Origin of the sequence: Peribacillus simplex (assembly GCF_001578185.1) — a bacterium.
GTDB classification, from domain to species: Bacteria; Bacillota; Bacilli; order Bacillales; family DSM-1321; genus Peribacillus; species Peribacillus simplex_A.
Window position 1 is genome coordinate 1,414,116 of sequence record NZ_CP011008.1, and the last position, 57,399, is coordinate 1,471,514.

Genomic DNA, 57,399 nt, shown 5'->3' on the forward strand with positions numbered 1-57,399 from the left:
TATTTAATCTTGACGCGATATACGATTTAGCTATCCCTGAAAAAATTGACCGGCTTGTCAATGTCGTAGGTAAGGACCATGTAAACGAATTTGCTAAAGGGGTAACTAATCTTAAGAGGTATACGTATTTTAGCACCCGTTATGTGGCAGGGAATCGGGAAGGGATTCTTTACGAGCATGAATTGCGCTTTCCGAAAAGCTTTGAGAATCATTATGAACGACAAAATTTGAGGCTGAATTACTTGTCGAGGAGCTTAAAAAGAGATTCCTATTACCATAATCAGGCCCAGGATTGTTAAGGGGCATTCCCAAACAGGGGAAACGATTAAATTCGATGGTCGCCATTTCAACCTTAATTTTCTTGATCCATATATTTCATCGGAGAGGGAAACGGTAGTGAACCTGGTTACAATCGATTATATTATACAGGCTACTTTATCTCCGGCATTATATAATGAAGGCAGGGAAAACCTATCATTTAACTGGTCCCAACCCAAGTAAGGCTAGAGAATTTTATGAACTTTTCGTTGATGAATTGTATAAGAAAGACCAAAAGGCCATATTCCAATTGGACTAAGCCAAGCGCTCCTATCAAGGGTCCTATGAAGGCATATTTAGGACAAGAAGCCCCTTGATTACTTCACTTGGAAAGGACGTTTTGACAGTACTGCAGCCCAAAACGATTTAGTTGCTTCTGGAATCATTTGTCCTGATTTCAGGGAAGTTGTTCCTGCTATGGTCAATTTTTATTTAAAACATAAAAATGATAAGGAGTACCAGATAAGAATTTGGTAAAGAAAGGGGAATAGTTATGGAAAAAATACAAGGCAAGTGGGATGTGTATTCCCCGGCAACAGGTGAGAAGATTGCGGAATTCGTTCCAACGCCACTGACCTCGATCCCTGATATATATAAGAAATCAAGATATGCGTTTAAAGCGTGGTCGAGTCTTCCCATCAAAGAACGGCTGCTATATTTAAAACGGCTTCGATTATTGATGGTTGAAAAAATGGATGAAATAGCTGAAGTTATTTCAAAAGATACGGGAAAAGTAAAAATTGAAGCGCTGGTTGCTGACATTATGCCCACCATTGATGCGATCAAGCATATCGAGAAACATGCAGTAAAAGCTCTTTCCGGACAGAGGGTGTCCACTCCACTCATGCTAATTGGGAAAAAATCCTATGTCCATTTTATGCCCCGTGGAACGGTTCTCGTCATTTCACCATGGAATTATCCGCTGCAGCTCTCCATGGTACCCATTCTAAATGCTCTAGCAGCAGGAAATACAGTCATCGCCAAGCCATCAGAGGTAACTCCTTTAGTTGGGCTGTACATTGATAATCTGTTTCATGAAGCTGGTTTCCCAGAGGGAACTATACAGTTTGCGCATGGGGGGAAAGAATTGGGGGCGGCACTAACTGAGCAAAAACCAGATTATATATTTTTCACTGGATCTGTAAGGACCGGAAAAATGATCGGTGAGGTCGCAGCTAAACAACTTATCCCAACTACTCTTGAGCTTGGCGGGAAGGATCCGATGATTGTTCTGTGTGATGCTAACCTGGAACGGGCTGTGAACGGGGCTCTTTGGGGTGCTTTTACAAACAGCGGGCAAGTGTGTATGAGTGTCGAAAGGGTTTATGTAGAACGTTCCGTTTATAAGGAATTCCTAACGATGCTTAAAGAAAAAGCGAAGTCCATGAGACAAGGGATTCAATTAAACGATGATATCGGTTCAATGACTTTCCCAGCACAAGTTGATATTGTGGCTGGACACCTGGAGGACGCACTGAATAAAGGGGCCATACTTGAAACTGGAACCTCTCCGAAAGAGTGGAGAACGGGACAGACCCACTTCATTCCGCCGACGATTCTGTCCAATGTCGACCATTCCATGAAAATCATGAAAGAAGAAACGTTCGGACCCGTGTTGCCTGTTGTGCCTTTTGATACGGAGGAACAAGTGATTGCCCTTGCAAATGAAAGTGAATATGGACTCAATTCGAGCGTATGGACGATGGACAGGGAAAAAGCAAGTCGGATTGCGTCACAGTTAGTTACAGGAGCGGTGACGATCAATGATGTGCTGATTACTGTTGCAAATCATCATTTACCATTTGGCGGTGCCAAACAAAGTGGCATTGGCCGCTATCATGGCGAGCATGGATTGAAGATTTTCTGTCATGAAAAAGCGATCATGATCGATAAAGGTAAAAAGAATACAGAAATCCAATGGTATCCATATGATGGGAAATATCCGAGGTTTTTATCGTTGTTTCAGAACTACTTTTCTGGAAAACCGAACTGGATCCGTTTTGGTAAAGAATATTTGCAGTTGATTAAATTATCCAAAGGGAAACGAAGAGGATGATCCAAATATAAAAAAGATTGTTATTTTCATAATAAGTGCGTATACTATTAATATACTTAATAACTGATTTTCCTTTCAAAGGGGAGTAGCGTTAGGGTTCGCCCTAAAACAAAGTCGTCATTACGTGAATGGAAACATTCATCGGCTTTGTTGACATGTTTTCATGTTCAGCAAGACCTTTGCCTATACGGCAGAGGTCTTTTTATTTTGCCAATGCCGATAGGGAGAAAATACAAACTATTGGAGGTTGAATGGATGGAAGCATCAATATTATTGGAATATGGTTGGGTCCTTCTTATCTTGGTTGGACTAGAAGGAATACTCGCTGCGGATAATGCAGTCGTCATGGCTGTCATGGTTAAACATTTACCAAAAGAACAACAACGAAAAGCCTTGTTTTATGGTCTGATGGGAGCTTTTGTTTTCCGCTTTGCAAGTCTATTCCTTATTTCCTTTCTTGTCGACGTGTGGCAAGTTCAAGCGATCGGTGCCATTTACTTACTTTTCATTGCTTTTCAGCACATTTACAAAAAATACGTTGGTAAAGGTGAGAAGGAAGTCACAAAACCTAAAAAGCAATCTGGCTTCTGGTTGACCGTGGTAAAGGTTGAAGTTGCTGATATCGCTTTCGCAATCGATTCCATGTTGGCTGCCGTTGCACTGGCTGTTACACTTCCTGCAACAGGCTGGATGAAAGTCGGCAGTATTGACGGAGGGCAATTCGCCGTTATGTTCCTCGGTGGTATGATTGGATTGATCATTATGCGGTTTGCAGCAAATGCATTCGTGAAATTGCTTCATCAGCGTCCTTCACTTGAAACGGCAGCATTTTTGATTGTAGGTTGGGTTGGGGTGAAGTTAGCAGTATATACACTCGCACACCCTTCACTGGCTGTCATCGATCATCATTTCCCTGAATCAACTCTTTGGAAATCGATATTCTGGGTCGTATTGATTGGAATTGCCGTAGGTGCGTGGATCATTTCAAGCAAAAAAGAAAAAAAAGAGAATCAAATACAGGAAGCATAAAAAAACAGGCGTGCAAGTTTACGCCTGTTTTTTTATCTTCTTAATGTATTTATGGAGATGACCCACACAAGACCAGGGATGTTTGCGAATGATATGTTAAAAGATGTGAATATTAAATTCCGATTAGAAAAATGACAATTGTCCCATTGATTTGTACAATGATCCTGTAAAAGATATTTTACTGTAATTGCACTGTAATAAACGAGAAGAAACTAAGTATTTTATCATATGGATATATTATGTGATTTCATTTATATTGCAAAAATAGTTCTTTTAGCACTGTCTTTTAGACTCCCTCCGCTTAAGATAAGTATGTTGATGCGTATTTTTGTTCAACAGGAGCGAGGTGAGCAAATGCTTGGATTGATGTTTACAGCATTCAAAAAAAAGCGTTCTTTAGAAGAAACCGTATTGAAAATTCAACAAGGCGATATAAGCCTTCGTAATGATACTATAGAGTCTTTCAAACCTTTTATTGCAAAAACCGTCTCATCAATCTGCAGACGTTACATATACGAATCAGATGATGAATTTAGTATTGGAATGATTGCTTTTAATGAGGCAATCGATAAATATTCCCCGGAAAAAGGCCGTTCTTTATTGGCATTTGCCGAAACCCTCGTTAAACGAAGGGTTATAGATTATTTAAGAAGCCAGTCGAAACGGAAAGAAGTCCTTTTGGATTTATCTCTGAATGATGATAATGATCAAAGCCATATATATATCGATAATGAAAATTCCATGAATGAATACGAGAAGCAAAAGGAATCGGAAAGAAGAAAAGAAGAAATTCACCTTTATATAAGCCATCTACAGGATTTTGGTCTGTCATTTGAGGATTTAGTCGAAAACTCTCCAAAACATGCGGATGCCAGGAAGGGAGCTATTATGATTGCTAAATTGTTAATGGAAGATGACGAACTGAAAGAAATCCTGTTTGCAAAAAAGCGGCTGCCAGTAAAGCAGCTTGAAGGAAAAGTGGATGTAAGCAGAAAAACGATTGAACGGAACAGAAAGTACATCATTGCTGTGGCAATCATAATAAACGGAGATTTTTTGTACTTGAATGATTATATAAAAGGGGCTATCAATGGATGAAAAAAGGAGTAATTCTTTCAGTTAATAAGCGTTTTGTAACCCTATTGACCCCCGAGGGTGAATTTCTAAAAACCAAAAGGCAGGAACGGGAATATGAAGTAGGTGAGGAAATCACTTTTTCGCCTATTAAACAAAAGGTCACTTTCGCCTTTCCCAATTTTAATTCATCTTTCAAAAAAAAGGCCGTGCTAAGCATTGCCTCCACTTTCCTGATTCTCTTTTCGTTTCTTCCATCCTATTTCTCTGAGCATGTATCGGCATACATGACAATAGATGTGAATCCCAGCATTGAATTGGAGCTTGACCATCATTTAGAAGTTCTCAAACTTAGCGGTTTAAATGAAGACGGCAAGCTTGTGATTGGTCAGCTGAAAGATTGGAAAGGTAAGGACATTAAAACGGTTACAAACCGAATCGTCGAAACGACGAAGCAACTTGGATATCTGAAAGAAAAAAAACAAATAGTCGTTTCCACAACGATATTGGATAAAGATAAAAAATTGGATAAGAACTTAAAAAAAGAGATAAAAGAAATATCAGAACAGAATAATGTTTCTAATACGAAGATGAAAGTGATTCAGGCAACAAAAAGCGATAGGAAGCAAGCAAGGGAACAAGGCATATCCACAGGTAAGTATGTCGAAAAGAAGTTAAATGAAGATAAAGAGAAGGTAAAAGTCAATACGAGGGAGTCTGCACCAGCAACGGATAAAAAAGTAGAGGAAAAGGTTGTTATTCCGAAAGAGCAGAGCGAAACGCTGAGTACAGAAAAAAAATCGGTTGAGGAAAAGAAAAAAGAGAACAATACAACAAATGAATTAAAGCAAAAGTCGGTAAATGAAGCAAAACCAATTGAACAGAAAAACTTAGGAACACCATCAGACCAAAATAAGGGAAAAAACAAAAGTGAAGATAAAAATGGAAAACGGAATGAGATAAATAACTTTAAGGAAAAAAGCATGGAATCAAAAGGAAAACCTGTCAGCAATCAAAATAATCACAGCAACCAATTAAAGGACAAGCAGAAAAATGAAAAGGAAGATAAAAGGCTTGATGGGAAAAGATATACATCGGTCAATGAAAAGGGAAGAGAAAGAGAACAGAATAATGGCGATCATATAAAGTACGAAAATAAAAATAAAAAAGATAAACAAGATAAAATAGTGATAAAAGTTAAACAAGATTGGGATAAGTGGAAAAAGGGTAAGGGCAATAATGGAAACGGACAAGGGAATAATTAAAAGAGTCCAGCACGGAGCTGGACTCTTAGCCATGGATATTCAATTGTGATAGTAATTATTGACCTTGACCTTTAAGCTGAGATTGAGCTTGTGCTACAAGTCGTTTCGTAATTTCTCCGCCAACTGAACCATTGGCACGTGCTGAAGTATCGGAACCTAGTTGTACACCGAATTCTGATGCAATTTCATATTTGATTTGTTCTAATGCTTGTTCGATTCCAGGAACAAGAAGGTTGTTACTGCTGTTAGCCATTTGAATCTCCCCTTTACTTTTTCAACGGCTTTTGCCGCTGTAATGATAGTATAAGTAGAATGCGGAGTTTTACTTATAGTAGCGGAATCAAACTTTTTGGTAAACCTGCCTTATTGTTGTAAGTAAGACAGTTTTAAAAGAGAATGGAAAAAAGAATGAAAAAAGGGTAAACTAGATTTTTAATGGTTATGTGATTCACATAACTATAAAGGAGTAAGAAAGGAAACTCTTTATGTTTGCTATCAAAAAAATATTATCAAAATTAACACCAGCTCAGCTTATCGTCGGTTATTATGTTTTGGCAGTCAGCATCTCGACCGTACTGTTGAGTCTGCCAGTCGCTCTTAAGCCAGGCGTGGAGTTTGGATTCATGGATGCTTTATTCACAGCCGTAAGTGCAGTTAGTGTAACAGGTCTAACAGTTGTAAGTTTGCCCGAAGTGTATAATGAGGTAGGCTATTTCATTCTGATGTTCGTTCTCCAGTTTGGCGGGATTGGCATCATGACACTCGGAACCTTTTTCTGGCTAATATTGGGCAAGAAGATCGGTTTGAAGGAAAGGCAATTGATCATGACCGATCAAAACCAATCGAATCTTTCGGGCCTTGTTAAATTATTGATTCAAATCATTCAGATATTCCTCGTTATTGAAATGATTGGTGCCCTGGTTTTAGGTATTTATTTTTTGAATTATTATCCAAACTGGAAAGACGCCTTCTTAAATGGCTTATTTTTGGCAGTCAGTTCCACTACCAATGCCGGTTTTGATATCACCGGTATATCGATGATTCCTTTTAAAGGGGATTACTTCGTACAGTTCATCACGATTATCCTGCTTACCCTTGGAGCCATTGGGTTTCCGGTCTTGATCGAGTTGAAAGAGTTTTTGTCCAATAGTGCCCGTACTTATAAGTTTCATTTTTCTTTGTTCACGAAGCTGACATCAGTCACTTTCTTTTCCCTTATCATTGGGGGGACGATCCTGATTTACCTTCTGGAAATGAATGGGTTATTTAAAGGAAAGAGCTGGCATGAATCGTTCTTCTACTCGTTATTCATGTCCTCCAATACGCGAAGCGGAGGGTTAACAACAATGAATGTGAGTGACTTTTCGGAACCGACCCTTTTATTGATGAGCATATTAATGTTCATTGGGGCATCCCCAAGCTCAGTCGGGGGAGGGATCCGCACAACCACTCTGGCTATCATGATTCTGTTCTTATGGAATTTCATGAGGGGAAGGCGATCCATCAAAGTGTTCAAACGGGAGATTCATCCAGATGATATCCGAAAAGCGACAGCAGTTATGATCATGGGTTCCTTCCTGTGCATATTGGCCATCTTCATTTTATCGATTACCGAGAATTTCACTTTAACCCAAATCATTTTTGAGGTATGTTCGGCTTTCGGTTCAGTTGGCCTTTCGATGGGAATCACGCCTGATCTCAGTAATACCGGTAAAATTGTCATTATGATCATTATGTTTATTGGCCGGGTCGGGATAACGTCCCTGCTTTATATCATAGGCCATAAAGAAGTTACGGAAAATTATCATTATCCAAAGGAACGCATCATCATTGGGTAAATGATTTAAGTTGAAAAGAGACCTTTCCATCGAGGAAAGGTTTTTTGCGTTGTTTGCAGGAATAAAAGGTAAAATGTTGAAGTTTACCTATAAGTGAGTTTTTTACCGTTTTAATATACAGTATATGCATAATTTGAACCCTTACTTGCTGGAACTCCGTCGGATGAAGTTTAAATCATTAGTAAAGGAGGTGGAAAAAATGAACAAATATACTGGAAGGATCATTGTCCCTGCCCTGTTCTTCATATTGATATTGCCCTATTTAGGGTGGCTGGGCCATGAAGAACGCAGGTTTTCCGCCTTTGCAGGAATATATTTACTCGCCATTCTATCCATTGCTTGGTGTTTGGGTGCTATCTATGATAATAAACGGAAAACGATAGCTATATTGCAAGATAGCGAAGGACGTTATCGCATCTTCTCCAAGTACTCCAAAGAATTGGTCAATAGCTTCAATGAGGTTATTTTTCAAACGGATGATAAAGGAAAATGGTTGTATTTAAACCCAGCATGGAAATCGATGAGTGGTGCGACGGTGAACGAATCACTTGGGCTTCACTTTTCTAAACATATGGATATGACATCTTATCAGGACGTATTAAAGGCCTTTGCGGAATCCTTTCATCAAGGAAATAAATATTTTCGAGTGGACATTAAACTGAATGCGAAAAAAGGGACCAGTTGGGTTGAAGCATTCGTTAAACTAATATACGATGACGCAGGGAAATTCATAGGGACGGCAGGCATATTGTCGGAAATTAATGAACGTAAACATGCAGAAGAAAAGCTTGTTAGCCTAAACGAACATTTGGCAATCACATCAAGCAAGTTATCAACGGCTGCACAACTTGCGGCAGGGATTGCACATGAGGTCAGGAATCCGATGACAGCCATAATGGGGTTTGTAAAGTTGATTAAAGATGGCGGTGCTGATAAAGATGAATATTATGATATTATTTTTTCGGAAATAAATCGAATCGAGCAAGTCCTGAATGAACTTTTGCTGCTTTCGAAACCCGCGGAGGCGGTTTTTCTTGAGAAGGATTTAAAAGAAAGCTGTAACCATGTCGTTACACTGTTGGAGACAAATGCCGTATTGAACAATATTCAAATTCATAAAAATTACGATACAGAACCCATTTTTATTTACTTTGATGAAAACCAAATCAAGCAAGTATTAATAAACATGATAAAAAATTCCATAGAATCGATGCCGAATGGCGGAAATATTTTTGTGAGCGTAAACGAAAAAAATGGGGAAGTTTTTTTGAGCATTTTGGATGAAGGGGAGGGTATCCCGGAAAACTCCCTTCAAAAAGTAGGAGAACCATTTTTCACTACAAAAACATCAGGAACGGGATTGGGTCTTTCCGTTTGTTTTAGAATCATCGAAAAGCACGGCGGAAAAGTGTTCATAACAAGCGAACTGAAAAAAGGTACGAAAATCGTTTGTGTATTCCCCGCAGTCCTACCAAGTGATTATAACGGGAAAGAAAAATGTCCAGATAACGGGACAAGAACGACATGAAAATATATAATTCGATCGTTATAAGAGTCAGAATATTGCGTGTACTCCAACGGTAATAACATACTAACCGGTTAGTCAGTTTTAAAGGAGGAATTCAATTTGCAAATTGAACATGGTCAAGAGGTGCAAAATCTGGAAAAGAAGTTAACGGAATTCATGAAAAATACGTATTCCCAAATGAATCCGTATATCAAAAGCAGCTAGATTCACAGAAGAGACGATAAGTGATTTACCGCCGCTTTTATCTGAATTAACGGCAAAAGCAAATTGTGGAATTTATTTTTACCTTATCGCAAATATGGAGCAGGTTTAACAAATCTAGAATATGCCCCGCTTTGTGAAATCATGGGAAGGACGATGATAGGACCTGAAATCTTCAATTGTAACGCGCCGGACACCGGAAATATGGAAGTATTGGTGAGATACGATTCCGATGAACATAAAGAACGCTGGCTGAAGCCATTGCTTGCCAGGGAAATACGCTCATGCTTCTCGCTAACAGAACCAGTAGTGGCGTCTTCGATGCTAATATAGAGTGCAGTCTTGAAAAGGCAGGTAATGAGTATGTCATAAACGGCCGGTTATGGTGTCTTCAGGAGCAGGAGAGCCCCGATGCAAGATTGCCATCGTTATGGGTAAGACAGATCCTGAAGCGTCCAAGCATGATCAACAGTCAATGATTCTTGTGCAGCTGGACACACCGGTTTTCAAAATCGAGGAAATGCTCCCCCTGTTTGGTTATAATCATGCTCCGCATGGCAATGCGGAAATTAATTTTGCAAATGTGAGGGTCCTGGCAACGAATATACTATGGTGAGAAGGTAAAGGGTTTGCGATTGCCCAAGGAAGACTCGGGCCTGGAAGGTTACACCACCACATAAGGCTGATCGGTGCTGCTGAAAGAGCACTTGAAGAATTATGTAAGCGCATTCAAATCCGTGTCGTTTGGTAAACCTTTGGCGAGGCAAGGTGTGATCATGGAATGATTGCCGATTCACGGATTGAATTCGAACAAGCAAGGCTTCTTACTTTAAAAGCTGTGTGTGATGGATACTGTCGGGAACAAGGGAGAGAAGGCGGGAGATAGCCATGAAGAAAGTGGTGGCACCAACAGGGCATTAAAAGTGCTGGACAGGGCAATTCAAGGGTTTGGAGCTGCAGGGATTTCAACGATTTACCGTTTGCTGAACATTGGGCAAATGCACGGACGTTGAGGCTTGCTGATGGTCCTGATGAAGTGCGCCGTTCACTAGTAGCTAAAATAAAAACTTCGAAAATACCAACAAAAGCATGAAGTGAAAATATGAAAGGTACCGGCCTATTCAATTTAACTGGAAAGACGGCGATCATAACTGGTGGAGGGATAGGATTTGGAGTACAAATAGTGACTGGATTTGTCGAAGCAGGGGTGAATGTTGTGCTTTTTTCAAGGAAGAAGGAAGCATGCGATGAAGTTGCTCGCAAATTGAAAAACTTGGAGGCAGGGCGCTGTCCTTCAAGTGTGATATCACAAATCCGTCAGATGTACAGGAAGTGGTTAACGAAACTTACTGGGAATTCGGTGCCATTGACATTTTAGTGAACAATAGCGGGGCATCCTTGGGGGCTCAGACCATCGACATGCCCCTTGAAGCCTGGCAGAAGGTGATGAATGTCAATGTAACCGGAACTTTTATCTTGAGCCAGACTGTAGGAAGGATCATGAAGGCTATGGTCTTACGGAAGCTTCGCCAACTACGCTTTTTGCAACCCGGTATTTGTTGAAAGGAAGCATGGGAGTGCCGGGATCGGAATCCCTTCGACAGAATATAAAGTGATGGATCTAGGAGACGGGACTAAAGAAGTGGCCCCAGGCGAAATGGGGGAATTGGTCATAAAAGGACCTCAAGTGATGAAGGGTTACTGGAATATGCCAGAGGAAACGGCGGTGACTCTTAGGGATGGTTGGCTTTATACGGGTGATATCGCCAAAGTTGATGAAGAAGGGTATCTCTATATTGTTGACAGGAAAAAGATTTGATCATTGCAAATGGGTAAAATATCTACCCCCGTGATGTCGAGGAAGTCCTCTATGAACATCCTGCTGTCCAGGAAGCGGTTGTCTTTGGAGTTCCAGATGCTTACCGAGGGGAGTCGGTAAAAGCGGTGCTTATACTTAAAAATAATAAAAAGGCAAGTGAACGGGAAATCATCGAGTACTGCCGTGTAAACCTATCGGCTTATAAAGGTCCGCTTTTCGTTGAATTTCTTGAGGAGTTACCAAAAACAAATGTCGGAAAGATTTTAAGGAGTGCTTTAAGGAAGGAAATTTCCAAGAAATAAGAAGGCTTTGATAGTGCGGAGCGTATGATTCAATTCAGCTGAATTTTTACAGATTGCGAGGATGCTTACATGAAAGGAAAAATGACAGAACATAGCATGCGCTTATTCGAAAAGAAGGGCTTTAGTGAACTTCGATTTCTGATATTGTCGAATCATTTGGAGTGACAAAGGGAACATTTTATTATTACTTTAAGAGCAAAGAGCAGTTGCTTATGGATATTCATATTGCTTATATAGACGAGTTGCTTAGTGAGCAGGAAATCATCATTTCGGATACTAGGAAAAACTGTAAGGAAAAGCTTTTCGTTATGGTATATATGCTTTTAAAAAGCATCAAGACAAAAAAATCAAGCGCCACGGTCTTTTTCCGTGAAATGAAAAATCTAAGTGACGAAAAACTTGCACAAATCCTTCCTAAGCGGGATGAGTTCCGTAATAAAATCAAACAGGTGCTGGTGGAAGGCATCGAGAGCGGAGAACTACGTTCCAACCTTGATGCATCCATCATTTCTTTTGCTATTTTGGGTGTGGCCAATTGGAGCTATCATTGGTTCGACTCTGGAGGTGAAAAAACCGAACAGGAAGTTGCAGACATTTTTATGGGGATGATTCTACAGGGCATTGAAGCTTGACCAGGCTACATACTAACCAATTAGTAGAAGGGCATGACCTACAAGCAAATTCAATCAATAACCGTAATTGGGGCTGGGCAGATGGGGCATCAAATTGCGATGCTTGCTGCATTTGGAGGTTACGAAACGATTCTTCAGGATGCTCAGGAAAACGCGTTGAATATAGCCCTAGGAAAATTGGATCATTAAACACCCAGAATGCTGTTGCCTGGCATTGAAGTCTTTTTTCTTACGTGGCTTCTGGAAAGCTTAAGCTTGCGATCGGCGTCATTTATCCGATTGAAAAGGCGGCAGATGACCATGCAGAAATGAACGCCCGTCAAACTAAAGGAAAGTGGATTTTACAAGTTAAATGAGAATAAGGGGTATATACCGAATGAGCTATACACCCCGTTGTTAATAAGATTTCACTTGTACCATTGACCCTTCAAGAACCACTCAATCCGTATCAATGCTAACATCTTTATCAGGATGCATAAAAGGGGGCTGCGGCGTTCTTTTAGCCTCCAACAGTTCACGGTTTTCAGTTGAATTCCAGCCTATATCATTGGTGGGGTGTATCCAGTTGTCTCCAGCCATGATTTCCGGGTCTGTATCTTCGCTCCAATTTTCGAGTGGTGAGTTTTCAGATGCATATTTACTGTCGCCAATGACGACTCCATAATCATTGACAAATGGAGCTCGTGGTTTTATGCCGGTCCCTTTATAGCTTGGTGCGTTAATTTGGTGGGGTTGTGTATCATCGATAATTGGTGAATCCAATTTCTTTTTCATCTAGAATCTCCCTTTCCGTTTTACGGTTATTTTTTCTCGTCTGTCCCTATAATATCCCTGAATAATTTTCGGCAGTTTTACCCCATTCTAAAACGTAAACTATATTAAAAAGGGTGGATGAAAATGAAACGGAAAGCTAATGTAGATGGTGCTGTCAAAGCAAGTAAAACGCCAAAAAGAAACCAAGCTGAAAATGAGTTTTCCAATGAGTTCGCATTAGAGGAAAACCCAATAAAAGGTGCCAACCGCAATTCAAAGCAAGGCAGAAAAGGAAGAAGTTAATGGAAAAAGAAAAACGGAACTCCCAGGAAAAGGTGGGGGAACATGTACGAACTGAATTTGGAATCGAATTCAGTGGCGATATGAACGCAACCAAAATTTATGAAATATTAGCAAAAGAAAATAAAAAACGTGATAATAAATAAATAAATAAGGACGGACCCATTCTGGGTCCGCCCTTAATCTTTAAAAAATGGCATTTCTAGATTTTGGGAGCGAGAAAATGTTTGATCCCTTTCCACTCGGATCAAAATAGGCAAGCATGATCGATGGTTTCTCGACGATTGTACCCTCTGCTAGATACGTTTCCAAATCAAAGGGTAGTGCCTCGAGCAAGGTGTGTTTGTGTATTTCTTTTTCATTAAGTGCCAAGGCTGTGAAAGACGAACCAAGCTGTTCAGGCTTATTCAGAATATCTTCATATATTACTTTCCGTCCGTTTTTATCCAGGGAAGCTTCCCACCAAGGTTTACGTGGTTTGTATTTTTGGTTCATGAAATAATCCAATTTCATGAGTCCGATAATGTTATTCAGTTCAGCAGATTCCCGGGAAGCCAAAAACTGCTGTAAGCGTCTGAACAAGTCTTCAAGCTGGTGTCCGATTCGTGACCAGCCTTGTTCATCCCAAAAGGTACCGAAATCCTGAAAAAAGTCGAATGGTGATTGAAATACCGTTTTGACAAGGTATTCCGTGGTGTGATCCATTCTATGATCATTCCAGTATTTTTCAAGGACATCTTCAACTTGTTTAATGCGGACAATGTCATCGAAGCTTAAAACATTATTTCCTAGGATTTCATAGGGAGCATGATCACTGTAAATATATTGGTGTTCATTGGCACGTATCCGTAAACCCGTACCACGGAGCATCTTTAAGAAGCCAAGCTGCATCTCTTCGGGTCTCAGCTCAAAAACATCATTGAAAGTCTTTTTGAAAGAATGATAATCTTCTTCAGGTAAACCGGCAATCAGGTCTAAATGCTGATCAATTTTCTGCCCATCTTTTACCATAGTTACGGTCCTGGTCAGTTTTTCGAAATTCTGCCTTCTCATAACTAGATCATTTGTATGGTCATTCGTCGATTGTACCCCTATTTCAAAGCGGAACAATCCTGCAGGGGCATTATCGTTCAAGAACTGGATAACTTCCGGACGCATGATGTCCGCAGTGATTTCGAACTGGAAAACCACACCGGGAAGATGCTCATCGATTAAGAATTGAAACATTTCCATGGCATAGCTTCGGCTGATATTGAAGGTTCGGTCAACGAACTTAATGGTCTTTGCACCATTAGCCATAAGGTACCTGATATCTTCTTTAATCTTTTCACGATCAAAATATCTGACACCCACTTCAATCGATGACAGGCAAAATTGGCAGCTGAACGGGCATCCTCGGCTAGTTTCGATATAGGTGACACGTTTAGATAGATCGCCACGGTCTTCCTCCAAACGATAAGGAGAAGGGAGCGATTTCAAATCAACCTTGCCGTTTTGAGGCTGGATGATTTTTTTTCCATCCAGTCGATACGCAATGCCTCCGACCTTCTTATAGTCATTCGAACCTTCAATTTCAGATAAAAGGGACTTGAAGGTGACCTCACCTTCGCCAATTACGATGAAATCAGCCCCGGGAATCTGATCAAGCCATTCTCCAACATCATATGTGACTTCAGGTCCTCCGAGAATGATGACCAATTCTGGATTGATTTTCTTCAGCATGGCTACTACTTTTATTGTTTCCTCGATGTTCCAAATATAGCAGCTGAATCCTATGACATCCGGTTTTTTGGAATGAAGGTCACCAACTATGTTCATAATCGGATCTTTTATCGTATATTCTGCTAGATGTACATTATAATCTGGCTGGGCATAAGCCTTTAAATAGCGGATGGATAGCGATGTATGGATATATTTTGCATTAAGAGTACTGATTATTATATTCATGTTAAAGGGCGTAAAAGAAACGCCTGGCTCCTTTCGTGTACATATCTTTTTAAGCCAACAAGCACTAACGAGTAATTTTACCATAGTGCGCTCCATTTGAAAAATGAGTTATTGAATGAACGGAAATCTTTCAGCTTTAAAGCCGAACTGGAATTACTTTTTGAAAAAAACGGATAAAGCAGAAAATGCTTTATCCGTTTTATTTAAAATGCTTGTTTTATATATTCTTTCGTTTTAGTCATGAATCGTTTTGTTTTGGTCGCCTTCAATTCGATGATCGGCTGTGCCATTGTGGCAATCATTTCACTTGATAATAACACGGTAATCAAGAAGGATAGACCGGCAAGCATGATAAAGCTCTCTGTATTGCTGAAGTAGTCATGTATAGTGCTTTCACGGAAGAAGCGAATGAAAAATCCGTGCAGCAGATATACATAAAGGGTTTGTTTACCCCAATCCGTAAAGAAATATTGTCCGCGTGGGATGAATGAAAGGAAGCTGAACACTGAAATTACGCTCAATCCATAAAATCCTAGGCGTTTAAACATGGATATGATTGTCGCATCTTCAAGCTCGGTATATGGTTTCGAACCGAGGAGCCATTTATAATTGACATCGGCATTTAAATAAAAACCGATAAAAATCACTAACATGACACTAAGTGAAGCCAAACGAACCTTGGGTGTGAACAGTTTCTTTAAGTGTTCCTTGCTTAAATGGTACCCGATCAAAAACATCGGGAAAAAAACGAATGTCCTCGAGAGACTAAGGTAATTGGAGACATTGTCAATATACCCAATCAATAAAGCGATTAAAATGGATAAACCTATGCCTACTGATGGCTTTAGCTTTGAAAAACCAAGCAGCATGATGTTCCAGCAGAATAAACTGATCAAGAACCAAAGCGACCATTGGGGATCAAGCAAGTCAACAGTGATTGCAGAACGTTCATATAAAAAATAATAGTAAACGGTATATATCAATTGGAAAATGATGTAGGGTAAAATTAGTTTTTTTGTAATTTTGGCTAAATACCCTTTTTGATAAAAACCTTTCGCAAAAAAACCTGAAACTAGAATAAAGGCCGGCATGTGAAAGGAATAAATGGTTTTATATAAAGCGTAAATCGTTTCACTATCATGTATATACGTATTCAGCAAATGTCCAAAGACGACAAAAGCCATGAGAATGAATTTGGCGTTATCAAAGAAAAAATCACGTTGTTTCATTGTTGCCTCCTAAATTTTTAAGGTAGCTAGAGAGCATTGTTATTTCTTATACCCTAAATACATTGATCTAAATCAATATTTATAAAATTAATAAAAATAATATTAAATTAAGCTTAACGCTAAGTTTTAAGTGATTCAACATACTATTATTTGACATAAAGGATAATTTAGGTTTTCGATGAATGCACGGATTTTCGATAATACCGAGGAAAATCAAGATGGGTGTCGAATAAAGTTTGATAAGTATGGGTTTTGAAAAGGGGTGTCAATATGAATATCGGTTATGGGAATGAAACGGAAAATAAACAGGAAATTATAAAATTGAATAAACAGGTCGAAGGTTTTTTGAACATTTTCAATTCAATGCCAGAGCCTTATATTAGGGTTGATGAGGAACTAAGGCTCACTTATGTAAATGATGCCGCTTGTGCACTGCTGGAAACATCGAAAAATCAGCTGTTGTCCATGAAGATAACTGATTTTCTCGAGGCTAGCCCTTTAAATAATCAGGAAGAGTCCGGTACTCCAAAAAAGCCGAGTGAAAGTGAAAGACAGATGATCCAGCTCCATACCGGTGCCCTAAAGCATATAGAGTTTATACCAATAGGGGCTCCTTCCGAAGGACAGCAATTTTATCGTTTAGGGGATGTGACATTGGATCTTTCATCATCCCGGGAAACAAGAATGTCAAGGCAGATGTTTTTGGACCTTTTTGATACGGCCGTAGAAAGCATCGTCCTATTCGATGGTTCAGGAATAATCATGGAAGTGAACCATGCTTTTATCAATGTCATGGGCATCCCGAAAAAAGAGATTGTCGGCAAGAATATGAGGGACCTCATTTCCCCTGATTATAAGGCATATTGGGACGAGAGCATAAAAAGAGCATTTGTTGAGTCGAACTTCAAAGGAGAGGTGGAGATAATGATCGGGGTTGAGCGGCATCATTTTGCTTTTTCTATCAGCTCAGCGGTAGGAAATGAATTATACATGTCGGTGCTTCGAAGAATTACAGAATCAAATTTAATAGAAAAGAAGTTAGAGACGAGCGAACGGATTTTTGCGGAATTATTCGACCAGTCCATGGATGCGATCATATTCTGGAATGATGACGGAATCATTTTTCGAGTCAATCAATCAGCATGTAAGATATTTGAATCAAGCAGAGAGGAATTGATAGGCAGTTATATCTGGAAATACGTATACAGCAACAAACATCATTTTGAGCAGATAATGGAAACGTTTGAAAGGGACACCCAAGTGAGGGGGGAACTGATTTATAAAATGCCGAATCACCAAATAAAATTACTTGAATTGACTGCCAAAAAACATGAGGGTGATGGGTATAACGTAACGATATTTCGAAATGTCAGTGAACGCTGGCTGATTGAGAAGGAATTAAGGGATAGTGAGAAGAAATTCAGGAAGATTTTTGAGGGGACATTAGACGGCTTGATTTTATGGAACCATGAAGGGTTCACGGATATTAATGAAGCGGGTCAGGAAATATTGGAAATATCGAAACGTAAACTGCTTTCTTTATCTGTAAAGGGATTCATCGAGAAAATCCCTGGAAATGTTCCTGCCTTGAACGCACATATTGATAATGTTTACAAGCATGAGGTCTACTCATCCATCATTCCGATAACATTCGAAGACGGAACAATTAAGCATATTGAATTTTTAACGAGAAAGAATTTATATTCGAACTTGAATCTAAGTATTTTCCGTGATGTGAGTAAAAATCTCGAAATGCAGGAACAGATCCGGAAATCAGATACTTTGAATGTCGTTGGTGAATTGGCTGCAGGGATTGCCCACGAAATCAGGAATCCAATGACTGCTTTAAAAGGGTTTATCCAGTTGCTTGAGGATGGTGTTAAGGGAGATTTCTCCACATATTTTCATGTGATTACATCTGAAATTAAGCGAATCGAAACCATTATCACGGAATTTTTGGTACTGGCAAAGCCACAGGCGCTAAAAGTTTTTAAACAGGATGTCCATACCATTTTGAGAGAGACGCTAGAATTACTGGCCGCTCAGGCATTGTTGGAAAATATTCAATTCGAGACAGATTTCGAAGAAGATGAGTTTAAGGTTTTATGTGAAGCGAACCAGTTAAAGCAAGTGTTCATTAACATAATCAAAAATGCATTGGAAGTCATGCCGGATGGCGGATCTGTACGAATTAAAACAACCCGATATTCAGAGAAATATATTTGTATTTCTATTACCGATCAAGGCATGGGGATCTCAACGGAAAAGCTAAAAAAATTAGGTGAACCTTTTTATACGACGAAAGATAGGGGAACTGGGCTGGGGCTCATGGTCAGCTATAAAATCATTGAAGAGCACAAGGGCTTTATAGAAGTGGAAAGCGAAGTAGATATAGGGACGAGCTTTCATATATATTTGCCATTCGAGTGAGAGGTGGAAATGTTCTAGACCTTTGCCCAGTAACCAGAAAAGTATGGAAAATCCTAATAGTATATGGGGGTCCTTATTCAATGGATTCCTTTTTTTAGTTTCCGTTTTCCATCATTATTATCTTGGAATCACGACTGAGGTTGTACCTGTCCAAAAAATATTGGGCTCACATTAAAGGGACTATCATTTTTGATAAATTTGTCCGGTTTGATATTGAGTTAAACTGCTGAATTATTTAAGAGGAAACGGACAGTGAAAAATCAAATGGGAGAACTTTCGAATCGATGTTCGGAGCTGGCTTCATATCAAATCCTCCTAATCATTATAAGAGGAATATGGGTTAGATATTTCCGTCATATCCTGTCTGCTGGTGGGTCAAGCTTTATCGCAATTTAAGAAGTTTTGTCTTTTTTTGCGAATCTATTTACATATAAGGCATATTTTGTAATACTTCTTTATTATGATGTAACTTTAAAAGGGCAGGAGTAGTGAATGCAGTTATGAATTCTAGGTGTGCAACGGAAATTTGTTCTGAGATTCAAATGAAGCGTTGGGAAATGATGGAGCTGGCAAAAATGTATGGAATAGGTCATGAGTTTACCCTTCGCCAAAGCGAGCAACTTGATAAACTTATAAATGAGTATTTGATCCTTCAACATCATTCGTCAGTGGAAGTGAGAAATAAGCGCGAAGATATGGTTGTTATTGTACAGAAGCCCTTTAATGATGATATTACAATTTAAATGGAACTGAGAATGCACCATGTCTTCTTAAATTGGCGGTTTTGGAGATAATCACCTTTAGGGCTAATGATCAGGTGACCGTTTTCTGATGGAAATGAACTTTACAATCATTTCATAAATAATGTCAAGAAAGACTCATATAAAGGACAATCATTTTCTTTTGAAATTCCTATGGGTATGAGGCATACATTGAGGGGAGGCCACCAGAAGGTGTCCTTTCTAACATCGGGAGTAGTTTAGAAGTCGAATTTAACTGAGTGGATAACACTGATAAATAAAAACTAAAGGCTGACCCAAATAATGGAGCCAGCCATTGTCAGGTCCGGAAATCACAAAATTTCCAATAATATTACCATGAACAAAAGACCAACAATGAAGGAATAGGTTGAGGTGCGTTCATTACCATCCCCATGGCTTTCAGGAATCAACTCCTTATAAACGATGAAAAGCATGGCTCCGGCGGCGAAAGCTAGGCCGTAAGGAACCAGGAACCCAATGTAAGAGGTTAAATAATAACCCAATAAGCCCGTAATTATTTCGATGGTACCAGTTAAGGTTGCTATCAGGAATGCAGTGAATTTACCGATTTTTTGATTAATTAAAAACAAAGCGACTAGTAAACCTTCCGGAGCATTTTGCAGGCCGATGGCAAAGGCGATCAAGTTACCTGTATCAGCTGAATCAGAGGCGTAACTGACACCAACAGAAAGGCCCTCAGGAATATTATGCAGTGTAATGGCAGTGATGATAAGCAAAGCCTTTTCATCAAACTGAATACCACTTTTCGTATGGCTGAGATCGATATGCGGAATGTTTTTCTCCATGATCGTCAATGTCATTACCCCGAGAAAAACCCCAATGACAAGCTGTATATACCCTCCGGTGGCTATAGACTCCGGGATCAGGCTCAATAACGAAGCAGCCATCATAATACCAGCGGTAAATGCCAGAAGCGTGTCTCTGAATCGATGTGTGATTGAATCTTGAATGAACAAGATCGGTAACGCACCGAACCCTGTAGACATGGCAGATAGGATGCTGCCTAATAGAACTCCACTCATGAATTTCTCCTTTGTATGGTCCATATCAACTTATTTATCAACTTAAACAATACTTCATTGTATGGGATGGTAAAAAAATATGTTCCAGGAAACACCCATTTTGCAGTCATGCATGAATGATCTGTATCATTCTTCTGCATACCATTTTTTCAATGTTAGATCAGTCGGCAGCAATACGCTGATGATCCCCAGCAATGGCAGGAATCCCACTAGCTTAATCATGGATTCGATCCCGATTATATCAGCAATGGCACCCAGTGAAACGGATCCAATGGCTCCCATTCCAAAGGCTAACCCTACAGTCAAGCCGGCCATTGTTCCGACTTTTCCCGGGACCAATTCCTGTGCGTATATTACTGTGACAGAAAAACTGCTCATTATAATGAAGCCTGCCATCAATAATAGGATAAAAGCGGCTGTAGGTGGTACGAAAGGTAAAAGTGCGGTTAAGGGCATACTGGCAGCGAACGAAAAGAGAATCACATTTTTGCGGCCGTATCTATCCGCAAGCGGACCACCGAAAAACGTACCTACAGCTCCAGCGGCTAAAAAGGCAAATAGGAAAATCTGAGCGGATTTTATCGTAAATGAATGCTGCTCGATTAAATAAAAACTATAAAAGTTCGTCATGCATGATACATACCAGGAACGGGCAAATATAATGAATAAAATTAATACCAAGGCTTTGGCCACTTTATGGGACCGCTCTTTATTGATTACTTTTGCCGCAACCTTTTTAGGCTGGAAATGAACTAATTTTTGAGAATACCACTTGGCAATATACAGCAATAGGATAACGGCCGTTAAGGCAACTAGGCCAAACCAGAGTGCACCTTTTTGACCAAATGGAACAAGCACGATGGCTGTGATGAGTGGGGCAAGGGCCTGCCCGCTATTCCCGCCTACCTGATAAATTGATTGTGCCAGGCCTCTTTTGGGGCCGCCTGCCATGTAGGCAACCCTAGAGCCTTCCGGATGGAAAATGGCTGATCCAAAGCCCATCAAGATGACTGCACCAAGGATTATGGTATAGTTTGGGGCAATTGCAAGAATGATGACCCCAATTAATGTACTGGTCAATCCAATGGGCAATGCATAAGGAAGGGGCTTTTTATCCGTATAGAACCCAACTGCGGGTTGCAGAAGGGATGAGACGATATTCAGGCAGAATGCAATCATCCCCAGCTGAGTATACGTTAGAGACATTGATTTCTCGAGGATTGGGAACATGGCCGGTACAACGGCTTGAAGAGAATCATTCATTAAATGGCATATGCCTATGATGATCATGATTTTCAGAGTCATATCTTGTTTTTGGGGTTTTGCTTTAATGGCAGCGATGCGTCCCATATGTATATTTCCTTCTTCCTGATTAAGAATTTTACCCATTCCATAATTAAAATAGATTCGATAAGGTAGGTATGCATGACACCTTTAAAAAAATCGGAATCGTTAGTCCTGGCTTCATTTATAAATGAAACTCCTCAATGCAAGGATGGTCATTAATTAGTGGTAGGCTGATTGTCACGGTTGTACCGTTGAGAGGTTTACTTGTAAGCTCGATGGTTCCGTTAAAAGATTCAATTATTCGTTTACACACAAAAAGTCCTAATCCGGTCCCTTCCTTTTTCGATGTATAGAATGGTTCGAACACTTTACCGATATCTTGTTCATTCAGTCCTTGCCCGGTGTCGATGATTATGATTTTAGCCCGTTCATTTTCATGGTGGATTCGTATCCTTAACTTTTTTCCAACTTCCATGGCCTCGAATCCGTTTTTGGCAATGTTAAGAATGACCTGTTTGAGTTGGTCCTTTGTACAATGAACCAGGATCGGTTCCTTTACGATATTCCATTCCACTTCAATATTTAAGTGACGTGCTTCTGATTCTATTATTGGTCTCAATTCGGCAATGATACTGCGAATATCATATAAGGATAAGGTCTGGACCATGGGCTTCCCTAAAATCAAAAACTCGCTGACGATACTATTGATCCGTTCAATTTCCTTCATGATGACAGAGTAATAAAACTGATCTTGTTCTTCAGGATGTTTTTCAACCAGTAACTGTACCAGTCCCTTTATGCCCGTTAGTGGGTTTTTTATTTCATGTGCAGTACTAGCAGCCAACGTGCCGACAAAATCTATTTTTTGTTTATCGTGTAATAACTTTTGGTTTTTCGTATTTCTGCGTACGATCAGTTCCTCCACGAATGTATAGATTATGTGAGTAAAGAAGAAGGTGAAAAAGACAAGCATTAAAAAGACATTCATGTTATTTGTGTTAATCTTGTCAGGTATCTTCACGGACAGTTTCCAGTCCACTTCGGTTAAAGGAACATCCACCCATGTTGGATGTTCAGTAAATTCTTCGGCATTTATATTTAAAATTCGGGTTTTATCGTTTGTTTCCAATCTAAAGGTATGACCAGGGCTGAGCATTTTTAATATTTTTTCCATATGATCCAGCCTAATATGCGCCAATAAAAACCCTTGCGCCTTTTTATCATGATCCAGAATGGGAGCAAAAATGGAAAAATAATTGAAATCCGGGTCATACAGCTCCTGGGTTCCTACAACAACGGCTTTTTGAGTTTTTACTGCACGCTTTATATCATCCTGTTCAATTAAATGGTAATTATTGAAATGTTTATTCGTCCCCGAGATGGAAACGCCATCCTGATTTAGCCAATATACTCCGGCATACCTGGAATCTGTATCTTTGATCCATTTCATAAGGTGTTCGGTTTTTTTATCATCCATATAAAGAACAGAACTGCTAAGGCTCAGCAGCTCAAGGTTTTCCTTTGTTTCACTGATAACTTGATCTATGTATTCTTGATAAACCGTTCCCGCCCATACAGCTTGTTCCCGTCTTTCTTTTTGAATGGAACGTTCTAAATACATCCAATAAATGATGGATAGAATAATTAATGGTAGAATAACAATAAGTAGATATGTGGTGAATTTATGCCTTGTTTTCATGTTCGTCACTACTTTAACTTTTTTTTCAAGTATATCAAACTGAGTGATTAAACAATAGTGCATACTAACAGTGCAGATTGACAAAAAAGTCATAATGCCATATAATAACTTTTAATTCAAGATATTTTAATTAAAAACTTTAAGGTTGTGAAGTTATGGAGAATAATAACATCCAACAGTCTTTGAAACTGTTTATTGTGATGTCTAGAGCTCATCGATCAATTAATGATGTGGTGAATAAACATATAGCCGAAGAAGGTTTGAATCCAACTGAGTTTGCCGTACTGGAATTACTTTATCATAAAGGCGATCAGCCTCTTCAGCAAATAGGCGGAAAAATCCTGCTAGCGAGCGGCAGCATTACCTATGTCGTGGATAAACTTGAACAGAAGGAATATCTACAGAGAATAGCATGTAAAGAGGATCGCCGTGTAACCTTTGCAAAAATAACGGATAAAGGAAAGGCCTTTATTGAAGGAGTATTTCCTGAGCATGAAAAAAGAATCGATGATATCATGAGTGTACTTACTCAAGATGAAAAGGCCACCGTGATAGAATTACTTAAGAAGATTGGATATTCAGCTCAAAATTAGCTTAAGAACCAGCACTCCGATTTTACTGCAGGTGCTGGTTTTTTATGTCTAATTGGATGTTGTGCAATGCTGGTACAACCTTAATTTGTTCAAAGGACATGAAGGTTTTTAATAACACTGTGGCGAATTAAATTATATTACGATAACCGCGATAATGAAGAATGTGTCTTGACGTTAATCCGGATTTTACAGTCAAAAAAAATCATGTTATATCGTGAAAAGGAGTGTATATATGAAATTTAATGAGTATGAGTATAGACGTCCTGAAATGGATGAAATTAAAACCCGGTTCATGAAGGCCTTGGAAAAGTTTACGGACGCTGAAAATGCTGCTGCACAAATAAAATCCATGGAAGAAATAAGTGAAATTCGAAATTATGTGGGTACGATGTTTAATTTGGTCTATATTCGACATTCCATTGATACCAATGATGAATTTTATAAAGCGGAGAATGATTATTTAGATGAATTCTCCCCTGAAATGGAAGAGTTAACATCAAAATTTTACAAAGAACTCGTCCGCTCGAAATATCGTCAGGAGCTTGAGGGGAAATGGGGAAATCAACTATTTGACTTGGCAGAGGCACAGCTTAAAACATTTTCGCCCGAAATCATACCACAACTGCAAAAAGAAAATAAATTGTCAAGTGAATATTCGCAATTAATTGCCTCTGCAAAAATTCACTTTGATGGAAAAGAGCTAACACTTGCGCAGCTTCAGCCTTTTATGGAGTCGGCGGACCGTGTGTTAAGGAAAAATGCAAGTAAGGCATATTACGGTTTCTTTGAAGAAAAGCAGGAGGATTTGGATCGTATATTCGATGAACTTGTCAAGGTGAGGCATGGGATTTCGATAGCGCTAGGTTATGAAAACTTCGTGGAGCTTGGGTATTATCGAATGACAAGGACTGATTATAATGCTGAAATGGCTGCTGCTTTCCGCAAGCAGGTGAAAGAAGAAGTGGTACCGCTTGTAACCCAGCTGAAGGGACGTCAGCGTGAACGGCTTGGCTTGGAGAATTTGAACTATTATGATGAGAATTTTCATTTCAGAACGGGTAATGCCGTTCCAAAAGGCGATGCTCAGTGGATCATCGAAAATGGGAAAAAGATGTACCAAGAGCTTTCACCTGAAACGAATGAGTTTTTCAACTTTATGATCGATAATGACCTGATGGACCTTGTGGCGAAGAAAGGAAAAGAAAGCGGGGGCTACTGTACTTTTATAGAAGACTATAAAGCTCCATTCATCTTTTCAAATTTCAACGGGACTTCAGGGGACATAGATGTTTTAACACATGAGGCAGGCCATGCTTTCCAAGTGTATCGCAGCCGTAATCTTGACATTCCGGAGTATTATTGGCCTACCTATGAAGCGTGTGAAATCCATTCGATGAGTATGGAATTTCTAACCTGGCCATGGATGGAGCTATTTTTTAACGAAGATACGGAAAAGTATAAGTTTTCCCATTTAAGTGGTGCACTTACATTTCTCCCGTATGGGGTAGCCGTTGATGAATTTCAGCATTTTGTCTATGAGAATCCTGATGCCTCCCCAATTGAAAGAAAGCAGGCTTGGCGTAAGATCGAGATGGAATATTTGCCGCATCGTGATTATGAAGGGAATGAATTCTTGGAGAATGGTGGGTATTGGCAGCGGCAAAGCCACATTTATCAGGCACCTTTTTATTATATCGACTATACATTGGCTCAAATTTGCGCTTTCCAGTTTTGGAAAAGGTCGGCTGAAAAAGATGAAACGGCTTGGAGGGATTATTTGAACCTGTGCCAACTTGGAGGGAGCAAATCTTTCCTTGGTCTCATTGAATCTGCGAATTTGAAATCCCCATTTGTTGAAGGTACTGTTCTGTCCGTTGTGAAGGTGATAGACGAATGGCTTTCAACTGTCGATGATAAAGCATTATAAAAGATGAGATTTTATATGATACGGTAATAAATTGAATGCTTTAAAAAAAACGCTTGAGAATTACTCCTTAAGCGTTTTTAATCTTTCATCACATTCAGGAAGTTAGGCAGGGCACATACAAATCAACTGCTTTTAGCCTTAGGGAAATGCATAAGAGGTGAATAGGGTGCAATGATGGAGAGAACTTTTTCTTTAATGCCTATAAGTCATGGTAAAAAACAGCTGACATAAGGAATATTGCTTGGCTTGTCTTAAATGTCCCTACCTTACATATAAATGTAGGGAGGAGGGGAGAGTATGCTGTCAAGGTGGTCAGGGATTTTTCAGATTGCAGCGGTATATGTAGGCACAGTCGTCGGTGCAGGTTTTGCAACTGGAAAAGAGATTGTCGAGTTTTTTACCCGTTATGGCTTTTATGGCTTTATTGGTATTTTAATAGCAGGTTATATTTTCATTTTTACTGGAACGAAAATCATGCTCATTTCCGCAAGGATCAGAGCATCTTCTTATGAGGAATTCAATGAATTTCTTTTTGGAAAGAAAATAGCAGGAATCATCAATATCTTTTTCCTTATCATGCTGCTAGGGGTGACGGCTGTCATGATTTCCGGTTCAGGCGCAGTTTTCGAGGAACAACTTGGCGTGCCGAAAAGTATAGGAAGCTGGTCTACGATTATCCTGGCATCCTTGGTCTTGATGATGGGTATGCGCGGTGTATTCACTGTAAACTCTTTTGTAGTACCAATCATGATCTGTTTTAGTTTGATCCTTTTTTTCTCGACTTTGGGAAATGGGGATTTCTTCAAGACCCTTACTAAAGTTCCCGATGAGGTGATGACCTTGAAAGTGATTTTGTCACCATTTGCCTATACAGCCTTTAATCTTGCTTTGGCACAGGCTGTGCTGGTTCCGGTGGCTTATGAAGTCCGAGATGAGAAGGTCATTAAACATGGAGCAATCCTTGGGGGGATATTCCTGACCATCATTTTATTATCGGGGCATTTTTCACTTATGACACTTCCTGACGTGAATAGTTATGAAATTCCTTCGGCAGTTATTATGAGAACGGCAGCCGGTCAATTATATTGGATGTTCATTTTGGTGATCTACGGGGAGATATTCACTTCGGTCATCGGAAACATATATGGATTACAAAGGCAAATCAGCAGTTATATCAAATTGCCAAGCATGCTAATCATAGCTGTGATTTTTTTAATAGCTTTGATCATTAGTGAATTCGGATATGGAAGGTTATTAGGATACATTTATCCGATTTTTGGATACATAAGCCTGCTTTTTTTAATTCTGGTCTGGAAAAGCCAGGCAGGAAAGAAGTAATGAAGTACGGGGGGCAAGACATTTGCCCTCCGTCCCAGGGGAAATGGGGGTTCATCCTTTCATAAGCGTCTTAGCCATTTCTAGAAAAGCATCCCGGAAATCCATATCTTTTTTCGTGAAAATAGTTAAGCGGACGGGTGCTTTCTCGTCCTTGAGCAATATGGAAGTGATCACATCATCCCCACTTTCGACTTCATATCCCGCGCCGTTCTCTATATCAAGTGCCGGATCCCTAATCGTTTTTGAATGGCTTTTCAGCTGGGTATGAACATTTTCTTCCACCTCATCCCAATTGACATCCGCTGTCAACAATTCGATTCTCATATAAATGGAGTCATCTTCAGTCAGGAAAATAATATCCTTTCCAGGTTCTTCGGCACTTAATTTAAATTGTTGCAAAACATAGAGGCTGAACGGTTGATTATCACTTCTTTTTAAGAACGCTGTTTTTACTATTTCTTTCCCATTACTTGTATATTGCAGGTTTTGCTCCATCAGTCTTACTTTGTTGTTGTTTCCGTCATTGCCACCTTGAGAAGAATTGCCTTCGTTCTCCTCGTTTACTGAATCTCCCTGTGGCCCATCTGCATTTTTGTCTGTGGTCATACCGCAGCCAGTCAGCAAAGCGGCGAATGCGGCACAGCCAATAGAACGTGCCCAACTAGTCATTTCTTTTCCCTCATCTCTCTGATAGAAATAAAAATTCATATAATAGATATCCCCGCAATCACAAATGCAGGACCTTTAATGAAATAGACGGTATGGAGTGAATATTGTTACAAAAAAGCAGGAGAATGAATTGGCATGCTTCTAAAAAGTGAAAACGGAATGGTCATTAAGAAACCATCCCGTTTGTTTACATTGACTTATCCTATGATTTTATAATTTTTATGGTTGACGACGGTCTTCTGTTCAAGTTCCAAATCACGATAATTTTCCATATACGTGACGTCCACGATTACTGAGTTCTCGTTCACTTTCTCGACGATTCCTTTTAAGCCTTCTCTAAATTCAATGATATTTCCAACTTCCGCTTTCTTCATGGTAATCATCCTTTCCCATTTCGTTTCCAATGATCAAACTATGGAGTAATTGGATTATTCGAACATCTTGCCGTTTAGATATTGACGTGGGGAGTGCAAGTAAGAGAATTAGATTCTCTTCTGTCGGTACAGTAAGCTAAACTGTTAAAGGAGGTGCAATTCTTGTATGGAGCAGCTGTAATGATGTGGCATAATTTGGTATATCTTGAGAGCACAGTTATGCATACCAGTATGTAATCCTATGTACAAAAAATGCCAAACATTTTACATTATGATATTTTACTATACAGTTTGCACTATTTTAAAGCATTCGTAAAGAATAATGTAGCAAGAGGGCCTTAAAAAATTCCGATTTATATTAAGCGGCATGTTTATGATAAAATGGAAACGGAATTTCTCCTGTATGAATATGGATAGAACATTTGATAATTAAGGAGGATAATATTATGAATGCTGAAGAAGCAAAAGATGTACTAGATAAACTGGCAAATCGGGAAATGGATGAATTCAGGATAACAAAGGAAGAATTTTTAGCTTTTCGTGAGGTTCTTGTAAAAAGGGACGACTTTAAACATTTTCGGGGGAATGCTCAACATAACGGTGTGATAATTTATACGTATTTAGAAGAAGCGAGAAGTTAATGCCCGGATATATTGGGGTGGCTCATGACTGGGCCACCCTATTATTATTTACAGTGGAAAATCATTTGCTTCCTTAATTTAATTAAAGTGGACTTTCTCCACGATTTTACAGATGCTGTAGTGACTTGATATAACTCAGCAATTTCAGTCACTGTTTTATTCTTCAGGTAGGTTTGCAAAAGCCAGCGTTGCTGATTCAATGTCAAGCCTTCAGTATAGTGTAAGATGCTTTCGATGGCGAAGGCCTCTTCATGCATTGAAAAAGGATCTTTAATCTCTAGTATGGTGGAATCAAATGGCTTGCTGTGGGCTTCATATTTATGATGATGCTTCAATTCGTTCAGGATTTTGCCTTTGATTACTGTGTAGGCATAGTTAGAGAATTGTCCGTATTCCTCATTGAAACTTCTAAATGAATCCCATAAAGCAATCAATCCTACCTGAAAATATTCGTCCTTATTTTTATAGATGGAAAGTGAACGGATAATATGATGGATCATAGGGGTGAATTCAGTCTTTAGAGCTGAGAAATCATCCATTGAGCAGCTACCTTTAGAAAGTGCACTTTCAGTATTCCCGGGTGCTTCTACGATAAATGATCCGTTCGGCTATTGCGAAATGGCATAACGGAAAAATGTATGGGATGAAAAGTGGGTTATCGGGCGTGAACCAGAAACTAAATTGAAAGGAAAAGGGAGATTCGGGAGTATTGAAAGTGTTTTGAGCGTGGGGAAGACCAAAAGAAAAACACATCCTGATAGTGGATGTGCCAATTCTTCTTCGAAAGACTTTAAGTTCTTTAATGGTGACTCCTTCTCGTTTTCATATTCGTTCAAGTTAAACCTATATTCATATGAAGACGATGTGCTTTTCTTTTACAGATACTTTTCCTCGCAAGGATCATTTAGTATAAACGGCAGCAATAGCTCAAAGTCTCCGTTTACATGGAGCTCAAGATAACACTGGGTTACTTCAGGGAGGCTGATATCGAGAACGGGCATGTCCCATTTCGGCTTTCATTATCTATATTGGGCACTTTTATTATTTTGAAAAAAACCAGGAAGTGGGGGAGAAAAGCTGACAAGCTTCATTCCTGTTGTATTTCATTATGTATCCCCCTGAACATTTCTATTGCAATTTCCAAAGTAGGCATATTGATAAAACCATTATTTTTGTTACCTCTGCGATTTTCGGAATCCAGCATCCTGTGCGTCATGTTCGGTACAAAACATTTCTTCTGGTTTAGTTATTTCGTAATATTGGCCCGAAGGAATGTGATATATTTTATTGCCTTTAGAATTTATATTGCCTTTAATTTTTGGGTTACTGCAAGATGAGTTCACAGTGGTTTTTTCCTCTGATTTATCCCCGGACTTCGAATCATCAAACCCTCTTGAAGTTGCATAGTTTTCAATCGACCATATACCGATTTCGTCTTTTTGGGCTTGTTTCTGAATATCTTCAAATTCATCAAGATATTTAGTGTTCGGTGCATAAACATAGGCTACCCTGGCCAGTCCTTTTTCAAGCAGGAGCTTATTCACCATTTTTCCATCAACATAAAAATAGGCAAGCAGCCGGCCGTATTTATCTCTTTCACCAATGCCAGTTTCTACTTCCACTTTAGAACCAGCAGGCATTAAATCCTTGGTGAACTTGCTTGCTTCAGGTCCAAAAGGCTGAACGGGCTTGGAAGGGTGCACGGTTTCCGGGGTATCTACCAAAAGAAGCCTGACCGTTTCTTCATTTCCGTTAGTCATTTTGATTTTTACTGTATCTCCGTCAACAACCCTGACGATCTTGGCTGTGAATGTCTTGCCTTTTTCTTCTTTGGAAGAATCCGTTTTGGATTGGATGTCTTCATTTACCAACGAATCATCCTGTTTGGATCCATTAATCAGGTTATCTGATGCGGCCTGGCAGCCAGACAAAGAGATCAGGCAAATGGCAGTAAGGAAAAAAACATACAGATAAGAATGTAAAAAGGAATTTTTGTTCATGATAAGTTCCTCCATTTTAAAGGTGTTTTCCATGTCCGTCATGGATATATTCGGCAGGAATAATACTAACCTATAAAAAAGGGAAAGAAAATGAAAAATCATAAAAATTTTTACATGGATCGCTACTCCCTATCATGATAGTTTCTTATAATGATAGGGTGGTATATGAGAGGCAGGCGTGAAAAATGATGTTTAGGCTTGAAAATATTAGGTATAAAGGGATTCTGCATATTGATGAGTTGAAAATATCCGCTTGTGTGGTTACTTGTTTGACTGGGGAAAGCGGAGCAGGAAAAACCTCATTGCTCCGATTATTGAACAGGATGGATGACCCGGATAGCGGTTCGATCTATTATCAAGATCAGTTGCTGGATAAATTCAACCCGATAGAGCTCCGGCGTAAAGTCACAATGCTGTCTCAGACATCGTTCACTTTACCCGGAACGATTGAAGAAAATCTCCAGCTGGGCCTGGAATTGACAGAACGGAAAAAAAAGGATAAATCCGAATTGGTGAAGGCGCTTGAAACCGTCGAGTTACAGAAATCATTAAACGAGGGAACGGAGAATCTTTCTGGCGGGGAGAAACAGAGGCTCGCACTGGCGAGGTTACTTTTATTGAAGCCCGAAGTGTATTTACTGGATGAGCCGACAGCAGCTCTTGATGAGGAAACCGAACTGAGGATCATGAGCCGATTTTTAGAAGAAGTAAAACGGGAAAAAGGAACGGTCATCATGATAACGCATTCAAAACAACTTGCGGACATCTGTGCTGAAAAGATGATCGTTCTGAAAAAGGTGAAGGGGAGTGACTATTAATGGAGGGGAATGGGATAATAGATATTGAGTTCTGGCGTCTTTGTGCGGCCTACTTCTTTGTTGTAGTTCTGCTCATTATCGTGAAATGGCGAGGGATTTCAAGGGAAAAGCAAATCATTCTAGCCACGATACGGATGACGGTCCAACTCATTCTTGCCGGTTACGTTTTGACATATATCTTTGAAAATCCCCACCCTTTACTTTCTATAGGGTTTCTATGTGCAATGGCTCTGTTCTCCATCCATAATATTTTTAAGCAAGTGCCCTATACGCTTAATGAGAAAATCAAAAGGACGGTTATCCTAAGTATGTTGACAGGTCCCATGGCCGCCCTGTTTTATTTTAATCTGGTCGTGATCCATTTCACGCCTTGGTATGAGCCAAGGTATTTCATTCCAATAGCAGGGATGATCGTGGGGAATGCGATGACTGGAGTGACATTAGCGCTTAAAAACCTCCATGATGGGATTAGCAGTAATCGCGAAAAGGTAGAAGCGATGTTAATGCTTGGAGCGACACCAGCGAGGGCCGTGAAGAAATATGTGGATGCTGCATTCGATTCGGCAGTACTCCCAACTTTGAACAATATGCTCGGAATGGGGATTATTTTCCTTCCCGGAATGATGACAGGGCAAATCCTGTCGGGGATAAGCCCGCTCATCGCAATTGAATACCAGATTGCCATACTTATTGGGATTCTCGGGAGTGTTTCATTAACAGTTGTCCTTTTCATTATGCTGAGTTTCAGAGCTTTTTTCACCAAAAATGCACAGCTGTCCATTTAATCATTGAAGAATCTGAAAAGTAATAGTTGCAGTTCTATCTATATTTTTGTACTATTTTTTAGGTACCAGATAGTTTTGGTTTGTTTGTTGGGAATGATAATGCTATTCTGATAAGGAAAAGGGTTTTTTCATTTCTTTCCTGATTGGATAGAGAAAATCCCTTACATAACCTAATTTTGTTAATTTATCTTAAAGGAGATTGATTTATATGGTAGAAAAAACATTTACAGTAACTGCAGAAACAGGAATTCATGCTCGTCCGGCTACATTGCTTGTACAAGCTGCAGGAAAATTCGATTCAGAAATAAACCTTTCTTATAAAGAGAAAAAAGTGAACCTTAAGTCCATTATGGGTGTAATGTCACTAGGAATTGGCAAAGGGGCAGAGATTACGATTTCTGCTGAAGGAAGCGATGAAAATGATGCACTGAACACACTTGCTGAAACATTGAACAGAGAAGGATTAGCAGAATAATGTCCACTTTGATTAGTGGAATAGCAGCTTCAAACGGAATAGCCATCGCTAAAGCCTACCGGCTGACTGAGCCAGATCTATCGATTGAAAAAAGAAGCATAGAAGATGTCGGGGCCGAAATATCCCGTTTTAAGGATGCTATTCAAAAGTCAACAGTTGAATTGGAGATAATCAGGGATAAAGCCGAAAAGGACTTAGGGGCCGATAAGGCCGCTATTTTTGACGCGCACCTGCTTGTTTTGGCTGATCCGGAACTTATAACTCCAATTCAGGATAAAATACAATCAGAAAACGTTAACGCTGAGTTCTCCTTAAATGAAACCGCAAGCATGTTCATTACGATGTTTGAACAAATGGATAATGAATACATGAAGGAACGTGCAGCAGATATCCGAGACGTCACCAAACGGGTATTGTCACATCTTTTAGGTGTTCATATTCCAAATCCAAGCATGATTGCTGAAGAAGTGATCATCATTGCGGAGGATTTGACTCCATCAGATACAGCACAGTTGAATCCGGCTTACGTCAAAGGTTTTACGACCGATATCGGTGGACGTACATCCCATTCAGCCATAATGGCGCGTTCATTGGAAATTCCAGCAGTCGTTGGGACAAAGTCAGTAACCTCGTCCATCGAAAATGGTGACTTGGTCATTATTGACGGGTTAAAAGGTGAAGTGCACATCAACCCTACTCCTGAACTCGTAAAACGCTACGAAGAGGACCAGGAAGCCTATGCTTTGCAAAAGGCTGAGTGGGCGAAACTGGTCCATGAACAAACGGTTACAAAAGATGGACATCATGTGGAATTGGCTGCAAATATTGGTACGCCGAAAGATCTAGAAGGCGTTCATCAAAATGGCGGTGAAGGCATCGGGTTATACCGTACGGAATTTCTTTATATGGGCAGAAATGACTTTCCAAGTGAAGAAGAACAGTTCGAGGCATACAAAGCGGTGCTGGAAGGAATGTCAGGAAAGTCTGTAGTCGTCAGAACGCTTGACATAGGCGGAGACAAGGAGTTGCCGTATTTAGAGCTTCCTAAGGAAATGAATCCTTTCCTTGGATACCGAGCGATTCGCCTCTGCTTAAATGAGCAGGAGATTTTCCGGACACAGCTTCGTGCCCTGCTTCGTGCAAGCATCTACGGAAATTTGAAAATCATGTTCCCAATGATTGCGACACTAGGCGAATTCCGCGAAGCAAAAGCCGTCTTGGCTGAAGTCAGACAGGGATTGCTTGATAATGGTGTTCAAGTTGCTGAAAAAATTGAAGTCGGAATTATGGTTGAAATCCCTTCAACTGCAGTAATGGCTGATATATTTGCTAAGGAAGTCGATTTCTTCAGCATAGGCACCAATGACTTGATTCAGTATACGATGGCCGCTGACCGAATGAATGAGAGAGTATCTTATTTATACCAACCATATAATCCAGCGATTTTACGCCTGGTTAAAATGGTTATAGATGCAGCTCATAAAGAAGGGAAATGGGCCGGAATGTGCGGTGAGATGGCTGGAGATGAAGTGGCCATCCCGATCTTGATCGGAATGGGCCTTGATGAATTCTCAATGAGTGCCACTTCTATTTTAAAAGCACGTTCATTAATCAGCCAACTTTCACTTGAAGAGATGAAAAAACTATCTCAAGAAGTTTTAGTGCTGGATACGAATGATAAAGTGAAAGAAGCGGTAATTAACGCTTTGAAGCAATAAATAATGACAAACGGCACCCCATCCCCTTCGGTTGGGGTGCTGTCCTGTAATTTTTCTTAAATCTTTTTAGAAAGAATGTTTATTGCAACAAAATGGGGGTAAATAAGAAGCAAGCACAGTTGTTTGTCTCTATTAGGGCAGCTGACATTCTCATTTCCCCCTTTGTCGCCGGTTGGTTAATCCAACCGGCAGTTTTTTTGAGTTTTTCCAAAGGAAATAAAAAAACACGGGAATGATTATTCAAATTTTTCACTTTTCGATTATGACGATATAATGGAATTATAATTTATTTATCGAAAATGGAGGATTGATAGTATATGGAACTACATTTGAAAAAGAAAAATGCTTTGATTTTAGCTTCAAGCCAAGGTTTGGGGAAGGCGATGGCAGCTGAACTGGTTAAAGAAGGAGCAAATGTCATGATAGCCAGCCGTGATGGAGAAAAGCTTGCCGCCGTCCAAAGGGAATTATCACAGCTTGGGGCGGGTAAAGTGGCTTATATGGCAACGGATATAACAAAAGCTGAAGATATTAAAAGCCTTGTTGAGCGAACAGCTGAGGAGTTCGGCGGTATCGACATTCTTATTAATAACGCCGGAGGTCCTCCCGGTGGTTCATTTTCAGATTTCAATGATGAAGAATGGCAACAATCTTTTGAACTTAATTTATTAAGCTTCATCAGGACGATCCGTGAGAGCTTGCCGCATCTAAAAAAACAGGGCGGAAAAATTGTTAATATTGCATCTTCATCCATTAAGGAGCCTATTCCAGGATTGATATTATCGAATACATTCCGCACCGCAATCGTGGGATTGTCAAAGACGCTTGCTTCCGAGTTAGCTCCAGACGGGATTTTGATCAATACAGTTGGTCCTGGAAGAATTGCAACAGACCGCATTCAGCACCTTGATAAAATGAATGCAGAGAAACAAGGCGTCACTCCCGAGAAAATAACTGAACAATCCATAAATAAAATCCCTCTTGCCCGTTACGGGGAACCCGAGGAATTTGCTAAGTTCGTTACTTTCCTTGTTTCAGGTGCGAATACATATTTAACCGGCCAGTCCTATTTGGTTGACGGGGGAATGATAAAGTCCATTTAAGGTTTTTTGAAACAAAATGATTGGGAGGAATTTGCAGTGACGAAATCAAACGAAGTTATCGGATTCATAGGTTTAGGAGTTATGGGAAAAAGCATGGCCGTAAATCTACTAAAGGCAGGGTTTGAGGTATTTGTTTATACCAGGACGAAAGAGAAGGCAAGTGAATTGCTTTCACAGGGCGCGAAGTGGGCATCTTCACCTAAGGAAATAGCACAGTTAGCTAATGTGATCATTTCCATGGTAGGATACCCTAGCGATGTGGAAGAAATTTATTTTGGAGAAAATGGGCTTATCGAGAATGGGAAAAAAGGAACCCATTTAATCGATATGACGACCTCCACTCCATCCTTGGCCATGAGAATATCAGAGGAAGCCAAGAAAAGAGGAATGCAATCATTGGATGCACCGGTTTCCGGAGGAGACATCGGTGCTCGTGATGCGAAGCTTACGATAATGGTGGGCGGGGATAGTGAGGCATTTGACGCGGTTCGGCCCATTTTTGATATTATTGGCAGCAATGTTGTACATCAAGGCCCAGCTGGGTCAGGACAGCATACGAAAATGTGCAATCAAATCGCCATTGCATCTAATATGATCGGAGTAACTGAAGCGATTTCTTATGCCAAAAAGGCGGGATTGGATCCAGACCGGGTTCTAAGAAGCATATCATCGGGTTCTGCCGGTAGCTGGTCACTGTCCAACCTTGTGCCGCGAATGGTCAAAGGGGATTTTGAACCAGGTTTTTATATCAAGCATTTTATTAAGGATATGAAGATTGCACTTGACGAAGCGGAAAGAATGGGAATGGAGGCTCCTGGATTAAGCCTGAGCAAATCCCTATATGAGGGGCTGGCAGAAGCTGGCGAGGAAAATAGCGGTACCCAGGCATTATATAAACACTATAATTAAGTGCTAGCATTTCTTTTTCATGAATAAGCTGATAGCGACAGCCTTTATAAAAAGGAGCGATCGATATGGGCGAATTCGATGATATCAACATGAAATTCCAAGAATTAGAAGATGGTCGATATATTGTCAGGATTGAAGGTTATAAACGCGAAAAGACCATTCACCAAACAAAGCCCATTCGTTGGGATCTGAAATTAATGAATGAAAGTCCGCTAATCTTGCCGGTGAAATTCAGTCATATCGAAACGAATGCCGGTTTCCAGATCCTGATGCGCGAGTTGAAAAGTTTAGGTCTTTCTAAGCCGCGCTCCGCAAAGGAATTTGAAGAAGTGATGGCTGACTTACTCGGTTCCATCGTTGAAGTGAGCCTTACCACGACAAATAAAGAAGAAGGATATCGGGAAATTCGTTTTTTACGGAGATTGTATTAGTTGTCCGGCCTGGTGAAAAACAATCAGTAGCCTGAAATCTTTGAGAATAGGAAAGTGGCCCTCAATCATTCCATTGAAGGCCACTTTTTTTGTCCGAGTCGCTCAAGATAAAAATGCTTCTATACGGTCCAAAGCCTTTTCCAATGTTTCCATGGAATAGGCATAGGAAATCCTAAAGTACCCTTCCCCAAGTGGAGAGAAAGCGTCACCAGGGACTACCGCCACTCTTTCCTGTTTGACAAGATCGAGGCAAAAGTCAATGGAAGAGGTATAGCCCTCAGGTAGCTTTATAAAGAAGTAAAAGGCACCATTTGGTTTGACTATTTCCAGTTTCATCGCTTCTAATCTACTGTATACGTAATCCCGTCTCCGTGCATACTCGGTCTTCATGGGAATGGCATCATCCTTACCTGCCGTCAATGCAGCCAAGGCAGCTCTCTGCGATATGGAGGAGGCACAAGTCACATTGTATTGATGGACCTTCAGAATATGCTGAGAGATGGCTACCGGCGCAAATAGAAGGCCTATTCTCCACCCGGTCATGGAATGGGACTTGGATAAACCGTTCAGGACGATGGTTTGTTCTTTTAAGAAAGTGGCAATCGATACATGTTCCTGATCAAATACAAGTTCACTGTATATCTCATCAGCCAATATGAAGATGTCCTTGCCCTTTACAAGTTCGGCAATGTCCAATAATTCTTCGGCAGACAATGTTACACCAGTCGGATTCGATGGATATGGAAGAACGATGCAACGAGTTTGATCAGTTATGTACTTTTCAATTATATCTGCAGTCAAACGAAATCCATTTTTTGTTGTATCGGCGTAAATGGGTGTTGCACCGCACATTTTGATGATAGGTTCGTATCCTGGATATACCGGCCCTGGTAATATGACTTCGTTCCCTGGAATGAGAATCGTTCGAAAGGTAATGTCAATGCCCTCGCTGGCACCTGAGGTCACGATGACTTCATTCGCTGGATCATAACCAAGCTTGTATTTATCCTTTATATATTCAGAGGCAGCTTCCCTTAATTCCAAATAACCGGCATTGTGAGTATATACAGTATAATCATTATCGACGGCTTTTTTTGCCGCTTCTTTTATATGCATTGGAGTGGGAAAGTCAGGCTGTCCTATCGTTAAGGAAATGGTGCCTTCGATATCAGCGACCATATTGTAGAATTTACGGATCCCTGATATTTGAACGTCTTTTACTAAAGGGTTTATTAAATGTTCCATGATGAATATCCTCCCTTTTCATACTTCATGAGATTATGTACTATGTTTGACAGATTCATTCTATTTTATCATTTAGTTTGGATGGGGGAGAAATACTTTTTGAGATTATTGAATTAAAGGTATAATGAATGATAAGAAAATTTTGAGGGTTGATACAAATGATAAGGACTTGTGCAATTACTAATAACCAAGAAATCAGTTTCGGTTTACCTCTATCAGAAATGAATAATCCGGATATCGAGTGGTATTGGGTGGATTTTTCCAATCCCACAAACAATGAAATCAAACTTTTATCCAGTCATTTTCACTTTCATCCGCTGGCAATTGAAGACTGCCTGGATGATTTTAACCAACGTCCCAAAATGGATTTTTATGAGGACTACCAATTTCTTGTAATACATGCTCTCAGGCAAAAGATCTTTAGGGCGGTTGAATTGGATATGTTCGTTGGAGAAAAATGGATAGTCACTTTTCATAAGGAAGAAATGCTTGAACTTGAAAAGGTCTGGGAAGAGATTTCTGACAATAAAATGTTGAAGCATGGTCCCTTTTTCTTGATGCACAGGATAATTGACAGGATTGTTGATGAATTTTTCCCTCCCGTCTATAAAATAGAAGGCGAGTTGGGTAGCATTGAGGACAATACTGAAAATGAAACGATAAACGATTTGATGGATCAGCTATTCGATTTACGTACGGATATGTCCAGGCTCCGTCGTACCATATTACCGATGCGTGATTTATTGTACAGGATGATTTCATCAGAGCGGCTGAATTACTTAAAAGACCAGCACCTATATTTTAATGATGTGTATGATCATCTTCTTAAATTAACTGAAATGCTGGAATCTTATCGGGATTTCTCCTCCGATATCCGGGATAGTTATTTGTCGGTGAACTCTAATAATATGAATTCAACGATGATGACATTGACTGTAATCACTACCATTTTCATGCCGCTGACCTTCATAGTAGGCGTATATGGGATGAATTTTAAGTATATGCCGGAATTGAATTGGCACTATGGCTATTTCATCATCCTTGGAATGATGGGCGGAATTGCCTTGATGATGTTTTTATACTTTGTTAAAAAAGGTTGGCTCAATCCAAGGAAAAGGTCATGAGAGAGCTAAAAATACCCAACTGACCTGTTAGTTATATGATGGGAAAAATACCGAATTTATGAGTGCTAGGTGTTGAAATGGAAGTTTTGGCTGTTGACAGTCCAGATGAAAGCGGGCTGGTTACGCTTTGGCGCGAATATCATTGATGGAATTATAATAGGAAACCCTACTGGAATCTTATCGGTTTTTATGAGTATTTTTTTTGAGTGGAGCCATGGAATTAGAGGAAAAGACAATGGATCCTTTATTTTTACCCATGCTTAGCTTTCTTTATTATAGTGTTATATTCCTCTATATGGTAAGGGAGTGTCGGTAAAATACTCCTGAATATTAAAGTGACGGATTTATATGGAGAACGAATCGGGTTTGGAAGGGCTGCAGGGCGTTATTTTGCAACGATCCTATCAGGTATGATCATTTATATTGGTTATATCATGGCAGCGTTTACGTCGAAGAAACAGGCACTTCACGATATGATTGCGGAATGGTAATGGTAAAAAAATGAGCTTGGTAAAAAGGGGACCTGTATGGGTCCCTTTTTTGTTTGGCCTTAATAGATAAACACATCTTGATCCTTTTTTATCATTGCGCTAAACAAAAGACAAAATTAACCGAATTATTAGGTATGTGTTGATGATAAAAAAACATGATAGGTCCATGTAACTGACAAGCAGGATTTTTATGCTGGTTAAAAGATTTAGGGAATTATAAAAAGTAAGAGAAGGGCGAGATGAAATGGAAACTAATAAAGGGATATTACTGGAAAGTGGTACAAATGAGCTGGAGATAGTGGAATTCGGCATCGGTAAAAATAAATTCGGCATTAACGTAATTAAGGTGAAAGAAATCATTAATCCTGTTCCTATCACGCTTGTACCTCATTCCCATCCAAATGTGGAGGGGATCATTGAGCTTCGCGAAGAAGTCCTGCCGGTTGTGAATGTAGCGGATGCTTTAGGATTTCCGCCATCTGAAACCCCTGAGCAGGATAAATTCATATTCGCTGAATTCAATCAGCAAAAAGTGGTTTTCCATGTTCACACTGTAACACAGATCCATCGTATTTCCTGGTCTCAAATAGAGAAGCCTTCGGATATGTATCAAGGGCTTGAAAGTCAGATTATCGGAGTAATAAAATTAAAAAGCGAAATGGTACTGTTACTCGATTTTGAAAAAATAGTGGTCGAAATCAATCCGGAATCGGGAATAAACATTCAGCAGGTTAAAAAGCTTGGTAGCCGACAAAACTCAGATAAGAAAATCCTGATTGCAGAAGATTCTCCATTACTGAGAAAGCTGCTTTTAGATACATTGACGGAAGCTGGATTCAAGTACTTGGAGTTTTATGAAAATGGACTTGATGCAATTAATTATCTGGAGAATTTGATTGATTCAGGAAAGGCCGAAAAAGAAGTGCAACTTGTGATTACCGATATTGAGATGCCCCAAATGGATGGTCATCATTTGACTAAAAGAATAAAGGAAAGCGGTGAACTCGCAGTATTGCCGGTGATTATTTTCTCTTCCTTGATTACGGACAGCCTGCGTCATAAAGGGCAGGTCGTAGGGGCTGACGCCCAAATCAGCAAACCCGAAATTGCTGAGCTAATAAAATTGATAGACAGGTTTATATTATAAATGTGAAAACGGGCCGATGAGGCATTACCTCACGGCCCGTTTGATTTATCCGGAATTCTTACTTAATACTTGGAACCTTTTCCTAAAAAGGAGGATGGGAATGGATTGTGAAAAGGTTGCTTGACCGACCCGCGCCCGTAAGCCCTTTTCTCGGTATTGGTTGGGGTCGGTTGTTTTTCACCTGCTTGTCCAACGTAAGATTGCAGGATTTGTTTGGCCTTGGATAATGACAACGCAGCTTTAGGATTACGTATGGATGCTGCCCGGCTGCCGAGGTGGGGTAGTTTTTTCAAATCTTCCTTAGTGGGAGGCAGATGAAAAACATATGATCCGCATTCGACAATCACGTCGGATTGTTGTGCTGCAAAGCGAGGGTTATCAGAGAAATGAAGTCCAATCTTCTTCGCTTTTCCTTCTTGCATAAGCTTGCTTAATGCGAGCCGTTTCAAATTATACAAATTTTTAGGCTCCAACGCAGTTTTTGCGTGCTTATTAACAATAAACACGGCTTGGGCAAGGGAGTTAATCGAAAACTCATCCCTTTCAGAATGTCCTTTCGTTTGGTTCATTATGGAAACTCCTTTTCTTAATAAGGTTAGAAGGGCATTGCAGACTCCTTCAATAAAAACCTGTTTTTATAATGGGTGAAATATAGACGTGTGCCAATAAGGCAAGAAATAGTTAAAAATTAATGCATGTACATATCTAGGCTATGACAATCATTTCCCAACACTTTACCATCTATGCATTTCATATTATACCACTTCAAAATATATAAGGAAGTAAAATTCAATCGGATGCCTTTTAAGCTTAGAAAAAGAAGGCGTTTAATGACGCCTTCTGTCCAATCCTTATCTAGTGTATATATTGATATTTTCGGATACTCCAGCCTGTGCGCCGAATTGTTGTTGCTGGTAGCCCTGAAAACCTTGATAAGCAGGGTAAGCAGGGTAAGCAGGATAAGGAGGGTAAGCGGGTGGAAATGGGGGAGGATATGGAGCGTAGACTGGTGGACGGTTATTGAATAGCAACGGTCCAATTGCCAATCCTGCAACAAAAGCTACAGGCGCCAATAGAGGAAAGAAAGGAAAGAAGCGCTCGTCATTCCAATATTCAGGTCCATATTCATTCCCATATGCATTTCTATATTCGTTCTGTAGCATCAGGGTTTGTGGATAGTGGTAGTAAGGAAAATGCTGTACTTGCATAATTAGCCTCCTTTTCTCTAATTCTTTACATAGTATGGATTTTTTTTAGAAAAGAGCCTGTTTCATCTTAATCTGTTATAATGAATCTACTTGTGAGAAAAATTTGGGGTGACTGTAATGGATCGGTTAAAAAGCTTTATTGCCGTCGGTTTCGGAGGAGCAGCGGGAGCGTTATTGCGTTATTGCGTAATCTTGACCACTGCCCATTCCTTCTTCCCGTTTGGAACCCTCTTAATAAATATAGTAGGCAGCTTTTTACTTGGCATGATAAGTGGCTATTTTGCCTCAAAAAAGAAATCGTATGTTTTTTTGGCTCTGGGAAGCGGGTTTTGCGGCGGTTTCACCACGATGTCCACGTTTTCCCAAGAAATGGTGAATCTATTACAGACTTCTCTGCCATTTGCAGGACTGTATCTTGTGTCCACGCTTTTATTTGGTTTGGTCGCCGGTTTCCTCGGACTGTGCCTTTCTAATATAAGGAGAGGTGAGACCTTATGATAGAATTTTTTTCAGTTTTTATAGGAGGCTTTTTTGGAGCATCCTCTAGATATGTCTTACAGATTATTTTTAATAGGCTATTGCCAGGTGCCTCATTACCCATTAGTATTTTACTGATTAACCTTATAGGATCTTTCGGTTTAGGAATGGCATTTCCACAGAAAGAAAGCTGGGCTTTATCTTTACAAGTTTTCATTACAATAGGTTTCTTAGGAGCTTTTACGACCTTTTCCACGTTCAGTATGGAAACACTAGAACTTATTAGAAAACACCGTTATATAGATAGTCTTATCTATATAACGGTGTCGGTTATAGGTTGTATCGGAACTTTCCTGTGTGGCTACTTAAGCATGTTATGACTTTATGCCGCTTACCTATGTTTGCTGGTAAAAAAAACCTGGTTTTCTCAGATATACATCTAATGCTATAATTCATAAGAATACATTACAAATGATTTATGGAACAAGTTGTTTTAGTCGCACAGGTTTTGTTAATAAGTCTGGCGGTTTTCCCCTGTGTTCTTTTCTTATCATTTTTCGGCTTGGAATTCGTAAACCGTCAACTCAGGACGCGAAAGAAAACGATAAGGGAGCCGGGTAGTGCCAAGCCCTCTATTAACATGTAACGTTAACGAATCGATTTCATACGTGCCTTCTCGGTACTTTTCAGCGTATGGGGGAGTTACAAGTGCTCCGGCAAAGGGAATTTGTACTTGGCCCCCATGACTGTGACCGCTTATTTGATACTGGATGTCGTAAGTCCTTGATATGTCGGCAAGGTCAGGAGCATGCGAAAGCATAATGGTGAACACTTCTTCTGGAATGCCTGAAAGGGCTTTTTCAAAATCCGGTTTTCCAAGCATAGCATCATCAACCCCGGCAATGAATATTTCTTCTGCCGTTAATAAGGTAATCTTAGTCGAGGTATTTTGCAGCATGGTAAAATGAGATTTATTCATGATATCGCTGTAAATTTCCGAGCCATATCCCCCATGATCATGGTTGCCATAGATGCTGAATTTTCCAAGCGGCGCTTTGAGCTGATTCAAAACAGGAGGGATTTTCTGTTGAGCCTTGTATTTATTAGGCTGGTCCATTAAATCTCCGGTAAATAAAATAACATCCGGGTCGAGTTGGTTTATCTTATTGACAATTGCTTGTAAATCTTTAAGCTGAAATTGAAAACCTAAATGAGTATCACTGAATTGGACCATTTTCATGCCATGGAAACCTTCAGGGATAAGGGGATGTCGAATGATTTTATGCTTGGTTTCTAACCATTTCGGCTCCAAATTATGGGCATAATAGCTGCCGCCAATACCTAAACCGGTTAAGGTAGCCAATGTACCAAGGCTTTTTTTTAAAAATGTTCTTCTGGATATGGGTTTATTCAAATTAATCAACCTATCTAATATAAAAATGTTACTTCCTCATACTAACAAACAATATTCATAAAATGAAGAAAATATCTTCTGTACGCACATGAAAAACATGTAAACTGGGGTTTAATGAAACCGTATCCGGTTTGAAATTGAACATCTATACGGAGGTAACATGATGACCGAACCAATGTTTATTACACTGATTATACTTCTATGCGCCATTGCGCTTTTTATACAAGGAAAATTCCGCGCAGATTTAATTGCACTTAGTGGACTTTCCATACTTGGTTTACTGGGGATACTTACATTGGATGAGCTAGTGGCCGGGTTTGCGAATCAAGCGGTGATCATGCTGGCTGGGCTATTTATCGTCGGTGCCGGCCTTTTAAATACAGGAATCGTGGAAAAGGCAGGAAATAAGTTGTTAGGTTTATGCGGGGGCAGTGAATGGAAATCGCTGCTTATCGTCATGCTTACAGCTGGAATATTAAGTGCGTTTTTAAGTGGAACGGGCATTGTTTCCATACTGCTTCCGCTCGTTATGAGCATGGCTTTACAACAAAAAACAAGTCCGACAAGGTATTTATTGCCCCTTGCCTATGCAAGCAGCATTGGCGGACTATTAACACTTACCGGTACACCCTCCAATATGGTCGTTGCTGATGTATTACGGCAAAACGGAATAGGAACATTATCATTTTTTGACTTTACACCAGTGGGCTTAATCGCTTTTGCAGCAGGATTATTGTTCATGTTGACACTTGGGCGCCTGTTACTACCCGAGAAAACGATTGCCGCGAACAATAGTGTCAAGGGACTGTCAGCAGGGGAGCTTGCCGGCATGTACAAAGTGTATGACCGATTGCATTATCTGCATATACCCGCTACTTCCGATATTGTTGGGGAAAGGCTGTCAGACCTTCAGCTTCCTATCCAGTATGAATTGACTTTGATTGAAATTCAGCGGAAGCCAAAGGATAAGCAATTGCCGCTGTTGCAAAGACAGCTGACGATTCCAGCCAGAGCGGATGAAGTTCTTCATCCTGAAGATATCATTTTGGTGTTTGGGGAAGAAGAAGCAGTTGAGAGATTGGCACTTAACTATGAACTGGAGTTTAAGCATTTCAATACCGAACAAATAAAAAAACATTTTCTAAGCAGTAGATTTGGATTGACGGAAATATTGATCGTTCCGAATTCGGATTATGAAAACCAGACCTTGATAGATGTGCATTTTCGTGAGAAATACCAATGTAATGTGCTGGCAATCAATCGGAATGGTGAATATATTCAAGCGGATGTCGGTACGGAACGTCTGAAACCGGGGGATGCAATCCTGATACATGGAGAATGGGAGAACATTGAGAGGATATCCTCGGATTTACAGGATGTCATCGTTATTGGCAGTACTTCGGAAGACGGCTCTCCGGTCAACTCCAAAGGTAAAACATGGATTGCCTTGGGCATCACTGCATTGATGGTCATTCTTTTATCGATGGAGTCAATCCCTGCTGTGCTATCAGTATTGACGGCCGCATTGTTGATGGTAATCACTGGCTGTGTCCGTTCGATGGAAGATGCTTACCAAAAGATTAACTGGGAACCTGTTCTATTGATCGCCGCCATGTTCGGAATAACGGCAGCATTGGATAATACGGGTGGAGTAAGAATGATAAGTGATTGGCTGGCCGTTCTATTCAGTAATATCGGGGCACATGGCATATTAGCTTTCTTTTACCTCCTGACACTTATCCTAAGCCAATTCATCCCGTATGGAGCAGCCACGGTAATCATGACGCCCATTGCCCTGACGTCTGCAGTGAATCAAGGAATCGATCCTCTTCCTGTATTTTTATGCCTTGCAGTTGCAGGCAGTTTGGCGTTATCCACGCCTAGGGTTGCCACTACAAATGCGCTTGTCATGACAGCAGGTGATTACAAGTATAAGGACTTTATCGTGATCGGGATATCCATACAGATCTTCATCGGCGTTATCATGGTGATAACCATCCCATGGTTCTTCCCTTTTTAATTAGTCATTAAGGCATTGTTCGATTTATGAACAATGCCTTTTCGACGAGGAATCGTTTAATTTCCTTCAAAAATCATGACTGAAAAAAGAGTTATGTTGTAGGAATTAAAATTATATATTATCAATACTAGAAACTAATGGTATAATTTTTGCATATTGGTGTTTCGTAATTAGGGGGAAGATGCATCATGGATACAGAAAAAATATTGAAGAATTTAGACAGGGTGACACCATTCTTTCAACCGATTTTCAGTGCAGATCAACATCAGGTAATCGGATATGAAATTTTAGGGCGCTATGAGGAACAATCAGAATATAAAAGCCTTGGCCCTTTTTTTCACGATTCTGCAGTGCCGGAAGAGTACAGGGTGGAAGTGGATAATTACGTTCTTGAAATAGCCTTGGAAAGAATAAAAGACTATGGTGAAGATTTTCTTATCTTTATTAACAGAGATCCAAATTTGCTTATGCTGGATCATGGCGAAGAATTCATGGAGATTTTACATCGTCATTTTCAACCGGAGGAAATGCACCGGATTGTGCTGGAATTATCAGACACGATCAGTCCGGAAAACTTAGACCCTTTGCAGCATGTGCTCGCTTATTTTAAAACATATGGGATTAAGATAGCTCTCGATCATTTAGGACAAGACACGCAATTGGACCGAATTGCACAAATTTCTCCGAATATTTTAAAAGTTAACCTGGACCAGCTTCGCATATCAGGTGGAGATGCCTATCAGGTCATACTGTTTTCTCTAAGCATGCTTGCGCGAAAAATAGGCGCCAATCTACTATTTGAGAACATTGAGTCTGAATACCAGCTCCGCTTTGCATGGAAAAACGGTGGACGATATTATCAAGGGTATTTTTTGGCGAAACCGGAAGGTGAGTTCATCAATAAGGATTTATTGCGTGAAAAATTCCATCAAGAATGTCAGTCCTTCATTTCACTTGAGACCAAGAAGCTTGAAGCCGTTTATCAAAAGACTTCGCAATTCAACGAAAATATGCAAAGCTTCTTAAAACAGCAAAAGCGAGTTGGCTCCCATGAAGATTTTCTTCGTAGTTTGGCGAAAAAATTGGATTACATATGTTTTCGGCTTTATATTTGTGATGAAGAGGGGTATCAAAAATCACCCAATATCCTCCATAAGGACGGGCAATGGTTAGTACAACCCAAATATATGAATAAAAATTGGAGCTGGAGACCTTATTTTCTCGAAAACATCGTAAAGATGCGTAATGAGAAGAAAGGAATTTTATCCGATTTATACAGTGATATCGAAACGGGAGAAACCATCCGGACCTTTTCGTATCCCCTGAATGATAAGGAATACATTTTCTTTGATCTTTCTTATAGTTATTTATATGAAAATGAAGCCCTTTTATAGAAAAACGGTTCATGAATATAATCGCTTGAAGTGTGTAACGATAAGCAGAAATGATGCACTTGGAGGAGACATATTTTGAGCACGTACATCTGGATTTTAATCATAATCGTTACAGTCATGGTGTTATATCTGCTCTTTTATACTTATTCTGTAGCAAGGGCACAGAAAGTGAAAGCCAGATATGATTCGACTATTGATGATTCGGTTAAAGAACATCCGTATTTAAAGAACCCGGTATTCGTTTCCCTTTTTGTCGGGACGGTTTTGGTTGCCGGTTTTATTTTTTACTATGCTTTTCAATAATTGTAAGAGGGAGATTTCAATTTCATGAAATCTTCTTTTTTTATTGTGAAGGAATGGGCAATGGTATCAAGGTATCCCGGAGAATTTGATTTTGTAGTTTGGCTTTGATTTTGACGGGTATTGAAAGGCATAGGCAAAAATCAGAACCATTAGGAGAAATTCTATAACTAGGAGATGATTGTAATGAGGAAATATCTAGTTGCATGTCTTGCCAGTGTCCTTCTTTTTTTAGGAGGAGGGTTAACAGCTTCAGCGGAGGGTTTACATAGAGAGGAAGTACTATCTTTAGTACAAGATGCCATGGAGAACCAAGGCTCGATCAGTGAGGAAGTACGTACTAAGGAAGCGATTGAAGGGAAGCTGGATGAACATTTCACAGGTGATTTCATCAAGAAGTTTGTCAGAGCGAATGTAGTGAAAGTCGATGGCGGTTATACCACATTTGGATCAGATTTCGCTCCGTATTATATCCCTTTTTTCAGTTATGACAAGAATACGGAAATTGTATATGGGAAAAACGGTGATGTCATTTATGTTCAAGAGGAATTCCAGGGCACTGGGGACGGACCGGTATCGATGGAAAAACATGTTGAATCAGTTACATTGAAAAAGGAGAATGACGTTTGGAAGGTAATGGACGTAAAGTATGAAAGCGAAAAAATGAGATGAAGTATTCAAAAGGAAAGTCTTCCTTCATCTGAAAAATATGGAGCCTGAAAAAGTCTAGAGGAGGGCAGCCTTCTCTAGACTTTTTGCTATATATTCAGTTCTTTTTTTATTTCGTCCAGTTCAAAACCGATAATGGCTTTCCCATCGATGACGACCGTTGGCGTGGAATAGGCGCCATATTTATTCGTTAGTTCTTTACGTGCATGTCCATCTGCTTTAATATCCTTTTCTTTGTATACGACATTATTATCATCAAAGAACATTTTCATGATTTTGCAGGGAGGGCAATCAGGTTGGGTATAAAGCGTTACGTCTTTCATTTCATTCCTCCATGTATGCTATATGTAAGATGTACTTATACATTATAGAGAATCGCAGGACATTTGAATAGGGAAAAACCTTGAAGGAACCTTTTTACTTAACCTTTTCCTGTTTTATCAGATAGTCTATCAGCCCCATGGAACAAACGTTTACGTCCATGGCGATGATTTCAAAAACGGGATGATCAGTAATGATTCCTTTTTCACCTAAATGAACCGCGACTTCCGTGAAAATATTTTTACTGGTTGCCGCTACTTGTTCCTCAAAGCTATCATATTCCCTATATGCCGATTTGGCAGTCTCCACAAATATGGGCAGCCAATAATGAAGTTGTTTATAAACTTCCTTAGGGTTTTCCGATACCCCGTAATGACCAAAATATATACGCTCGACGCCGATGCTTTCGTACAAATCCGCTGCAGCAAGCATCGCATCGGGATTAAATTGGTTTGGTGATGTGGATGGTAAATAAAATTCCAAACCTTCTTCATCAAGTTCACGATAAAAGATGCCAACGGTGTCACCTGAAAACATGCCTTTTGATACGGAATCGAAAATGCTTAAATGATGGTTTGCATGCCCTGGGGTGTCATAAAAGGTCAAGGAGGAATTATCACTGGTCTTTAGGGCTTCCCTATCATGTAAAGTCAGCATTCTTTCAAATGGAATAGGTAAAATCGGATTGAAAAGCTCATTGAATTTTTCACCATAGACAGCTTTAGCCCCAGCGATCAAACGTGTTGGGTCTTCTAGATGCCGTGCACCTTTTGGATGGACGATCACTTTGGCGTTCGGACAATGCTGTAAAAAAAGTCCCGCTCCACCTGCATGGTCCAAATGTATATGGGTAAGAATGATATATGTAATATCCACAGGGGAGATTCCCAAATCTTCAAGACCCTTCATTAAATGGGGGATGGAAGGGCTGGCGGAAGTTTCGACTAAAGTGATGTCTGTATCGGCAATTACATATGTTCCTGTTCGATTTCTTCTATTCAAATCAAAACCATCAATCAATGAAATGCGATAACCAAGTTCACTAATGTTTTGCAACTAGAATCTACCTCCAGAAAATTTTTCATGTACAAAATCCATTCCTTATTTTATTCTGTTAATAGTGCCATGTAAAGAATGAAGTTTTAAATTATTCTGAATTTATTTCAGCGTGGCTACTGGATAGAAAAGTATGGTATAGTGAAACCTATCGAAAAGGTTTTATTCAGAAAGGAGAGGGAGTATGTCTCAATTACAGGGCATTCTTACCAGATTGAAAAGTCTTCAAGAGCAAGCGAAGGAATCTGAATCTGCTCAACGTTTTTTTGAAATAGATGGTGTGAAAAAGTGCCAGGTTACATATTTCAGCAAAACAGAAATGTTCGAGCTTGAAGTATACAGTGATAAAGGGAAATCAGCAAAATATCAATTCGATAATATTGATATGATTACCATTGAAATCTTTGATCTTCTTCAATCTTAAAAAATCATTAAAAGTCGCCTTCCCATGGAAGCGGCTTTTTTTATTGTGCATGAAACCGTTCAATTATTACTTTTTGAATGAAGAAGTGATTTTTACGACATCTTATTAATTGGAGGGATAAAAATGAAAAATCCAATGGTAATTTGTCCTGTTTGCGGAGAAGAAAGGGAAATGGAAAATGTATTAACGGCACAATCAAACCAAAATGTGATTTATCAATGCCCGGAATGCGGTTTTAAACAGGTTAACATTAAAACTAGTAAGGGGTAAGGAGCTTTGTCAAAATCCCACAGTTGGGGATTTTATTGATCTAGGAATGAGCCTTTTCTGCTTACATATGTTAAACTAATGAAAGAGCTGTATATAAAAACATATGGTAAGGGGTTTTAACATGATCGGTACTCATGATGGGGATTTATTGGAATCCAGCGTTAAAGACTTAATGATTTCTTCTGAACGCGTGGCCCACGTGCAGGTAACCAATAATTTAGAACATGCACTTTTGGTATTAACAAAGAGCGGTTATACGGCCATTCCTGTGTTAGATCCGATGTATAAACTGCATGGCTTAATCAGCACACCAGTCATTCTTGATTCAATTTTGGGACTGGAACGAATTGAATTCGATAATCTTGAGAATAAAAAAGTTTCTGAAATAATGAATATAGAAATACCTCGCCTGCATATTGAAGATACTTTGACAAAGGGTGTGGAATTGTTAATCGATCATCCGTTTGTCTGTGTAGAGAATGACGAACATGTATTTGAAGGTATCTTAACTAGAAGAGCAATCTTGAAAAAAGTATTTAAACAAAATACAGCTGAATAAAAATGTAAGGCTGAATATGGTTAACCTTAAGACTCGCCAGTTGGCGAGTTTTCTTGTTTTTTACATATTTGTACCAGTTGATGGTAAAATCTAAAAACAGTTATTACTTATTAGGAAAGGATGGCGGAAATTGGGCCAAGCAGTGGATAGTGCAAAAGTGCAGAATAAAAAATTGAAACGTCCCTTCGTTTTAGCTGCCATCATATTGGCTATGTTTATGAATGCTATTGAAGGAACGATCGTTTCGACGGCTATGCCAGCCATTGTAAGCGATTTAGGTGGTTTTTCACTTTACAGCTGGGTGTTTTCAGGCTATTTGTTAATGAACGCTGTGACAGTCTTGATATATGGAAAGCTCTCAGATATTCTCGGTAGAAAACCTGTCTTATTATTTGGGATCGTTGTTTTCTTAATTGGCTCCCTTCTTTGCGGCTTTGCCAATTCCATGACGGAACTCATCATTTATCGCTTTGTACAAGGTTTTGGGGCAGGGGCTGTAGCTCCAGTAGCTTCAACGATTGTTGGTGATATCTATAAAAATGAGGAGAGGGCACGCGTTCAAGGGTATCTATCGAGCGTTTGGGGCATTTCAGCGGTAATGGGGCCGGCTTTGGGCGGCATGCTCGTTGAATCCCTGACTTGGAAGCTTGTATTTTGGGTTAATATTCCTCTGGGCTTACTATCTTTTATAGGGATTTGGTTTTTCCTTCATGAAAAAATTGAAAAGAAAAAACGTGATATCGATTACCTTGGTGCAACCCTATTGACGTTATCCATATCCACTCTTATGGTGATACTCGTAGAAGGGGGAGTAAAATGGTCATGGGCTTCAGCTCCAGTCATTTCCCTGGCATTAGTGGCCATAATCGCCTTTATCTTATTCATTCTTCAGGAAATGAAAGCAACCGAACCGATGATGCCTTTTGAAATCTGGCAGGAGCGCTCCATCCTGATTGCGAATCTTGTATCTCTGACGACAGGGGTGATGATGATAGGATTATCAAGTTTCCTCCCAACATTCGTTCAGGGTGTGATGGAACGCTCTCCTACGGTAGCTGGGTTTACATTGACAGCCATGTCAATTGGCTGGCCGATCGCTTCAATGGTATCAGGCAAGTTATTGATGAAAATAGGCTTCAAAGCGACCTCCCTCATTGGAGGGTGCTCGCTGATCCTTGGGAGTTTGATCCTAGTATGGATGAAGCCAGAAGCAGGGCCCCTTATTGCTGCCATGGGATCCTTCTTTGTCGGTGTAGGGATGGGTTTGACCTCTACCTCATTCATTGTCGTCATTCAAAAAACAGTCAGCTGGGAACGCAGGGGGATTGCGACAGCTTCTAATATGTTCATGCGTAATTTAGGAAATACGGTAGGTGCAGCATTACTTGGAGGAATCATGAATACGAGACTTCAAGCCTATTTAAACGAGCATGCACCATCCGGTTCGGGAGTGACGATAGATACGGCAAATAAACTGTTGAACAGTGAAGAACGTACGAAGCTTCCTGAAAATGTGGTAAAAGTTTTGCAGGAAGGACTTACATTGTCTTTACAAACGATTTATCTCATTGTTCTAGTCTTCTCAGTAATCAGTTTCATGTTACTTACAAGACTAAGAAAGAATAAGAAGGCATATGAGAATAAGGCAGACTCATAATTGAAGCTTGCCTTTAAGTGGAAGGGAAATGCGACTCGGATGATCAATGGAATCGATCATGCGATCGAGACCGTATGTTGAATTTCAGCTGTCGATGTGCCTGCATTGAATGCTGCAAAACTGATGACCAGCAATAATATGATCGTAAAAGGATATTCACTCCATTTCTTTTCCCTTGTAATATATGCGGACTTTGTTGATAATTAAATGTAAATAAATTAAGTCAGCATGATAAGAATTAATTATCAAGAGGTTGGTGTGTATGTCGTTTTCAGAATTTCATTTATTATCTGTACTTGCTCAGGAGATGAATATGAGAAAAGCTGCTGAGCGGTTGTTCGTTTCCCAGCCGGCTTTATCACAGCGTTTACAATCAATAGAAAAGGATTGGGGATCGAAACTGTTTCTGCGTTCACAAAAAGGGCTGTCGCTGACGCCTGCAGGGGAAGCGGTAATCCGTTTGGCCAATGAGGTAATAGAAAAAGAGGAAAAGGTCAGGGAAAGTATCCAAGCTATGGATCATGAAGTATATGGTACTTTGAAAATAGCCTGTGCCTCGATTGTCGGTCAAAATTGGCTTCCGCAAGTATTAAAAAAATTCGTCCAAAAATATCCCTATGCCAAAATTTCGTTAATCACTGGCTGGAGCAGTGAGATTTTAAAGTCTTTGTATGAAGGGCAAGTACATATTGGCATCATAAGGGGAGCCCCGGATTGGAAAGGGGTTAAACAGCATTTATTTACAGATATGCTTTATTTGGTGGATACTGAAATGAAGGAACTGAATCAAGTGTTTGAAACGGACCGGCCATTCATTCAGTTTAAAAGCGATTCGAATTATTACCAGGAAATTCAGGACTGGTGGCACCGACAATTTAAAACGACACCCAAAAACACCATAGTCGTGGATCAAATCGAAACATGCAAACAAATGGTATTTAACGGCATTGGATATGCAATCCTGCCTGCCATCACTTTACATGATAAAGATACGAATGTTTTTAAAATCCCTCTTCTAGATGGGCATAATCACTCAATCGAACGGGATACATGGCTTTGCGGCTATGAATCTGCTTTCCAGTTAAAGCAAGTCCAAGCATTCACGGAAGTGGTAAAAGAGCATATTCGCCAACAAGGAATGTTATGAATCCGAGGACGAAAATGTCAATAGGGCAGAATAATATTTAAGAGTGACATTCAACTTGTCTTGCCGGCATTTGTCTGTTAAATTTAAGACGAGTAATGATACATATTTAGGAGGTTTTACCCGGAATGAATAAAATGGATGCAAATGAAATTATTTCTTTTATCTCAAATAGTAAAAAATCGACACCAGTAAAAGTATATGTCAAAGGTGATTTAGAAGGTATGGATTTTGGACCTGCTTCTAAAACCTTCATTACAGGAAATACAGGGGTTGTTTTCGGTGAGTGGTCTGAGGTCGAAGAGGCAATCGAGGCAGCGGGGACAAAAATCGAGGATTATGTAGTTGAAAACGATCGCCGTAACTCTGCCATTCCTTTATTGGACCTAAAAGGCATCAAAGCCCGTATCGAGCCTGGAGCAATAATCCGTGACCAAGTATCGATCGGTGACAACGCAGTGATCATGATGGGGGCATCGATCAATATTGGCTCCGTCATTGGTGAAGGCACAATGATTGACATGAATGCAATACTGGGCGGACGTGCAACAGTGGGTAAAAACTGTCACGTTGGTGCAGGTGCAGTATTAGCAGGTGTCATCGAGCCTCCTTCTGCACAACCGGTCATTTTGGAAGACGATGTTTTAATCGGAGCTAATGCGGTGGTTCTTGAAGGTGTGAAAATCGGTCAAGGTTCAGTTGTAGCGGCTGGTGCAATTGTAACGAAAGACGTTCCGCCTTACTCAGTGGCTGCTGGTATCCCGGCGAAGGTCATTAAACAAATTGATGAAAAAACTAAATCAAAAACAGAGATCATGCAAGAACTTCGCCAACTTTAATTTCTTAAGTGAATATTGCCTTAAGCGTGGATATAATTATCCACGCTTTCTGTATAGGAGGGAATAATGTGAAAACAAATCCTTTTGCCGAGATCCGGCGTGATTTGCATCAAATACCGGAGATAGGATTTAAAGAATATAAGACGCAGCGATATCTATTGAATTACATAACGAATCTTGCCTCTGAACGAATAGAAATAGAAACTTGGCGAACGGGGATATTCGTGAAAGTGAAGGGAAGGAGCCCTCGGAAAATAATTGGCTATAGGGCAGATATAGACGGTCTGCCGATAAAAGAGGAAACTGGGCTGTCCTTCGCATCCAAACATGAGGAACATATGCATGCCTGCGGCCATGATTTTCATATGAGCATCGGTTTGGGATTATTGACGTATTTCGCCGAAAATCAAATCGATGATGACTTGCTCTTCATTTTCCAGCCAGCAGAAGAGGGCCCTGGTGGTGCGGAACCGATGCTTAAATCGGAGACCATGAAAAAGTGGAAGCCTGACATGATCCTTGCTTTACATATTGCTCCAGAGTATCAAGTTGGAACGATTGCCGTTAAAGAAGGGCTTCTATTTGCCAATACATCTGAATTGTACATCGATTTGAAAGGTAAAGGAGGGCATGCAGCCTATCCACATGAAACAAAAGACATGGTCATCGCGGCCTGCTCGCTTGTAGGGCAACTGCAAACCATCGTTTCGCGGAATGTAAATCCACTTGATTCAGCTGTCATTACAGTTGGGAAGATTACTGGAGGAACCGTTCAAAATATTATTGCGGAGACAGCGCGTTTAGAAGGCACAATACGAACCCTTAACCCCGAATCGATGGTAAAGGTCAAGTCAAGAATAAAAGCGCTTGTGGATGGTATACAAGTTGGATTTGAGTGCTTGGCAGAAATCGACTATGGTGCGATGTATCACCAGGTGTATAATGAAGAAAGGCTGACCCGGGAATTCATGGAATTTACAGACAAGGCATCGGATGTTCATTTGCATCGCTGTACTGAAGCGATGACCGGTGAAGATTTTGGATATATGTTAAAGGAGATTCCAGGTTTCATGTTCTGGCTAGGGGTTTCATCAGAATACGGATTGCACCATGCTAAGTTGAGTCCGGATGAAAGTGCGATTGAACTCGCGATTAACCATTTAACGGATTATATAACGTTTAAAGGAAACAGAGCTTAAAAAACGCTTTTTAGTACGTAACATTAAAGAGAGAACGAATGATGTTGGAGGGCTTATTGTGAAAAAAGAATTTGCGGTGATTGGACTTGGCCGTTTTGGCGGCAGTATAGTCAAGACATTGGCTGAAGAGGGATTAGGAGTTCTGGCCATTGATGCAGACGAAGATCGAGTGAATGAATTTGCCAGAATAGCTTCTCATGCCATAGTAGGGGATACCACAGATGAAAATGTGCTGAGAAACATAGGAATTCGTAATTTTGATCACGTCATCGTAGCGATTGGCGAGAATATTCAAGCAAGTATATTGACGACTCTCATGCTTAAGGAATTGGGTGTCGGAAATGTTACGGTAAAAGCGCAAAATGATTATCATGAGAAGGTTCTTCGTAAAATCGGGGCCGACTTCGTTGTGCACCCCGAACGAGATATGGGGAGAAGGATTGCACATAATATCGTCTCCAATAATATTCTCGATTATTTGGAGCTATCTGATGAACATTCCATCGTCGAAATTGTTGCAAGCCAAAAGATGAATGGAAATTCGATATTTGATCTTGATATCCGCGCCCACTATGGGCTGAATATCGTCGCGATTAAAAGAGGGAACGAAATAAATGTCTCCCCACAGGCAAGCGATTTAATACATAAAGGTGATATATTGATCGTCATCGGAGCGGATTCGGACATCAATCGTTTCGAAAAAAAGATTGTAGAATAAGCAAGCGTCCTGCTAAATTAGTATCAGGCAGCGCTCACTTTCTTTTATCAAAGGAAAACAAAAAGGTTTCGGAATGGTCTCATTCCGAAACCTTTTTGTTGGTTTTGAAGCAGATACCGGGAATAGCCTGCAGCGAAAATTTTTTTAAGTTCCCTTAAGGTAGTCCAACGCATACAATACTTCTTTTGCGTCTTTCGAATTCACGCTCTACCGTTTCTACGTTCCAATCACCGGTCAAATTTAGTAATCCTAAAAAAACTGTGGACAAACTCAATTATAATCGAGTTTGTCCACAGTCTGAAAACCCAGCCATATGATGGCTGGGTTTTTTTTGTTTATTGGACTTCCATGATGATCGGTAGGATCATAGGACGGCGTTTAGTTTTTTCATATAGGAATGGAGATAAAGTGTCTGTAATTTCATTTTTAAT

Annotated in this window: 61 protein-coding genes and 3 pseudogenes (2 of these 64 running past the window's edge); 46 read left to right on the forward strand and 18 right to left on the reverse strand. The window is 39.9% G+C overall.

Translation table 11 applies throughout. The annotated features are described in order from the left end of the window. The 6 genes from UP17_RS06630 to UP17_RS06650 all read left to right on the forward strand — a co-directional run. Positions 1–299: the 3' portion of an SDR family oxidoreductase gene (locus tag UP17_RS06630; RefSeq protein ID WP_061462211.1), read on the forward strand. Its footprint begins 40 nt before the window's first position; 299 of the gene's 339 nt are visible here — the last part of the coding sequence; its start codon lies beyond the left edge, outside the window; the stop codon is at positions 297–299. Beyond that, positions 292–501, forward strand: coding sequence for a hypothetical protein (locus tag UP17_RS29685; RefSeq protein WP_434218694.1), 210 nt, complete (start codon positions 292–294; stop codon positions 499–501). Before UP17_RS06630 ends, UP17_RS29685 begins: the two co-directional genes overlap by 8 nt. A gap of 310 nt (positions 502–811) precedes the next feature. Beyond that, positions 812–2,374 carry an aldehyde dehydrogenase family protein gene (locus UP17_RS06635; protein ID WP_061462212.1) on the forward strand — a complete coding sequence of 521 codons (1,563 nt, stop codon included), beginning with the start codon at positions 812–814 and terminating at the stop codon, positions 2,372–2,374. Positions 2,375–2,629: 255 nt separating this feature from the next. Further along, entirely contained in the window at positions 2,630–3,403 is a 774-nt protein-coding gene (locus tag UP17_RS06640; RefSeq protein ID WP_061462213.1) for a TerC family protein, read from the forward strand. A gap of 354 nt (positions 3,404–3,757) precedes the next feature. Further along, on the forward strand, positions 3,758–4,501 hold the full coding sequence (gene sigI, locus UP17_RS06645) for an RNA polymerase sigma factor SigI (RefSeq protein WP_061462214.1): 744 nt from the start codon (positions 3,758–3,760) through the stop codon (positions 4,499–4,501). Then, entirely contained in the window at positions 4,498–5,742 is a 1,245-nt protein-coding gene (locus tag UP17_RS06650) for an anti-sigma factor domain-containing protein (protein WP_061462215.1), read from the forward strand. Before sigI ends, UP17_RS06650 begins: the two co-directional genes overlap by 4 nt. Positions 5,743–5,797: 55 nt before the next feature. Here the strand turns inward: UP17_RS06650 and UP17_RS06655 are convergent, their stop codons facing one another. Further along, positions 5,798–5,995, reverse strand: a complete 198-nt coding sequence (locus tag UP17_RS06655; RefSeq protein WP_061462216.1) for an alpha/beta-type small acid-soluble spore protein — start codon at positions 5,993–5,995, stop codon at positions 5,798–5,800. Between the two features lie 232 nt (positions 5,996–6,227). Between UP17_RS06655 and UP17_RS06660 the strand changes: the two genes are divergently transcribed. From UP17_RS06660 to UP17_RS27390, 8 genes and pseudogenes are all read left to right on the forward strand, one after another. Continuing rightward, a complete protein-coding gene (locus UP17_RS06660) occupies positions 6,228–7,580 on the forward strand; it encodes a TrkH family potassium uptake protein (RefSeq protein ID WP_061462217.1) in 1,353 nt (450 codons plus the stop codon). Between the two features lie 199 nt (positions 7,581–7,779). Continuing rightward, positions 7,780–9,108, forward strand: coding sequence for an ATP-binding protein (locus tag UP17_RS06665; RefSeq protein WP_061462218.1), 1,329 nt, complete (start codon positions 7,780–7,782; stop codon positions 9,106–9,108). 99 nt (positions 9,109–9,207) lie between these two features. Next, positions 9,208–10,402: pseudogene (locus tag UP17_RS06670) on the forward strand (acyl-CoA dehydrogenase family protein). A 9-nt stretch (positions 10,403–10,411) separates the two neighbouring features. Then, positions 10,412–10,812, forward strand: a pseudogene (locus UP17_RS26140) (SDR family NAD(P)-dependent oxidoreductase); the annotation flags it as partial. After that, a pseudogene (locus UP17_RS28640) lies at positions 10,812–11,430 on the forward strand (AMP-binding enzyme); the annotation flags it as partial. The pseudogenes UP17_RS26140 and UP17_RS28640, both read left to right, overlap by 1 nt. 212 nt (positions 11,431–11,642) lie before the next feature. Then, complete coding sequence (locus UP17_RS06685; protein ID WP_349817601.1) at positions 11,643–12,062, forward strand: TetR-type transcription factor C-terminal domain-containing protein; 420 nt, start codon at positions 11,643–11,645, stop codon at positions 12,060–12,062. A gap of 33 nt (positions 12,063–12,095) precedes the next feature. Continuing rightward, positions 12,096–12,251 carry a 3-hydroxyacyl-CoA dehydrogenase NAD-binding domain-containing protein gene (locus UP17_RS26155; RefSeq protein WP_081108741.1) on the forward strand — a complete coding sequence of 52 codons (156 nt, stop codon included), beginning with the start codon at positions 12,096–12,098 and terminating at the stop codon, positions 12,249–12,251. 44 nt (positions 12,252–12,295) lie between these two features. Next, entirely contained in the window at positions 12,296–12,418 is a 123-nt protein-coding gene (locus UP17_RS27390) for a hypothetical protein (RefSeq protein ID WP_155727263.1), read from the forward strand. Between the two features lie 82 nt (positions 12,419–12,500). Here the strand turns inward: UP17_RS27390 and UP17_RS06690 are convergent, their stop codons facing one another. Next, a complete protein-coding gene (locus UP17_RS06690; RefSeq protein WP_061462220.1) occupies positions 12,501–12,836 on the reverse strand; it encodes a DUF3905 domain-containing protein in 336 nt (111 codons plus the stop codon). 123 nt (positions 12,837–12,959) lie between these two features. Between UP17_RS06690 and UP17_RS28215 the strand changes: the two genes are divergently transcribed. Then, entirely contained in the window at positions 12,960–13,118 is a 159-nt protein-coding gene (locus tag UP17_RS28215) for a hypothetical protein (protein ID WP_089362349.1), read from the forward strand. Next, on the forward strand, positions 13,118–13,261 hold the full coding sequence (locus tag UP17_RS28220; RefSeq protein WP_167555972.1) for a hypothetical protein: 144 nt from the start codon (positions 13,118–13,120) through the stop codon (positions 13,259–13,261). Before UP17_RS28215 ends, UP17_RS28220 begins: the two co-directional genes overlap by 1 nt. A 40-nt stretch (positions 13,262–13,301) precedes the next feature. Here the strand turns inward: UP17_RS28220 and UP17_RS06695 are convergent, their stop codons facing one another. After that, positions 13,302–15,062, reverse strand: coding sequence for a B12-binding domain-containing radical SAM protein (locus UP17_RS06695; RefSeq protein ID WP_061462221.1), 1,761 nt, complete (start codon positions 15,060–15,062; stop codon positions 13,302–13,304). 203 nt (positions 15,063–15,265) lie between these two features. Then, a complete protein-coding gene (locus UP17_RS06700) occupies positions 15,266–16,291 on the reverse strand; it encodes an acyltransferase family protein (RefSeq protein WP_061462222.1) in 1,026 nt (341 codons plus the stop codon). Between the two features lie 270 nt (positions 16,292–16,561). Here UP17_RS06700 and UP17_RS06705 point away from each other — a divergent pair, with 270 nt between their 5' ends. Next, positions 16,562–18,721 (forward strand): PAS domain-containing sensor histidine kinase, encoded by a 2,160-nt coding sequence (locus tag UP17_RS06705; protein WP_061462223.1) that lies wholly within the window; start codon positions 16,562–16,564, stop codon positions 18,719–18,721. Positions 18,722–19,221: 500 nt separating this feature from the next. Beyond that, a complete protein-coding gene (locus UP17_RS06710; RefSeq protein WP_061462224.1) occupies positions 19,222–19,464 on the forward strand; it encodes an aspartyl-phosphate phosphatase Spo0E family protein in 243 nt (80 codons plus the stop codon). Positions 19,465–19,793: 329 nt separating this feature from the next. Here the strand turns inward: UP17_RS06710 and UP17_RS06715 are convergent, their stop codons facing one another. The 3 genes from UP17_RS06715 to UP17_RS06725 all read right to left on the reverse strand — a co-directional run bounded on the left by UP17_RS06715 (position 19,794) and on the right by UP17_RS06725 (position 23,511). Further along, entirely contained in the window at positions 19,794–20,525 is a 732-nt protein-coding gene (locus UP17_RS06715; protein WP_061462225.1) for a ZIP family metal transporter, read from the reverse strand. Between the two features lie 126 nt (positions 20,526–20,651). Further along, on the reverse strand, positions 20,652–21,875 hold the full coding sequence (locus UP17_RS06720; RefSeq protein ID WP_061462226.1) for an MFS transporter: 1,224 nt from the start codon (positions 21,873–21,875) through the stop codon (positions 20,652–20,654). 118 nt (positions 21,876–21,993) lie between these two features. Continuing rightward, positions 21,994–23,511: a PAS domain-containing sensor histidine kinase gene (locus UP17_RS06725; RefSeq protein WP_061462227.1), complete on the reverse strand. Its 1,518-nt coding sequence runs from the start codon at positions 23,509–23,511 to the stop codon at positions 21,994–21,996. A 155-nt stretch (positions 23,512–23,666) separates the two neighbouring features. Here UP17_RS06725 and UP17_RS06730 point away from each other — a divergent pair, with 155 nt between their 5' ends. The 3 genes from UP17_RS06730 (at position 23,667) to UP17_RS06740 (ending at position 27,369) form a co-directional block, all read left to right on the forward strand. Then, positions 23,667–24,104, forward strand: coding sequence for a MarR family winged helix-turn-helix transcriptional regulator (locus UP17_RS06730; protein ID WP_034314147.1), 438 nt, complete (start codon positions 23,667–23,669; stop codon positions 24,102–24,104). A gap of 232 nt (positions 24,105–24,336) precedes the next feature. Continuing rightward, a complete protein-coding gene (locus UP17_RS06735) occupies positions 24,337–26,031 on the forward strand; it encodes a M3 family oligoendopeptidase (protein WP_061462228.1) in 1,695 nt (564 codons plus the stop codon). A 297-nt stretch (positions 26,032–26,328) separates the two neighbouring features. Next, entirely contained in the window at positions 26,329–27,369 is a 1,041-nt protein-coding gene (locus UP17_RS06740; protein WP_061462229.1) for a YkvI family membrane protein, read from the forward strand. 51 nt (positions 27,370–27,420) lie between these two features. On the opposite strand, the gene UP17_RS06745 is transcribed toward UP17_RS06740, so the two are convergent. Next, on the reverse strand, positions 27,421–28,038 hold the full coding sequence (locus UP17_RS06745; RefSeq protein ID WP_155727264.1) for a hypothetical protein: 618 nt from the start codon (positions 28,036–28,038) through the stop codon (positions 27,421–27,423). Between the two features lie 197 nt (positions 28,039–28,235). After that, positions 28,236–28,412 (reverse strand): YkvS family protein, encoded by a 177-nt coding sequence (locus UP17_RS26160; RefSeq protein ID WP_064505160.1) that lies wholly within the window; start codon positions 28,410–28,412, stop codon positions 28,236–28,238. 446 nt (positions 28,413–28,858) lie between these two features. Between UP17_RS26160 and UP17_RS06750 the strand changes: the two genes are divergently transcribed. Next, entirely contained in the window at positions 28,859–29,053 is a 195-nt protein-coding gene (locus tag UP17_RS06750; protein WP_061462231.1) for a hypothetical protein, read from the forward strand. Between the two features lie 44 nt (positions 29,054–29,097). On the opposite strand, the gene UP17_RS06755 is transcribed toward UP17_RS06750, so the two are convergent. Together UP17_RS06755 and UP17_RS06760 are read right to left on the reverse strand one after the other, a co-directional pair. Further along, complete coding sequence (locus UP17_RS06755) at positions 29,098–29,592, reverse strand: sigma-70 family RNA polymerase sigma factor (RefSeq protein ID WP_061462232.1); 495 nt, start codon at positions 29,590–29,592, stop codon at positions 29,098–29,100. 636 nt (positions 29,593–30,228) lie between these two features. Further along, positions 30,229–31,053: a thermonuclease family protein gene (locus tag UP17_RS06760; RefSeq protein WP_081108985.1), complete on the reverse strand. Its 825-nt coding sequence runs from the start codon at positions 31,051–31,053 to the stop codon at positions 30,229–30,231. Between the two features lie 185 nt (positions 31,054–31,238). Between UP17_RS06760 and UP17_RS06765 the strand changes: the two genes are divergently transcribed. The 7 genes from UP17_RS06765 to UP17_RS06795 all read left to right on the forward strand — a co-directional run bounded on the left by UP17_RS06765 (position 31,239) and on the right by UP17_RS06795 (position 37,292). Next, on the forward strand, positions 31,239–31,871 hold the full coding sequence (locus tag UP17_RS06765) for an ABC transporter ATP-binding protein (protein WP_250211767.1): 633 nt from the start codon (positions 31,239–31,241) through the stop codon (positions 31,869–31,871). Next, complete coding sequence (locus UP17_RS06770) at positions 31,871–32,656, forward strand: ABC transporter permease (protein WP_061462234.1); 786 nt, start codon at positions 31,871–31,873, stop codon at positions 32,654–32,656. Before UP17_RS06765 ends, UP17_RS06770 begins: the two co-directional genes overlap by 1 nt. Positions 32,657–32,864: 208 nt before the next feature. Continuing rightward, a complete protein-coding gene (locus UP17_RS06775; protein WP_061462235.1) occupies positions 32,865–33,131 on the forward strand; it encodes a phosphocarrier protein HPr in 267 nt (88 codons plus the stop codon). After that, on the forward strand, positions 33,131–34,849 hold the full coding sequence (ptsP, locus tag UP17_RS06780) for a phosphoenolpyruvate--protein phosphotransferase (RefSeq protein WP_061462236.1): 1,719 nt from the start codon (positions 33,131–33,133) through the stop codon (positions 34,847–34,849). The genes UP17_RS06775 and ptsP overlap by 1 nt, the downstream gene beginning before the upstream one ends. A gap of 317 nt (positions 34,850–35,166) precedes the next feature. Next, entirely contained in the window at positions 35,167–35,952 is a 786-nt protein-coding gene (locus UP17_RS06785; protein WP_061462237.1) for an SDR family oxidoreductase, read from the forward strand. Positions 35,953–35,958: 6 nt separating this feature from the next. Beyond that, on the forward strand, positions 35,959–36,861 hold the full coding sequence (locus tag UP17_RS06790) for an NAD(P)-dependent oxidoreductase (protein ID WP_284149563.1): 903 nt from the start codon (positions 35,959–35,961) through the stop codon (positions 36,859–36,861). Between the two features lie 65 nt (positions 36,862–36,926). Next, a complete protein-coding gene (locus UP17_RS06795; protein ID WP_061462238.1) occupies positions 36,927–37,292 on the forward strand; it encodes a hypothetical protein in 366 nt (121 codons plus the stop codon). A 102-nt stretch (positions 37,293–37,394) separates the two neighbouring features. On the opposite strand, the gene UP17_RS06800 is transcribed toward UP17_RS06795, so the two are convergent. Next, the gene (locus UP17_RS06800; protein WP_061462239.1) at positions 37,395–38,537 is read right to left on the reverse strand and encodes an aminotransferase A; all 1,143 of its coding nucleotides are present in this window, start codon (positions 38,535–38,537) and stop codon (positions 37,395–37,397) included. 158 nt (positions 38,538–38,695) lie between these two features. Between UP17_RS06800 and corA the strand changes: the two genes are divergently transcribed. From corA to UP17_RS06815, 3 genes are all read left to right on the forward strand, one after another. Further along, the gene (corA, locus tag UP17_RS06805) at positions 38,696–39,661 is read left to right on the forward strand and encodes a magnesium/cobalt transporter CorA (RefSeq protein ID WP_061462240.1); all 966 of its coding nucleotides are present in this window, start codon (positions 38,696–38,698) and stop codon (positions 39,659–39,661) included. Positions 39,662–39,996: 335 nt separating this feature from the next. After that, entirely contained in the window at positions 39,997–40,152 is a 156-nt protein-coding gene (locus UP17_RS28645) for an RDD family protein (RefSeq protein WP_250211769.1), read from the forward strand. Between the two features lie 244 nt (positions 40,153–40,396). Beyond that, a complete protein-coding gene (locus UP17_RS06815; RefSeq protein WP_061462242.1) occupies positions 40,397–41,299 on the forward strand; it encodes a chemotaxis protein in 903 nt (300 codons plus the stop codon). Between the two features lie 62 nt (positions 41,300–41,361). On the opposite strand, the gene UP17_RS06820 is transcribed toward UP17_RS06815, so the two are convergent. Continuing rightward, on the reverse strand, positions 41,362–41,868 hold the full coding sequence (locus UP17_RS06820) for a YkyB family protein (RefSeq protein WP_061462243.1): 507 nt from the start codon (positions 41,866–41,868) through the stop codon (positions 41,362–41,364). Between the two features lie 282 nt (positions 41,869–42,150). Further along, complete coding sequence (locus UP17_RS28455) at positions 42,151–42,507, reverse strand: hypothetical protein (protein WP_208857048.1); 357 nt, start codon at positions 42,505–42,507, stop codon at positions 42,151–42,153. Positions 42,508–42,624: 117 nt separating this feature from the next. Here UP17_RS28455 and UP17_RS06830 point away from each other — a divergent pair, with 117 nt between their 5' ends. Together UP17_RS06830 and crcB are read left to right on the forward strand one after the other, a co-directional pair. Continuing rightward, positions 42,625–43,005, forward strand: a complete 381-nt coding sequence (locus UP17_RS06830) for a fluoride efflux transporter FluC (protein ID WP_061462244.1) — start codon at positions 42,625–42,627, stop codon at positions 43,003–43,005. Further along, complete coding sequence (gene crcB, locus UP17_RS06835) at positions 43,002–43,364, forward strand: fluoride efflux transporter CrcB (protein WP_061462245.1); 363 nt, start codon at positions 43,002–43,004, stop codon at positions 43,362–43,364. Before UP17_RS06830 ends, crcB begins: the two co-directional genes overlap by 4 nt. Positions 43,365–43,534: 170 nt before the next feature. Here the strand turns inward: crcB and UP17_RS06840 are convergent, their stop codons facing one another. Then, positions 43,535–44,398: a metallophosphoesterase gene (locus tag UP17_RS06840; RefSeq protein WP_061462246.1), complete on the reverse strand. Its 864-nt coding sequence runs from the start codon at positions 44,396–44,398 to the stop codon at positions 43,535–43,537. Between the two features lie 163 nt (positions 44,399–44,561). On the opposite strand from UP17_RS06840, the gene UP17_RS06845 reads away from it, so the two are divergent. From UP17_RS06845 to UP17_RS06860, 4 genes are all read left to right on the forward strand, one after another. Beyond that, positions 44,562–46,418: an SLC13 family permease gene (locus UP17_RS06845; protein ID WP_250211770.1), complete on the forward strand. Its 1,857-nt coding sequence runs from the start codon at positions 44,562–44,564 to the stop codon at positions 46,416–46,418. Positions 46,419–46,606: 188 nt separating this feature from the next. Continuing rightward, positions 46,607–47,812, forward strand: coding sequence for an EAL domain-containing protein (locus tag UP17_RS06850; protein WP_061462248.1), 1,206 nt, complete (start codon positions 46,607–46,609; stop codon positions 47,810–47,812). A gap of 75 nt (positions 47,813–47,887) precedes the next feature. After that, positions 47,888–48,115, forward strand: coding sequence for a hypothetical protein (locus UP17_RS06855; protein ID WP_061462249.1), 228 nt, complete (start codon positions 47,888–47,890; stop codon positions 48,113–48,115). A 183-nt stretch (positions 48,116–48,298) separates the two neighbouring features. Then, a complete protein-coding gene (locus tag UP17_RS06860; RefSeq protein ID WP_061462250.1) occupies positions 48,299–48,784 on the forward strand; it encodes a DUF3993 domain-containing protein in 486 nt (161 codons plus the stop codon). An 86-nt stretch (positions 48,785–48,870) separates the two neighbouring features. Here UP17_RS06860 and UP17_RS06865 read toward each other — a convergent pair whose 3' ends face one another. Next, the gene (locus UP17_RS06865) at positions 48,871–49,104 is read right to left on the reverse strand and encodes a glutaredoxin family protein (protein WP_061462251.1); all 234 of its coding nucleotides are present in this window, start codon (positions 49,102–49,104) and stop codon (positions 48,871–48,873) included. Between the two features lie 94 nt (positions 49,105–49,198). Then, positions 49,199–50,158 carry an MBL fold metallo-hydrolase gene (locus UP17_RS06870; protein ID WP_061462252.1) on the reverse strand — a complete coding sequence of 320 codons (960 nt, stop codon included), beginning with the start codon at positions 50,156–50,158 and terminating at the stop codon, positions 49,199–49,201. Positions 50,159–50,342: 184 nt separating this feature from the next. Between UP17_RS06870 and UP17_RS06875 the strand changes: the two genes are divergently transcribed. The 8 genes from UP17_RS06875 to UP17_RS06905 all read left to right on the forward strand — a co-directional run bounded on the left by UP17_RS06875 (position 50,343) and on the right by UP17_RS06905 (position 56,968). Beyond that, entirely contained in the window at positions 50,343–50,582 is a 240-nt protein-coding gene (locus tag UP17_RS06875) for a YkuJ family protein (protein WP_061462253.1), read from the forward strand. Between the two features lie 123 nt (positions 50,583–50,705). After that, entirely contained in the window at positions 50,706–50,852 is a 147-nt protein-coding gene (locus UP17_RS28225) for a hypothetical protein (RefSeq protein WP_089362373.1), read from the forward strand. A gap of 121 nt (positions 50,853–50,973) precedes the next feature. Beyond that, positions 50,974–51,411, forward strand: coding sequence for a cyclic-di-AMP-binding protein CbpB (gene cbpB, locus UP17_RS06880; RefSeq protein ID WP_061462254.1), 438 nt, complete (start codon positions 50,974–50,976; stop codon positions 51,409–51,411). A 130-nt stretch (positions 51,412–51,541) separates the two neighbouring features. Next, a complete protein-coding gene (locus UP17_RS06885; RefSeq protein WP_061462255.1) occupies positions 51,542–53,068 on the forward strand; it encodes an MDR family MFS transporter in 1,527 nt (508 codons plus the stop codon). A 262-nt stretch (positions 53,069–53,330) separates the two neighbouring features. Then, positions 53,331–54,215, forward strand: coding sequence for a transcriptional regulator CcpC (locus UP17_RS06890; protein ID WP_061462256.1), 885 nt, complete (start codon positions 53,331–53,333; stop codon positions 54,213–54,215). 125 nt (positions 54,216–54,340) lie between these two features. After that, the gene (gene dapD, locus UP17_RS06895; RefSeq protein WP_061462257.1) at positions 54,341–55,051 is read left to right on the forward strand and encodes a 2,3,4,5-tetrahydropyridine-2,6-dicarboxylate N-acetyltransferase; all 711 of its coding nucleotides are present in this window, start codon (positions 54,341–54,343) and stop codon (positions 55,049–55,051) included. Positions 55,052–55,119: 68 nt separating this feature from the next. Further along, positions 55,120–56,250: an N-acetyldiaminopimelate deacetylase gene (locus UP17_RS06900; protein ID WP_061462258.1), complete on the forward strand. Its 1,131-nt coding sequence runs from the start codon at positions 55,120–55,122 to the stop codon at positions 56,248–56,250. Positions 56,251–56,308: 58 nt separating this feature from the next. Beyond that, entirely contained in the window at positions 56,309–56,968 is a 660-nt protein-coding gene (locus tag UP17_RS06905; RefSeq protein WP_061462259.1) for a potassium channel family protein, read from the forward strand. Positions 56,969–57,303: 335 nt separating this feature from the next. Here the strand turns inward: UP17_RS06905 and rnjA are convergent, their stop codons facing one another. Then, positions 57,304–57,399 carry the end of a ribonuclease J1 gene (gene rnjA / locus UP17_RS06910; protein ID WP_061462260.1) on the reverse strand. The gene runs 1,575 nt beyond the window's last position, so the window shows 96 of its 1,671 coding nt (coding positions 1,576–1,671); the start codon falls outside the window, past its right edge; the stop codon is at positions 57,304–57,306.

Excerpts from the sequence above, each read along its gene's own strand:
- UP17_RS06635 (WP_061462212.1), top strand. The coding sequence starts at position 812 with ATGGAAAAAATACAAGGCAAGTGGGATGTGTATTCCCCGGCAACAGGT.
- UP17_RS06705 (WP_061462223.1), top strand. The coding sequence starts at position 16,562 with ATGAATATCGGTTATGGGAATGAAACGGAAAATAAACAGGAAATTATA.
- UP17_RS06735 (WP_061462228.1), top strand. The coding sequence starts at position 24,337 with ATGAAATTTAATGAGTATGAGTATAGACGTCCTGAAATGGATGAAATT.
- UP17_RS06740 (WP_061462229.1), top strand. The coding sequence starts at position 26,329 with ATGCTGTCAAGGTGGTCAGGGATTTTTCAGATTGCAGCGGTATATGTA.
- UP17_RS26160 (WP_064505160.1), bottom strand. The coding sequence starts at position 28,412 with ATGAAGAAAGCGGAAGTTGGAAATATCATTGAATTTAGAGAAGGCTTA.
- UP17_RS28455 (WP_208857048.1), bottom strand. The coding sequence starts at position 42,507 with ATGCAAGTACAGCATTTTCCTTACTACCACTATCCACAAACCCTGATG.
- UP17_RS06725 (WP_061462227.1), bottom strand. The coding sequence starts at position 23,511 with ATGAAAACAAGGCATAAATTCACCACATATCTACTTATTGTTATTCTA.
- UP17_RS06890 (WP_061462256.1), top strand. The coding sequence starts at position 53,331 with ATGTCGTTTTCAGAATTTCATTTATTATCTGTACTTGCTCAGGAGATG.
- dapD (WP_061462257.1), top strand. The coding sequence starts at position 54,341 with ATGAATAAAATGGATGCAAATGAAATTATTTCTTTTATCTCAAATAGT.
- UP17_RS06700 (WP_061462222.1), bottom strand. The coding sequence starts at position 16,291 with ATGAAACAACGTGATTTTTTCTTTGATAACGCCAAATTCATTCTCATG.
- corA (WP_061462240.1), top strand. The coding sequence starts at position 38,696 with ATGATAAGGACTTGTGCAATTACTAATAACCAAGAAATCAGTTTCGGT.
- UP17_RS06875 (WP_061462253.1), top strand. The coding sequence starts at position 50,343 with ATGTCTCAATTACAGGGCATTCTTACCAGATTGAAAAGTCTTCAAGAG.
- UP17_RS06795 (WP_061462238.1), top strand. The coding sequence starts at position 36,927 with ATGGGCGAATTCGATGATATCAACATGAAATTCCAAGAATTAGAAGAT.
- UP17_RS06770 (WP_061462234.1), top strand. The coding sequence starts at position 31,871 with ATGGAGGGGAATGGGATAATAGATATTGAGTTCTGGCGTCTTTGTGCG.
- UP17_RS06730 (WP_034314147.1), top strand. The coding sequence starts at position 23,667 with ATGGAGAATAATAACATCCAACAGTCTTTGAAACTGTTTATTGTGATG.
- UP17_RS26155 (WP_081108741.1), top strand. The coding sequence starts at position 12,096 with ATGACCTACAAGCAAATTCAATCAATAACCGTAATTGGGGCTGGGCAG.
- UP17_RS28220 (WP_167555972.1), top strand. The coding sequence starts at position 13,118 with ATGGAAAAAGAAAAACGGAACTCCCAGGAAAAGGTGGGGGAACATGTA.
- UP17_RS28225 (WP_089362373.1), top strand. The coding sequence starts at position 50,706 with ATGAAAAATCCAATGGTAATTTGTCCTGTTTGCGGAGAAGAAAGGGAA.
- sigI (WP_061462214.1), top strand. The coding sequence starts at position 3,758 with ATGCTTGGATTGATGTTTACAGCATTCAAAAAAAAGCGTTCTTTAGAA.
- UP17_RS06695 (WP_061462221.1), bottom strand. The coding sequence starts at position 15,062 with ATGAATATAATAATCAGTACTCTTAATGCAAAATATATCCATACATCG.
- UP17_RS06850 (WP_061462248.1), top strand. The coding sequence starts at position 46,607 with ATGGATACAGAAAAAATATTGAAGAATTTAGACAGGGTGACACCATTC.
- UP17_RS06820 (WP_061462243.1), bottom strand. The coding sequence starts at position 41,868 with ATGAACCAAACGAAAGGACATTCTGAAAGGGATGAGTTTTCGATTAAC.
- UP17_RS06640 (WP_061462213.1), top strand. The coding sequence starts at position 2,630 with ATGGAAGCATCAATATTATTGGAATATGGTTGGGTCCTTCTTATCTTG.
- UP17_RS06760 (WP_081108985.1), bottom strand. The coding sequence starts at position 31,053 with ATGAACAAAAATTCCTTTTTACATTCTTATCTGTATGTTTTTTTCCTT.
- UP17_RS06845 (WP_250211770.1), top strand. The coding sequence starts at position 44,562 with ATGACCGAACCAATGTTTATTACACTGATTATACTTCTATGCGCCATT.
- UP17_RS06720 (WP_061462226.1), bottom strand. The coding sequence starts at position 21,875 with ATGGGACGCATCGCTGCCATTAAAGCAAAACCCCAAAAACAAGATATG.
- UP17_RS06755 (WP_061462232.1), bottom strand. The coding sequence starts at position 29,592 with ATGGATGATTTCTCAGCTCTAAAGACTGAATTCACCCCTATGATCCAT.
- UP17_RS06710 (WP_061462224.1), top strand. The coding sequence starts at position 19,222 with ATGAATTCTAGGTGTGCAACGGAAATTTGTTCTGAGATTCAAATGAAG.
- crcB (WP_061462245.1), top strand. The coding sequence starts at position 43,002 with ATGATAGAATTTTTTTCAGTTTTTATAGGAGGCTTTTTTGGAGCATCC.
- UP17_RS06765 (WP_250211767.1), top strand. The coding sequence starts at position 31,239 with ATGATGTTTAGGCTTGAAAATATTAGGTATAAAGGGATTCTGCATATT.
- UP17_RS06690 (WP_061462220.1), bottom strand. The coding sequence starts at position 12,836 with ATGAAAAAGAAATTGGATTCACCAATTATCGATGATACACAACCCCAC.
- UP17_RS06775 (WP_061462235.1), top strand. The coding sequence starts at position 32,865 with ATGGTAGAAAAAACATTTACAGTAACTGCAGAAACAGGAATTCATGCT.
- UP17_RS06865 (WP_061462251.1), bottom strand. The coding sequence starts at position 49,104 with ATGAAAGACGTAACGCTTTATACCCAACCTGATTGCCCTCCCTGCAAA.
- UP17_RS06655 (WP_061462216.1), bottom strand. The coding sequence starts at position 5,995 with ATGGCTAACAGCAGTAACAACCTTCTTGTTCCTGGAATCGAACAAGCA.
- UP17_RS06685 (WP_349817601.1), top strand. The coding sequence starts at position 11,643 with ATGGATATTCATATTGCTTATATAGACGAGTTGCTTAGTGAGCAGGAA.
- UP17_RS06830 (WP_061462244.1), top strand. The coding sequence starts at position 42,625 with ATGGATCGGTTAAAAAGCTTTATTGCCGTCGGTTTCGGAGGAGCAGCG.
- cbpB (WP_061462254.1), top strand. The coding sequence starts at position 50,974 with ATGATCGGTACTCATGATGGGGATTTATTGGAATCCAGCGTTAAAGAC.
- UP17_RS06715 (WP_061462225.1), bottom strand. The coding sequence starts at position 20,525 with ATGAGTGGAGTTCTATTAGGCAGCATCCTATCTGCCATGTCTACAGGG.
- UP17_RS06665 (WP_061462218.1), top strand. The coding sequence starts at position 7,780 with ATGAACAAATATACTGGAAGGATCATTGTCCCTGCCCTGTTCTTCATA.
- UP17_RS06650 (WP_061462215.1), top strand. The coding sequence starts at position 4,498 with ATGAAAAAAGGAGTAATTCTTTCAGTTAATAAGCGTTTTGTAACCCTA.
- ptsP (WP_061462236.1), top strand. The coding sequence starts at position 33,131 with ATGTCCACTTTGATTAGTGGAATAGCAGCTTCAAACGGAATAGCCATC.
- UP17_RS06745 (WP_155727264.1), bottom strand. The coding sequence starts at position 28,038 with ATGACTAGTTGGGCACGTTCTATTGGCTGTGCCGCATTCGCCGCTTTG.
- UP17_RS06785 (WP_061462237.1), top strand. The coding sequence starts at position 35,167 with ATGGAACTACATTTGAAAAAGAAAAATGCTTTGATTTTAGCTTCAAGC.
- UP17_RS06815 (WP_061462242.1), top strand. The coding sequence starts at position 40,397 with ATGGAAACTAATAAAGGGATATTACTGGAAAGTGGTACAAATGAGCTG.
- UP17_RS06750 (WP_061462231.1), top strand. The coding sequence starts at position 28,859 with ATGAATGCTGAAGAAGCAAAAGATGTACTAGATAAACTGGCAAATCGG.
- UP17_RS06800 (WP_061462239.1), bottom strand. The coding sequence starts at position 38,537 with ATGGAACATTTAATAAACCCTTTAGTAAAAGACGTTCAAATATCAGGG.
- UP17_RS28215 (WP_089362349.1), top strand. The coding sequence starts at position 12,960 with ATGAAACGGAAAGCTAATGTAGATGGTGCTGTCAAAGCAAGTAAAACG.
- UP17_RS06860 (WP_061462250.1), top strand. The coding sequence starts at position 48,299 with ATGAGGAAATATCTAGTTGCATGTCTTGCCAGTGTCCTTCTTTTTTTA.
- UP17_RS06660 (WP_061462217.1), top strand. The coding sequence starts at position 6,228 with ATGTTTGCTATCAAAAAAATATTATCAAAATTAACACCAGCTCAGCTT.